Here is a 57,671-nt window from a genome sequence, read left to right on the forward strand (position 1 = left end):
CGCAAACATGGTTGTGGTCCTTTCGCGATCAGTTGGCGAACAGCTTGCCGCCATCGATCACCAGCGTATCGCCGGTGTGATAACGCGCGGCATCGCTGGCGAGGTAAACCGCCGCGCCTTCCAGATCGCCGGGCTGGCCGATCCGGCCAAGTGGCACACGGGCTGAAACGCGCGCTGCCATCACTGCACCGATTTCCGGGTCGGCAAAGGTCATTTCGGTTTCGATAAAGCCTGGCGCAATCACGTTGCAGCGAATGCCGTGAGGCCCCAGTTCAGCGGCGAGCGCCTTGGCCAGCGAGTTCAGGCCGCCCTTGGCAATGCCGTAATGCGCCAGTGTCGGTACGCCCTGTGCGATGGAACCGCTGCCGCAGATGATCAGCGATCCACCGGGATCGCCTGCGATCGCCCGATCCACCATGTGCTTTGCCACGGCCCGCAAAGTGAACACCGCACCATCAAGGTTGACGTCGATCAGTTCGCGATAGGCCTCACGCGTCATGTCGACGAAGGGCACCTGAGTGGCGATACCGGCATTGGCCACGACGATATCGATCCGCCCCAGTTGCGACACCGCCTGTTCCACACCTGCCACGATGGCCGCGTCATCGCGAACGTCGACGCTGCCGGTCATCACGCGCACACCAAGGCTGCGCAGCTTTTCAGCGGCCTCCTCATTCTTGTCGGGGCGGCGGCCCCAGATGACGATGTCGGCACCAGCTTTGGCCAGCCCGCGCGCAAAAGCGAAGCCCAGGCCGGAATTTGCGCCGGTAACCAGCGCCACCTTGCCCGAAAGATCGAACATGTCTTTGGGCATGACACCCTCCCTTTTTATGCAGCGGCACATTGGAAAGTGCCATCGACCCTGTCTGTCGCAACCAGCGCGACTGCATCAAGCGTGAACCTGCGTCACGGACAGCCATTGCTATCGCGCGACTGCCGCCCTGCCGGGTGCTGGCCCCATCAGGGACGGATCGCCTGCCGGAACGCCTTGGGCGTGGTTCCCACCGCCTTGCGGAATGCTGCTGAAAACGCCGCCGGTGTTTCAAAGCCGCAACGCCAGGCGATTTCCTTGATCGGCGGCCGCGCTTGCACCAGCAGCGCCTTGGCTCGCGCAATGCGCCGGTCGGCAGCATAGGCCGCAAGCGTCTGCCCTGTCGACATGCGGAACATGCGGAAGAAGTGCCGTGTGCTCATATCGCACAGGCTGGCGAGTTCGGCGACACTCGGCAACCTGCCGGGCTGCTCGATCGCTTCTTCGATTCGGCGCAGTTGCGCGGGATCGAGCCGCCCCCCTCCTGCGCGATCAATTGCCGGGCGGCGAAAGTAGCGATAAAGCTGCACACTCACTTCGGTCATCAAGGCTTCGGCCAGCAGCGAACTGCCGAAATCCGGGCATTCGATTTCACGCGCCAGCCGCAGCAGCGCATCACGGACATGGGGACTGCGCACATCAAGCGAGGCTTCAAGCGCGTCGCCATTATCAAGCAGGTCCATGTCGCCACCGGCCAGGCCTTCGAAACCGCAGCAGATCGATCGCTGCTCGCCCTCGCCCCATCTGGTTTCAAGGTCCTGCCCTGCCGGAATGAAGATTATGTCGCCCATCGGGATCGGTTCGCTTCGCGGCAGCGTGGTGTAATGCCCCAGTGGCGCACCGGGCCTGCGTGACAACGCAAGGTCAAGGAAACCGCGCCCTGAACGGAATGTGCCGCTTTGCGGACCGGTGAAGCGATAATGATGCAGCTCGACCGTAGCGCGGGGCAAGACCATGCGACCGGCAACATGACAATCCATCCCGCGCATGTCGGGAACGTCGAAGACTGCCGAAACACTTGCCATAGGCTCGATCCTCTTGAACTCAGCCGCTCTCACGTCGGACTTTGGCATTTCACTTGCAGAACCAAAGCCATTTGAACCCCCGCCTTTAGATAGGGGTGAAATTCGAATCGAGGTTCATCTTCCTTCCCAGGCGAGGCGATCACCATGAAGACGCCCGGACAAAGAACAATGCCGCTGATCAAGCGGACGACGCCAAAGGGGTGAGGATTATGGGTATCGAAGAAAACAAGGCCGTGGTGCAAAGCTGGTTCGACGCGGTGAACCGTGGCGACGAAGCGGCAATTCTTGCAACGACCGCCGAAGACTTCAACTTCATGACGATGGCGCGCCAGCCGGAGTGGTTGCTGTACAACTGGAATCGCGAGCAGTTTTCAAAAGTGCCAACCACGATGTCGACCGTGCTGAAATCACCCATCCAGCTAAAGGTGCTGGAGATGACGGCTGAGGGCAGTCGCGTCGCGGTGGAAGCCGAAACCGACATGGAGATGCTCAACGGCCGTCGGTACAACAACGCGTATCATTTCGTGTTCAAACTGCGTGACGGCAAATTTACCGAAGTGCGCGAATACAGTTGCAGCTTCCTTGCACAAAGCTGCTTCGGCGCAGTCACGCCTGATGACCCCTCCGCCTCGAAGATGGCAGACGCCTGACCTTTTTCCCAGGAGAAGTGCGATGCAAACCGACGCCTTGGACTTATTGCACCGGACCATGGAAGCGCAACTCGTGCGCGCCGAACATCCGGCTGATTTTCCCTATCTGCCGCCAGTCCCGTCAAGCCGCTATACCGACCCCGGTTTTGCCAAGCTTGAACATGACGGCCTGTGGATGAAGAACTGGCTGCTGGCAGGCCACATTTCGGAACTGCCAGAAGCCGGTTCCTATTTCCTGTTCCACCAGCTCGACCAGTCGGTCATCATCTCGCGCGCAAAGGACGGCGCAATCCGTGCCTTCCACAATGCTTGCCGCCATCGCGGATCGGCGCTGCTGCTGGAACAGAAGGGCAAGGCGATGCGGTTCGTCTGCCCCTATCACGCCTGGGGCTATTCGTTGGAAGGCGAACTGAAATCGGTCCCGGACCAGCATGACTTCACCTGCCTGAACAAGGCGGACAACGGCCTCAAGCCGGTGCGATGCGAAGTCAACCGCGGCATGATCTTCATCAACTTCGATGAAAATGCCGGTCCGCTCGATGATTTTCTCGCGCCGCAATCGGCACAGAAAGTAGGCTATCCGATCGAGGAAATGGTCGTCAAGGAACGCCTGCTCGTCGAAATGGATTGCAACTGGAAGCTGGCCCTGCACAACTTCCTTGAAATCTATCACGTTGCCACCGTCCACGCGAAGACGCTTGCCCCCTATCTCAATTCGCAAAGCTTCGTGATCGCACTGTTCGCCAATGGCCACATGCGGTTTGCCACGCGCAAGAAAAAGGGCGATTCGATCTTCGATCAGCAGCTGTACAAGCCCGATAATGTGGCGGACGTGTTCAGCGAATGCACGATCGCGCTGCCGACCTTTCCCAACACCTTCTTCGCGCTCGATCCCGGCGGCTTCTCGCTGCAAAGCTTCTGGCCAGCAGGGCCGGACAAGTCGATCATGGAAGTTCGCCTGATGGGCTGGGACGTGGATACAGAAGCCGACAAGCAGCACTGGCAGGCCATGAACGGCATTGTGCGCAACATTCTGTCGGAAGATCTTTGCCTGTTCCGCTCGATCCAGCGTTCGTTGACACAAGGAACGATCCCGCATCTGACCTTCGGGTATCAGGAGCGTGCGCTCTATTGGTTCGAGGAAGAGGTTGATCGCCGAATCGGCATCGATACGATCCCTGAATCGCAGCGTGTTGCCCAGGTTCTTGCAGGGCAAATGCAAAGCTGATCGCCATTCCTGTCCTGCATTCGGCTCGGGTGGAACCGTTCCATCTCGTGCCGAATGCAGGCAGGGCAGCGCCGCCGCCGCAAGCCTCGCCCTGTGGCAAGCGAGCCTTCCAAGACGCGTCAACACTTGTACACGCCCGAACGCCATGGCGTTCGGGCGTTTTTTCGTCGCCATGCATGATGAACACCGCATGGGATTGTGCATGAGATTTTGCAGGCGCTACGGCAGGCGTTTACGTGAGCCTGGAACCGAAACGCTTCTTTTCAGCTGAAGCCGACAACCTGCCCGATAGTACTTCTTCCCAGGCGGACCATCATCAATCAAACATGAAGATTGTAAAGACCATCAAGAATCAGGTCTGAAATGCTTGTTTACCAATGACAATGGTATGGCGCCCAATTTCCTGCCCGGCCCGGAGCGCTGCCAGAACAGGATGGAGATGGAAAATCTGGCGGTCATATCCCGTTGCGGAAGCTTCACATGAATCGCTGCTCGCAAACAAAGGTCGCTACCGCAGGAGGTGAAGGAAATCACCATCGTGCAGGCCCATCCCGTGTGCCTGATGCAGTTGCAGGCGGGCGGAGACAAACTGGTTCTGCATTCCCCGTCATGGCCTTTCTCACCACGGCTCCATCCCGCGAACAGGCTTTTGAAATCGAGACAGGATGCCAACGCGAAACCCCTGCTCGTCGTTATCCTGCACATAACTTTGCCCACGCCCATCAAACCGGTGCGCGCAATTCCTGCCGGCTTGAACAGACTTTGCACATTGCCGGCCACCACGCCCTATCGATAGAAAGGATAAACTGATGGCCACCGTCGCCAAAATTAACGCCAGCGTCCTTGGCAGCTTCGCGCCAAAGGATGTCGCGGACGGATTCGTCGAAATCGCTCGCAACCTGCGTCCGTTGTTGCAGCAAGAAGCGCCCGCGGGCGAGAAGCTGCGCGCGCCAACTCCTGCTGTAGACAAGGCATTGAAGCAGCATCGCCTTCTGCAACTTCTCGTGCCGAAGCGGCTTGGCGGCGTGGGCCTTTCAACCACCGATTTCTGCCGCGTCCAGATGGAAATCGCCAAGGGCGACCCTGCGATCAGCTGGGTGATGCAGATCATCAACGGCACCAGCTGGATCACAAGCCTGGCGTCCGACGATGTTCAGGATGCCGTATTCGGCAATGGCCCTCAGCCGGTGTGCGGCGCTTATAACCCTCCCGGCAAGGCCCGCAAAGTGGACGGAGGCTGGATCATCAATGGCCGATGGCCCTATATGTCCGGCTCACGTCAATCGACCTGGGCGCAGCAGGGTGTAGTGCTGGAGGACTATGATGGTCCGATCGTGCCTGGGATCAACATGTGCTACCTGCCGATGGCTGCGATGACCATTGTCGATAGCTGGTTCGTTTCCGGCATGCAGGGCACCGGCTCTGACACTGCGATCGCTGAAAACGTGTTCATTCCTGACGGCCAGATGATGCTGATGAACGAACGCGCTGGCCAGATCGATCCGACGAAGCGCCACTTCGGCGCTCCTTCCGATTTGCTGCCTGCGGTCCCCGTGGTACGCACCACGGGCATTGCCCAGCTGATCGGGGCGGTTGAAGCCATGGTTGAAATCGTCACCGCCGAAGCGGAAAAGAAGCCCGTACTGACGACCTTCATCACATCGCGCAATAACTCAGGCGCCTATATGCGCGATCTCGGTGAAGCGGCTGCCATGGTCAACACCGCCAAGCTGATCCTCTTCGATCTTACGGCCAAGCTTGATCGCGTCGCAATGGGCGAAGAATTCACGCTTGCTGAAAAGGCGGTGCACCGCGCCGCCGGTGCCCAGATGATCGAACTTGTGCACGCCGCCAGCGAATCCGTCATGTTCCAGGCAGGTTCCTCGGCATTTGCACTCGACAAGCCAATCAATCGCTACTGGCGTGATGTTTCGATGGCAACGCGTCACATCCAGAACATCCCGACCATCGGTTATGAAATCTATGGTCGCAATCTGGCTGGTGCGGAAAGTATCTCGCCTCCGGGCGCATATTGATTCAGAAGGCGTTTCCGGGCAGCACGGCAACGCGCCCTGGCGACCTGTTCAATTGCGTAAGGAAATCTCGACCGATGAAGGCTGCAATCATCGCCAGCGACGGCAGTTTTGCCTTGGCAGAACATGCCGCCCCTGCCCCGGCAGACGGTTTCGCCCTGATCGATGTTCGCGCCGCGGGCATCGGCCCGACAGACCTGATGCGTGCCAAAGGCTTCTTCGGTCCGGTTACAAGCCCTTATGTCCCAGGCGGGGAGGGCACGGGCACTTTGGAGGATGGTACGCGGGTGTATTTTGGGCACAGCGCTGCACCATTTGGTGCAATCGCTGAAAAGACGCTCGCCCCCATTGCCGAAGTCTGGCCCTTCCCCCCGCAATTGAGCGACGATCAGGTGATCGGACTGGCAATATCGGGCACCGGCGCGCTTCTTCCTCTGGAAGAAGCGCAAATCCGTTCGGGAGATAATGTACTTGTTTTGGGCGCTACGGGTCCGGTCGGCCAGATCGCCCTCCAACTTGCAAAACTTTTCGGTGCCGGTCACGTGGTGGCAGCCGCGCGGAATGCGGATCAGCTTGCAGGACTGGTCAAGCGCGGGTGGGCAGACAATTTCGTCCAGCTTGGCACGGGCGATGACGAAGCGGCGCTGAAGGAAGCCGCGCACGGCGGCTTCGATGTGGTTCTGGACGTGATCTACGGCCCACCGGCAGAAGCAGCGATGCGGGCCACGCGTCCGGGGGCGCGCATGATGAGTATCGGCGTCCAGGCCGGTCCAACGGTAACACTCTCATTGCGTGATCTTGTTTTTCGCAGTCATATCGGCGTGGGCACCGGACAGCGCCCGGCCGTGGAACGCCGCGCCGCATTCGATCGCCTGATGACCCTTGCGGTCGAAAAGGGGCTTGCGGTCGATACCGCGATCCATGAATTTGATCGCGCGGATGAAGCTTGGGCTGCACAAGCCGGCAGCCCTTATGCCAAGATCATCATCAAACACTGATTGCGGAATCGGACCTCTGGAGCCAGATGGCCCCCTACACGCCGAAAAATTCCGCTCGCACCGCACGGTTCAGTGGCCGCAGTTTGACGAGATTGCTTAGCAGGCTTCGCGGGTGGCGCAGCGCCTTGCGGTTCAGAAAATAGCTGGAAAGGATGCCGCCCGCCTGGCTGTGCGAACCGGCATGGCCCACACGATAGACTGCACCGCGAAACGGCAGGGCATCCAGTGGCGATCCCCTGTCGCGCAGGGCGTCGGTTATGAAGATATGACTGCCAAGCGACTGCTTGATCCAGTCCAGCGATGCATCTTCGAACGTGGCAGGCAGTTCGTAAAGATCGGACCGGATTATCAGTGAGGTCCCACACAGCTTGTTGAACCCGTCATGGCCCAGCAGCAATGAACCACCGTCACTCCAGACATAGCCCTTTTCGATAAACCACCCGTTCGCGCCATCGTTCTTTGCAATGAAGCTGGTGATCCGCGAACTGACGAAATCGTCGTCATCCACGATCATGAAATACCTGCTGTCCCGCGCGGCAAGCATGCCCTTGAGCACCCGGCGCCCCTTGTCGGCCCGGAAGGCTTCGTAAAACGCGTCGTGGCCCTGCCTGCCCAGTTCGTGCATGTCGTTCGGCGGGAAATCCACCCTTACCGCCCTGAACCCGGCTGGCAGCGATGGCAAATCTGCGCCCTCATTGGCAACGACGATTCCCTGCCAGTCCATCAAGGACTGATTGGCGATGGAAGCCATGGTCTGGGTCAACTTCGCGCACAATTGCGTCCAGTCGCGCGCATTGTCCTGATGCCGAACCGGAATGATGAAGGTGAGGAGGGTCATTGAATTTCCTGGCCTTCCACGCGCGGCTCCTTGTCGGCAAGGAACCGGGAATACTTCTCCGACAGGCAGATCATTCCTGCGTCAGACAAGCTATCGAGACTTTCGAATTTCCTGGCCGTCGGCGTCATCAGGCTCATATTCGGATTATCATCCAGGGCCGCAAGATATTGCCGGTAATAGGAAGAGCCATTCCAGAAACTGCCTTCGGAGACGACCATCTTGAAATATTCCTGAAAATCCCCAACATATTTATAGTGAAGAAGTATTGCAGATATATCAGCAATACTAGCGCCGAATACATGATGAGCGTGCGATATTCTGATGCCTTTTCCCGCGTTGAAAAGCGGGTGCTTGCTAAGCCATTGCCTTGCACCAAATGCCTTGGCACGAGAGCCACCGAGGTAGTAGGGAATTTTTTCGTTGGAGACGATATTTCCAGGCCCGTACCATGCCGCATAGTCCTGTGGTTCGAGGCTTTCGACATCAAACCAGCAATGCGAAGACTTCCAGTCGAGATGCCCGGCTTCCTGGAGTGGCCCGTCCGGGAACATGTCTATCATATGAGCGACAATGGCATCGTGGCCATTGTCCGACAGATAGGAGACCAATTGCGGCAGATTGATCCTGTCGTCACCGGGAAAGCGGAAAAGCTCGTCTATATCAACGTACAAGACCCAACACTTTCCTCCGAAGCGATTTGCCAGAAGGTCTCTCATGATGTTCTTGTAGGTTTTGAATGGCATCCCGGTCTTCCAGACCGATACGCATTCGTGCGCAGAAAAGCGCTCGACAGTGCCATCCGTTGAACCATTGTCTAAAACGAATATATGCCTTGCGCCCAAATTTTTGTAATGCTTGACAAATTCATCAACGTAAGCACGTCCATTCTTGACAAGGCAGGCTACCACAACGTCATTTGGCTGAGTGTGAATCGATATCAGACCGCTGACGTATTGCACATCAAACGACAAACGCAGCCGCCTCCACGCGTCCACAAGGAACTGCTGGAACTTTCGGGCGGACCTTTTGATGCGCATCATCTATTCTGCCACCTCAATATTGCGCCTTCTCAGCGCCAAGGCATTCCATGCCTTGCCAGCGAGAACCATGGTTTCCTTCTCTGCGCCAGAAGGGCATCCGCGAGCCCAATACAGTCCGAATGATGCAAGAAAATAGATCATGGCTGATGATCCGCCCGCAATAAGCAGAAAAGCAAGATCGTTTCCAAACAAAGGGATAGACGGTCTAGCCTTATCCAGACCGAGTGCGGCAATAATCATCACGATGGATGCCACAAGGGACCGGCTGTTGAGGGCAATCTGCTGCCATACCGTCTGCTCCAGTATCCGGGCGACAAACCTGAGATCCACGAAGACGGTGACAAGGCCCGAAAGCATGCGCCCCCATAGCAGCCCCGTCAATCCACCCGCGAGCAAGCCAATGAGTATCATAGGAATGCGGATGACGAGCTTCTGGAGGTTGCGCGCAAAGAATATATTGGTTCGTCCTGTCGCCATGGCCAGCGGGCCGACCAGACTGCCCAACGTCTCAAAGGCGGTGGAGAAGGCGACAAGCTGCACAACGGGTATCGCCGATTTCCACTGTGCACCCAGCAGCAGCGAAACCAGGGGCGCGGCAAACAAGGCCACGCCCAGGCTCACAGGCAGTGCACCAAAAGTGACAAGCGTCTGCGCACGCTGATATGCTGCGCTGAGACGATCCGGTGTCCGGCTGAAAAGACTGAAGGCCGGGAACAAAGGCTGTGTGAGCGGTGCCAGCGCTTCGCGGCTCGGCAATTGCGCCAGCTTTCCTCCTACGTTGTAAGCACCCAGTTCAGCCTTGCCCAATGCAGCGCCGACAATAAGCTGATCGACATTGTAGTTTATCGTGCTGAGGAACTGGCTTCCCATCAGCCAGCCGGAAAAGCCGAAGAATTCACGGAAGTAGCGGAACAGGATGCGAGGGCGGAACGGCATGACCGCATAGGAAAGCGCGACATTTGCCAATTGCGTGGCGAACGAGCCGACCACCAGTGCCCAGTAGCTCTTGTAGATCACCGCCACAGCAACGGCCACGGCAAAGCCGACAAGCTTTTCCCCAGTGGATACGGTGAAATACTGCCAGTATTCCAGCGAGCGTTGTGCCATCGCCAGCTTGGGATTGGCCAGCCCACCGATGAAAAGGCAGGCGCCCAGAGCAAACATGATGCCTTTCAGCCGGGCATCTGCGAAGAAGGCGGCAACGGGCCATGCCGCACCGCAAACGAGAAGGCACAGGACCGCGCCACGCAAGGCATTGAGCGTCCATGCGGCGCTGAGGTGGGTTTCATCCGGCGCTTCGTGCCGCACCAGAGCCTGGGAGAGGGAGAATTCCGTAACGCTGGTCAGGATGACCAATACCGTCGTACCGATGGCGACGAGACCGAAGTCCGCCGGACTGAGGTTCCAGGCCAGAATGAACGTGCTGAGCACGGCCAGCCCGTTGGTGAACAGCCGCGTCAATGTTACCCAGAAGCTCCCCTTGAGCACACGGGCGGAGATGCTGCTCATCGGCCTGTTTCGAATCCCTTCGCGCTGGCGGATATGCAGGCTGGCATGACTATGCGCGATAAATTAGCGCGCCGGGAAAGTATAGTGCAATGCAGCAAACTGATCCGAACAAGACCATTTTGCACGTCTGCAACCCCATGCAGTATCCAGGCCATGGGGCTACTTTCCGGACGGCACGGTGTTAAGCAGGTACAGTTCCATGGTTTCGCCGAGCGTTTCGCGGGCCATGTCGATACGGGGCACTGCCAGTTCCATGCCGCCAAGATTGGCAATGCCGCCATCATCCATGAAGCAGCGGCGGTATCCCGCCGCCCACAACAGTTCTGCAGTGCGGCGATCGATCATGCCGAATGGCGGGGCGACAGAGCGTACGGCGGTGCGGGTCATGGCTTCCAACTGAATCCGGGTTTCGACCGCCACCTGCAACAGTTCGGAAGAAAGCATGGTGTCAGCCGCGCGGCCATCGAGCCTGCTCCCCACACCAAGGCCCTGCGCGACCCAATCACGCACGATTGCTTCGGTGCCCGCAACAGCCAGGAGTTCGGCAGGGGTCGTAAAGATGAATGGCTGAAAGCCATTCCGGCGGACGATCGGCCAGCAGTGCTTGACGAAGGCATGGTCCAGGGCATCGAAGGTGATCATCAGCGGCCTGCCCATGAGCCTGCCACTGTACCGCGCGGCGTGATCCCACTCCTGCATGGAAAGCGAACGGTAGCCATGGCGACGAAGCTGCTGGAGACAATCTTCAAAATCTTCGCGGGGCAGCCGGAAAGGATCATCGTCGTCACCATCCCTGACGCCTGCAATTCCGTGGAAAAGCAGCACGGGGATGGTCCGGGTGGTGGTCTGCATCGCCTGGCTGCGCGTAACAACCGCCCCGTCCCACACCACGTCCGCGGCAACCCGGTCTTCGAGTGTGCATCCCAATGGGACGGTTTCGATCAACGCCGGGGCAGCATGGGCTTGATCCGGGCAAGCCTGTTCAAACAGGTCGATACGATAAAGATCGGTGATGATCGCGCGGACGTGGCGCAATCCGGGGGTGTTGCTGAAAATCGCAAACACCTGATCGCCACCAGCCGTACCGTCCCAATCGAAGGCGGTGCGATCGGGACGTTCGCCGATCAGGAAGGCATGCGCGTGTACGAACTGCCCGCCCGGACGCAGCGCTTTCGCAATTGCGGAAGCGACGGTCTTCAACGCTGCCAGCGAAGGAGCGAAGTACAGCATTTCCGAACACGTGATGAGGTCATACTGTCCAACGATGCCATCGCGGAAGACATCGCCTTGCACGAATGTGACATCGCCTTGTCCGGCAACACGCTGACGGGCGCGTTCGATGGCCAGTTCCGATATGTCGAACGCGGTGACCGAGGCGAAGCGCCTTGCCAGATCGACCGTGAAATGACCTTCCGCGCAGGCAATTTCGAGAGCATGGCCGTTTGAAACCGGCCGGATCAGCGATAGCGTCCGTGCATATTTGATCTGTTCGTATTCGCTATCGTAGCGCCATGGATTGGCTTGCTGGAAAAAGCGGTCCCAATCGCCCGACGAAGAGCGGTGGTCTGGATGAAATGCAGGCGCGGGAACGGTTACGTGGTCTGTCCGGGCCTGGTGCGCCATGGCGCCTGCCTCGATCTGGCGTACCCGGCGCCCTAGCGTTCCGGCAAGCACAGGGCTGCGCGCTCTGGGCACGGCTCTGTCAATCACACGGCGGGTGAGGGCAGCGAAGCGGGCGAGACGCAGCGAGACTTGCGTTGAAAGCAATGCTTTGCGGGCCAGCCTTGTTTCGATGCGATGGGCAAGACTGCGCCGGATTATGCGGCGGACATCCGCCCCCGATAGAGGCCCCAGCAAGGGTCCATCAAAGCTGAACCAGGTGATGGGGCGCAAATACGGGATCTGGAAGACGATGACATCGGCCTGCGTTTCCGGCCGGAAGCCACGCCATGGCATGGCGGGCATCAGTGTGACACCCAGTACCTTGCCCAGATCGATCCGCCCCCGGAAACGACCATGGCGGGCAATCAGCAATTGCAGCGCACGCGAGATCGGAAGCACGACATCATCCCTGCCCACGTGATGCGCCAATCGTGCAAGCAACCGGTCCACGCCATCGCGCAGTCCGGGCCAGCGCTGGGCCAGTGCGGAAAATCCCGTTCCGCTACCCACCACCAGGCCGTTGAACAGGCGCAGGGCAAGTTCGTCCTTCTGGTAGCGACAATCGACATCGGGACCGAGATCGTCGAACACCTCTGGAAGTTCGCGCCCCTGGCCAATGGCCACACCAGCGCTCCACATCCAGTTGCGCAAGGCAAGATCCGAGATCGCGAAGGATCGCATGTCGAACTCTTCGAGACCACGGGCAGGGCTGATTTTCAACGAATGGGCACGTTCCAGCATGGTTCGCGCATCGCGCAGCATAAGCCGGGTATCTCGCGTAAGGGAATCGGCGCTGGACCAGTATTGTGCAAGAATACGCTGCGTTACGGCAAAACGGCAGCCGTCCTGCGCCAGTCGCAGCCAGAGATCCCAATCCTCGTTCGTGTGCAATGTTTCATCTGTCCGTCGTCAGAACATTCGGCACAACTCGCGGCGTAAATTAGCGGAGTGCGGACCTCGTCTGGGGGTTGATGTTAGGCGGCGAGCTTGCGGTGTTGCAAGCGCCGATGTTCGATGGTCTGTCGCTTGATCCTTTCGCGCTGTTTGATGATGGCTGGAGCCCTGCCGAAGTAGGCATCGGCGGGCGTCACGTTGTTCAGGCTCTCGTGGTAACGCTGGTGGTTGTAGTACTCGACGAAGGCCTCGATTTGGGCTTCGAGGTCGCCGGGCAAAAAGTAGTTTTCCAGCAGGATGCGGTTTTTCAGGGTTTGGTGCCAGCGCTCGATCTTGCCCTGGGTTTGCGGGTGCATCGGGGCACCGCGCACGTGGCTCATCTTCCGGGCCTCAATGTATTCAGCCAATTCGCCGGCGATGTAGCTGGGGCCATTATCCGACAACAGCCTGGGCTTGTGCAGCACCGTGGCGCTGTCGCAGCCCGATGCGCCAAGGGCCAGGTCGAGCGTGTCGGTCACATCCTCGGCGCGCATGTTGGTGCACAGTTTCCAGGCGATAATGTAGCGCGAGAAGTCGTCGAGCACGGTCGACAGGTACATCCAGCCCCACCCGATGATCTTGAAGTAGGTAAAATCAGTCTGCCACATCTCGTTTACCCGCGTGGTCTTGGTGTGGAACTGATCGGCGGCCTTGATCACGACATAGGCCGGGCTGGTGATCAGATCGTGGGCCTTCAACAGACGGTAAACCGTGGCTTCCGACACGAAGTAGCGCCTCTCATCGGTAAAACGCACCGCCAGTTCCCGGGGGCTTAGCTCGGACTGCCCCAGCGCCAGCTCGATGATCTGATCATGGATGTCAGGCGGGATCCGGTTCCACACCCGGCTCGGTGTCGATGGCCGATCCTCCAGCGCCTCCGGGCCGCCTTCGAGGAACCGGTCGTACCAGCGGTAGAAGGTCCGACGGGCAATGCCGAGCTCGTCCAACGTGTGCTTGGCTGGTAGGTGCGATTGCTCGACGATCCGGATGATCTCGAGCTTCTCCGATGCTGGATACCTCATTCGTCGTCGCCCCCATCCGCGATCATACTTTTTTTGAGCAGACGGTTTTCGAGCGTCAGGTCGGCAACGCATTCCTTCAGGGCACGGGCTTCGCGGCGCAGGTCCTGCACCTCGCCGGTGGTTGCGGCACGGGCAGTGTCGCCAGCCAGGCGACGCTTGCCCGCTTCCATGAACTCCTTCGACCAGGTGTAATACAGGCTTTGGGCGATGCCTTCCTTGCGGCACAGCTCGGCAATGCTGTCCTCGCCGCGCAGGCCATCCAGCACGATCCTGATCTTGTCTTCGGCCGAGAAGTGCCGACGGGTCTGCCGCCGGATGTCCTTCACCACCCGCTCGGCAGGGGCCTTCATCGGCGATTTTTTTAAGGAGTGTTGGGGCTTCATCTTCGTTCCTTCGTCACTACGACGAAGCCCCAACACTCCTTAAATCACAACCTCAAATCTGTGCCATTGGTGCTGACGGGGAACAGCTTCATCCAGGATCAGTATCTGCGGATCGGTGATCATCGCGCGGGCAATGCCCACGCGCTGGCGCTGCCCGCCGGAGAGGTTGAGACCGCGTTCGCCCACGCGGGTCTGCACACCCTGCGCCAGACCGGCGAGAACCGGCGCAAGGCCCGCGACTTCGATGGCCCGGACAAGGTCCGCTTCGCTGGCTTGCGGCCTTCCGATCAGGATGTTTTCAGCCAGGGTGCCATCGATCAGTTCGACGTCCTGCCCGCTGACTGCCAGCGTACTGCGCCATTCATCAATGTCGATGTCATCAAGCGGACGTCCGTCGATAGTGATCGTTCCGTCTGTCGGCTGCAGAAAACCGAGCAGAAGATTGACGAACGTGGATTTGCCCGCCCCACTCCGGCCATCGATCAGCGTCCATCCCCCGGCCGGTATCACGCCGGTAAATCCCGCAAGCGCGGGCAAGGGCCGGTTGGCATAGTGAAACGTGAGATTTTCGAGAGCGATGCATTCGCGCATACCGGTGAAGGGTATGCCAGAACTCCGCCGCCGTTCTGGCGGTGCCATTGCGACAAGTTCACTGACCGCCCGGATCGGCGCAAGCATCACGGCAAGGCGCAGACGGTGCGTATCGAACGCAGCCACATAGGGCTGCATGCGATAGAGAAGCGCGACGGATGCAAGGATCACCGGAAAGCCAAGGCCCTGCTGCAAGGCAACGAGCGTAATCAGGACGAGCAACAGCAACGACGTGACCTGATTGCCGGATTCGCCGATGCTGGACAACAGATCGCTGCGGTTGGACGCGCGATGAAGCCGCCCGGAATGCTCCGCAAACACCCTCATCTGCGCCCTGGTGCCACTGAACGCCCTGACCGCGCGCATGGATTGCAATGCGCGCAAAGTCATCACGCTCACCTGGCGCGAGGCATCGGCAACCTCTTCTCCGGCACGTTCAGCAGCCCGTTCCACAGGCTTGAGCGCGAATGACAGAAGCACCGTTCCGACAATGGCGACGATACCGATAGCAGGCGCGACAAACATCAGGGCAAGACCCATCAGCAATGCGATGACGCCACTCAGGACCATGTTCGCCAGGGCATCGGTCGCCTCTGCGATGCGCCAGCTCTGGTGATTGACCACCATCAGCATGTCACCGAAGGACCGGCTTTGCATCGCTTCCATCGGCATGTGCAGCAGGCTGCGGAACAGCGAGGTGCGCACCTGGTGGGATATGCGGCCTTCCAGCAGCGTGGTGACGATATCGTTTGCCACGATCACGAAGATTCGCAGCGCCATCATCGCCCCCGCCAGCACTGCCAGAACCCAGATTTCCCCGCCGGTCCAGTCCATGATCAGCCCTGCCAGGCGATCGAAGCCATCGTGTTCAAGCAATCCCTGATCGGCTTCACCGCGCATCATGCTGGACAGCAACAGCAGGACCACGCCGATTCCCATGCCTTCGGCGGCGGCTGCAACCAACCCCAGCCCGATGACGGACGGCAAGGCCCAGGTCATGCCGCGCCAGAATGGCGCCACCAGACGCAAAACGGCGATCACGCCACCGATGCTTATGGACGCACTTTCCCGGTCGTCGAACTCGTCAAACTCATCAAGTGCCGCGAAAGATACTTCGGGAGATGCCGTATGGCTGCCGTTGGCAGTCGACGCGCCATGGCTCTCCGATGGCACGAAATTCATGCCAGGCTCGACCGCCGTTTGCGGCCCGTCTGAAGATCCATTTGCGTGACGTTTGCGATGAACGCATCCAACCCTTCAAGGCCGTTCACATCAACGCGAGGCAGCCGCATCGGATCGTCGAGCATTGTGGCAACGCCGTTGCGCGTACCGAACCCGATTGCAAATCCGGCATGTTCGAAGGCCCGGCAAGCAGCCATGTCCTCGATGCCATAAGGATAGATCACCGCTTCCGGGGCAATCCCGGTCGCTTTCAGAATAGCGTCGCGCGATTGCACCGCCTCGCGATAGAGTTCGCGCCCGGAAAGCGCGTTTACCGGCGAATGGCTGGTCGAATGGCTGGCAATGATTGCCCCTTCGCGCGCCACCTGGGCAATTTCGGCCCAGTCCATCAATGGGGCAGGTTCGCCAAAACGGCGGTCCCATTCCGCCACGCCGCCAACGTGATCGGTCACCGGCGCGACCGTGGCGGGAATGCCGAAGCGGCCAAGGATTGGCCAGGCCGTGGTCGCAAAATCGCGATAGCCGTCATCGAAGGTCAGCATGAACGGACGACCGGGAATGGCCCTGCGTTCACGCAAGGCCGCAAGCCATTCGTCCGGTGTGATGCCATGGTAACCATTCTGCCGCAGCCACCGCAATTGCGCTTCGAACATTGCCGGGGGCACCCGGTACTGGGCCAGGCTTTGCGGTCCGTCATCTGCCTCGGCGATCCGATGGTACATCAGGATGGGCACGGCCAAAGCCCGTTCATGTTCGACTTCGGACCATGTTGCCTGCGTTCCGCCCCATACGACATGGAACGCGTATTCCCGTTCGGGCGCACTGCCCATGGGTTCGAGCCGCACTTCCTTTGCCAATGGCGTTTTCGTGCGGCGATAGCGCTGGACACGGTAGAGTTCGCATTCGATCTCCACTTCCAGTTGCAGTTCTCCTGTTCCCAGCAAGGCATCGGTGATCGATTTGGCGCCGAACACGCCGCCCCAGTCGAAGCCCGACCGGTCGCGCTCCTCGGTCACTTCCACGATGTGAGCCGTTACCAGCACACCATCCGGGTTGAGGTGCGTGGCGATGTTGCGCGCGATCTGGTGCAGTTTTTCGCGCGTTCCGGCTTCGTAGAGAACCTCGCTGCAGACGATAAGGTCGAACATGCCGGGCAGCGGATTGTTGAAAAAATCGAGCTGATCGAACTTTACATGATCCAGACCCGATGCGCGACAACGCGCGCCTGCCCGTCCGATTGCGGTCCGTGATATGTCGGTCGCCAGCAGATCGTCGACAATGGCGGCAAGCTGGGCGGTGAAATGCCCTTCGGCGCAGGCGAGTTCGATTGCCTTGCAGGGTTTGTCACGCGGCACAAGTTCCAGAGTCTGTTCGTATTTGCGCTGTTCGTAGGGGCTGTCATAGGCCCACGGATTCTCGGTTTCGAACACCTGATCCCAGTAGTCGACGGAGTTTACCTCGACATCGTTGTTCCATTCCTGCGCCGTTGCCATTCGGGGCGCGGCCGCGGGAACAGCATCGTTTGCCGCTTTCGCCTCGACAGCGAAGGCCGCCAGCGCCCGTTCCCAGTTTGCAGATTCGCCCGATTTGACGATGGTTTGCGATTCCACCATCCGGCCAAGACCGAGGACGAGGGCGGCGCGGGCGCGCTGTTTCAGCGAGGCGACGGACAACGAGGGATTCGCCGCCATCCGTTTGATGCCCCATCCCCGCGCCCGCGCGATTTCCCGGCCCGTGTGGTAGGCAAGGCCCAACAGCCGCCACGGCGGCATCGCCCGGATCACCTGACGGCGATGCTGCCAGTATGGCGCCGTCTTGCGGACCGCATCAGCGATCACCCCCGGCGGGAGGGGAGCCACAGCCGGAATGGCCACAAGTCCGAGCGGCCGGTTGCCATCGCTGACATCGACCATCACGATATCGCACGTTCCAGGATCGATCGTTGGAACAGGCGCTGAAATATCGAGCCGACTGGCGTGGATCGCCGTGGATTGGAACTTTGCAATCCAGGCCCCAGGGCCGAATATCAGGCGAAGCTGGCACGCGCGGGCCATATCAACCGGACGGTGACGGCCCAGTTTCTGTGCCAGTGCGTTCCAGAAGGAATCGACACGGGGACCAAGTTCAGGCCAGCGACCGGCAAGCTCCGGCACTTCGATGCAAAGCGCAAACGCCATCGCGCCCGTCATCGAACCGGCGGCGTCTTCGGGATAAAGGAAGGCATCGCCGATATCGGGCACCAGATCCAGAAACGCCGTTGCATCGAGATCGAGCGCCACGGCATTGCCCGCGCACATGACGATCCAGTCCAGCAGCACGGACAGGCGATCCTCCAGGGGCAGCCCGTTGGCATAACGGGGATTGGCTGAAGGTACGCGCGGATCAGCCTGGAACATGCGCTCGATCACGATCACGCCGTCGCTGGCAAGCGCTTCGACCTTGCGCCGCGACAACGAATTGGGGCGCGTGGTGTAAAACGCCAGAATCTCGCGGATGCCCCTGAACTCGGCGCCGGTGCGCGCGATTCGCTGCCACAGGTCCCAGTCCTCGTTGATGGCGATCGCTTCATCGAATTCCCCGGCCGCGCGCATGATGTCCGCACGGGTCAGCGCACAGTGAACCGACAGCACACAGGTCCGGGCGAGTACGCCGAACGGATCGCTCAAGTCTGGAACGCGTTGTTCCTCCTGCAACTTGCCATCGGCATCGGTCAGGGCAAAATCGCAGTAAAGGACGCCTGCTTGTGGATGCGCCACCAGAATATTCAGTAACGACTGCAGGAATGATGGCGCAAAGACATCATCCGCATCGAGGAATCCGATCCATTCCCCGCAGGCTTCGCGCAACCCCGCGTTGCGGGCCGCAGATGCACCGCGATTCGGCTGGCTGAACACGCGCACACGCGGATCTTTGGCCGCACAACCTTGCGCAAGCGATAGCGTCGCGTCGGTCGAGCCGTCATCGACGATGACCAGTTCCCAATCCACAAACGTCTGCGCAGACATGCTGGCGACTGCGGACAGCAACGACGCTTCAGCCTGGAAAGCTGGCATAACGATTGAAACAGTTGGCATAAAGCCTTTCGCACCTGCAATGACAACGGCCTATAAACCAAATCTCCGAGAGGCTCCATGCTAACCTTCGGTAGGTTATTCGATAGGAAACAGGGCCGGTTCACCCGAATATTCCCAACTCATCTATAAACTCTGTAAAATATCGCAATTTTCATCAAGTTTTAGCACTGATCCGGTTCAATATCATGGCCGTCCTGCCTCTGCCGGGATATTGATCACATTCGGCATGCTACAGATATGTTGCGCTGCGGCAGATTGAGGGATGCAAGCGGCATTAGCAAGGATGACAAGCACCACGTGCCGACCTAGGTTGGGACAAATCGATCCATGAAAACTTCGACTATCCGGGAGGTCGTTTGAAAATCGTCTACTTCGTGCACGATGTTTACGATGCGGCTGTTGAACGGCGGGTCCGAATGTTCAACGCCGCAGGTGCACATACCACTGTTCTGGGTTTTCGCCGACGCGATTTGCCTATGAAGCAGCTCGGCAGCGCCCCCGTCATCGATCTGGGCAGAACCGAAGATGCCCGCATGGTGCAACGGCTGGGCGCGGTGATCGGCGGCCTTATGCACCCCGGCAAGCTGCTTGAGGCGGCCCGCGAAGCAGACATCATCATCGGCAGAAATCTTGAAGCCTTTGCGCTGGCCTGCCGCGCCCATGCCGCAGCACCCAAGGCTCGCCTGGTCTATGAATGCCTCGACATTCACCGCTTGCTGATCGAATCGTCGTTTCCGGCGAGGGCCTTGCAGGCGGTACAATCCCGACTGCTGCGTGACACCGATCTGATTCTGACATCGTCACCCGCGTTCGAGCGGGAATATTTCCGACCGAACGTCCACCATCTTCCCCCCGTTTATCTGGTCGAAAACAAGCTGCTCATGCTCGGCAGTGGGCCTGAACCGGTTTCTGAACAGGCCCCTCTACCTTCCCAGCCGCCGTGGACAATCGGATGGTTCGGAATGCTGCGCTGTCGAAAGACTTTCGACCTGCTGGCCGAACTGGTGCGCGGTAGTTCAGGACGAATCAAGGTCAACATCGCGGGACGTCCATCGCCTGCACAATTCGCCGATTTCGAGGCTATGGTCGCCGACGTGCCGGGGTTTTCGTTTCATGGCCCTTACGCTCCGGGCGATCTCCCTCAACTATACGCATCCTGCCACTTTGCCTGGGCGATCGATTTCTTCGAAGAGGGTCTCAATTCCAGCTGGCTGCTGCCCAACCGCATCTACGAAGCGATGGCCCATGGCGTGGTCCCGATCGCGCTCGATTCGGTTGAGGTCGGGCGCTGGCTTGTCGCGCGCAATGCCGGTCTTGTCGTGCCCGATGCAAAAGCATCGCTGCGTGAAGTGCTTCTGACATTGGACTCGCAACAGGTTGAACAGTTGCAGGCGCAAGTTGCCGCCGTTCCGGTTACCGACCTCGTCGCCACGAAGGCCGATTGCGATGCCCTGATGGCAGCGCTGGATGGGCTGTCCGTACCGGAGGTGACGGCATGAGCAGTTCTGCGCTGATCGTCATCCCCTGCCTGAATGAAGCTGCGCACTTGCGCGGGCTTTTGCAGCAGCTTCGCGCGGACAATCCATCCGCGCGCATCGTGGTCGCAGACGGTGGCAGCACCGATGGCAGCCGCGCCATCGTCGAAGAACTCGGCGCCGCAGATCACGGCATCATCCTCATGGACAACCCGGATCGCATCCAGAGCGCGGGGATCAATCGTGCCGTAGCCATGCACGGCGATGGGCATGAATGGCTTGCCCGGATCGATGCCCATTGCGCATATCCTGCAAATTACGTGGCGCGGCTGATCAAGGCCGGTACGCAGCGCAACGCCATTTCGGTCGTGGTGCCCATGGACACGATCGGGCTGTCCTGTTTCCAGAAGGCTGCGGCTGCCGCCCAGAATTCGGTCATTGGCACGGGCGGTTCGCCGCACCGCTCGAAAGGCGCGGGCGCCTATGTCGATCATGGCCACCATGCACTGATGCAGATCGGGGCGTTTCGTTCGGTCGGCGGATACAACCTGGGCATGTCGCACAACGAGGACGCAGAACTGGACCATCGCCTGCGCATGCATGGCAGGATCTGGCTCGAACCGGATTGTACCATAACCTACTTTCCGCGCGCCACGCCGCTGGCGCTGTGGCGTCAATACCGCAATTACGGCAAGGGTCGGGCACAAACCCTGCAATTGCATCGCATGCGACCCAAATTGCGGCAGATGATCCCGCTGGCCGTTCCGGCTGCACTCTTTCTGGCGCTTCTGGCGCCCGTACTGCCGTTGCTGGCTTTGCCACTTATGGTCTGGGCTGTATTGACGATGACTGCGGGCGCGTTGATCGGTTGGCGGTCGCGCTCTCTTTGCGCCGCAATGTGCGGATTTGCCGCCATGATCATGCATATGGCCTGGGGGCTGGGCTTCATCCGGCAGATTGCGATGGGCAAACGCCCATTGGCTGCAATCAGGCCGCTGTCATGAAGAGGAGACGCAAGCTGCAACTGCTGCTGACCGCTGCCATAGCCGCTGTCGCTGGCGCATTGGCCCTTTCCGGTGTCCTTCCGGCGCAGCCTGACAAGGCGGTGTCCGGGCCGCCGGCAGGCCATGTTTTCGAACCTGTCTTTGCCGATGAATTCGAAGGCAGCCGTGTCGATGACGGCAAATGGCTGTTCGCATTCTACGATCCCAAGACTGAAAAGCCGGGAATCGCAAAGCGCAACCTTTGGAACAACGGCGAACGTCAGGTCTACATGGACCCGGCATTCCTGGGCTGTTCCCCGTCAGCACCAATGGCACAGATTTGAGGTTGTGATTTAAGGAGTGTTGGGGCTTCGTCGTAGTGACGAAGGAACGAAGATGAAGCCCCAACACTCCTTAAAAAAATCGCCGATGAAGGCCCCTGCCGAGCGGGTGGTGAAGGACATCCGGCGGCAGACCCGTCGGCACTTCTCGGCCGAAGACAAGATCAGGATCGTGCTGGATGGCCTGCGCGGCGAGGACAGCATTGCCGAGCTGTGCCGCAAGGAAGGCATCGCCCAAAGCCTGTATTACACCTGGTCGAAGGAGTTCATGGAAGCGGGCAAGCGTCGCCTGGCTGGCGACACTGCCCGTGCCGCAACCACCGGCGAGGTGCAGGACCTGCGCCGCGAAGCCCGTGCCCTGAAGGAATGCGTTGCCGACCTGACGCTCGAAAACCGTCTGCTCAAAAAAAGTATGATCGCGGATGGGGGCGACGACGAATGAGGTATCCAGCATCGGAGAAGCTCGAGATCATCCGGATCGTCGAGCAATCGCACCTACCAGCCAAGCACACGTTGGACGAGCTCGGCATTGCCCGTCGGACCTTCTACCGCTGGTACGACCGGTTCCTCGAAGGCGGCCCGGAGGCGCTGGAGGATCGGCCATCGACACCGAGCCGGGTGTGGAACCGGATCCCGCCTGACATCCATGATCAGATCATCGAGCTGGCGCTGGGGCAGTCCGAGCTAAGCCCCCGGGAACTGGCGGTGCGTTTTACCGATGAGAGGCGCTACTTCGTGTCGGAAGCCACGGTTTACCGTCTGTTGAAGGCCCACGATCTGATCACCAGCCCGGCCTATGTCGTGATCAAGGCCGCCGATCAGTTCCACACCAAGACCACGCGGGTAAACGAGATGTGGCAGACTGATTTTACCTACTGTGCGCCTCGTCCCGGATGGTCCGGGGTGCATATGACTGGAATGCAAAGGAGAAAGGAGGAACTGAACGAATGCCTTGCCCTCTGCTGTGAGGGGGCATGAGCCCAAGCGGCGGTGACCTGCCGTCAACTGGCAGGGTGACGTAGCCCGCAGGTAAAGGGGATTGAGGCGAAGCCGTTACGCCGAGATGGTCCCCGAGGCTGTAGCGCTGGAAGGTTGAGGAACACGAACCGGTTAATCCGCATCCGAGGGCTGAAATGTCGCCTTCGCCTACACGGCTTAACAGGCGGAATGCTGATGATGGCGCCGGAGACGTATGTCGGCGACATCCGAATGTGGCCGGAAATGTAGCCCGTCCGCATGGAGCCATGGAGAGAATGCAGCCAGGCCATGGCATCGGCATCGACTTGCGGGACGCAAGGACAAGGACTGCGACCGGCAGCCTCCCCAGCGCGCGAAAGTCCAGCATATGAACGAGGGAAGGCATGATGGAATGCCAAGGGAGTTGGCCCCGATGTCCACCGTGCTGGCGGAGTCCCCGTAGTAGTCCGCGACAGGGAAAGCCTGTCACATGGCGAAGGGGGACAGTTCAATCAGCTTGAAGTGCAAACTACCTGACCAAACGAGGTGAAGACCTTTGATAATCAGCGAAATGCAGCACAAGCTCGCGACGTGGGCCGAGAGCGACCAGAACCGCAAGTTCGATCGCCTTCTCCGGCTCATTGCCGATCGGGCGTGGCTTGCCGAGGCGGCTCGGATCGTGCTGGCGTCGAGTGGCGCCAATACGCCGGGCATCGACGGAATGGACAAGCGACGGATGCAGGCCGTACTGGCAGAACAGCTGGCCAGTCTGCGAACGGACTTGCTGACGGGGAGTTATCACCCGCAGCCGGTCAGGCGAATCTATATCCCGAAAGCCAATGGCAAGAAACGACCACTTGGTATCCCGACCCTGAAAGACCGCATCGTCCAGCGCGCGATGCTGATGGCCATGGAGCCGATCTGGGAAAGCGACTTCCATCGCCTCTCCTACGGCTTCAGGCCGGAACGCAGCGTGCATCACGCTGTCCGGACCGTGAAGATACAGTTGCAGGATAGTGGTGCCGGAGCGCGGGGCCGCTGGATCATCGAAGGTGATCTGGCGAGCTACTTCGATACGGTCCACCACCGGCTTCTGCTTCGCTGCGTTCGGCGGCGAATCCGGGATGATCGGTTTGTTGATCTGCTCTGGCGATTCCTGAAGGCGGGCCACGTCGACCGTGGCCTGTTCGTCGCCTCAAGCGAAGGTGTACCGCAAGGCGGCGTGCTGTCGCCGCTCCTGTCCAACATCATGCTCCATGAGTTTGATGCGTGGCTGGAGGCGAAATACCTGAGCGACAAGGCGCGAAAGGATCGCTGGGCATGGAACTTCGGCATCCAGCAGGGGCGCCCCATCACGGTTCGCGAGAACCGGCAATGGAAACCTGCTGTCGCCTACTGCCGTTACGCCGATGACTTCGTTGTCATCGTCAAGGGCACCAAGGCACATGCCGAGGCCATCCGCGAGGAATGCCGGGCCTTTCTGGAAGACGACCTGAAGCTGACGTTGAATATGGACAAGAGCCATATCACCCACGTCGACGACGGGTTCGTGTTCCTCGGGCACCGGATTATCCGCAGGCGGGGATCGAGCGGACGCATGTCCGTGGTCTCAACGATACCCAAGGAGAAGGCCAAGACCTTCGCTCGCCGATTGGTCGAGGCTCTCTCCGGCAATCATGAGGTTGCCGCGGTGGACATGATCGACGGTCTGAACCGCCAGCTGGCGGGATGGGCTGCGTTCTACAGGTTCACCGACTTCACGGCGCGCACATTCCGGCGCATCGACACCGTCGTGTTCTGGAAAATGGCGCACTGGTTGGCGCAGAAGTACCGGTCCCGTATCAAGCCTTTGATGCGTAAATGGTACCGCATGCCGGAAACCGGCCAATCGAAGACGTGGCTGGTCTACGGTCGAAGCAATCAGGGCAATGCCGTCGGCAAGGCGCTGCGACGACTGGTCACAAGCCAGAAGATGCAGTTCCGGTGGCGGAATCCGGAGCGAAATCCCTACATCTATCGGGACGAGCTCCGAAACACCGTCACCTCCCGCTATCGTGATGTCGCCATGGCCTTGGACCAAGGTTGAATAGAGAGCCGTATGCGCTGAAAGGTGCACGTACGGTTCGGGGAGGGGAAGCGCTTATGCGCTTCCTACTCCACTCAAGATCATCGGGTGGGGCTGGATGTACCTGTCGACCGTGCTCGACGACTTCTCGCGCTACATTATCGCCTGGAAACTGTGCACCAACATGCGCGCCGAGGATGTGACCGACACGCTCGACCTGGCCCTTGGCGCATCGGGCTGCGACAGCGCCACGGTGCTGCACAAGCCCAGGCTGTTGTCGGATAATGGCCCCAGCTACATCGCCGGCGAATTGGCTGAATACATTGAGGCCCGGAAGATGAGCCACGTGCGCGGTGCCCCGATGCACCCGCAAACCCAGGGCAAGATCGAGCGCTGGCACCAAACCCTGAAAAACCGCATCCTGCTGGAAAACTACTTTTTGCCCGGCGACCTCGAAGCCCAAATCGAGGCCTTCGTCGAGTACTACAACCACCAGCGTTACCACGAGAGCCTGAACAACGTGACGCCCGCCGATGCCTACTTCGGCAGGGCTCCAGCCATCATCAAACAGCGCGAAAGGATCAAGCGACAGACCATCGAACATCGGCGCTTGCAACACCGCAAGCTCGCCGCCTAACATCAACCCCCAGACGAGGTCCGCACTCCGCTAATTTACGCCGCGAGTTGTGCCGAATGTTCTGACGACGGACAGCTCACATCATTGCGTCCGCTGATCTGCCAAAGACCTGTTATGCCGGGCTTCACCAAAGTGTAGGACGCGAAATACCGCCCGTAACGACGGCGTTCTGAGTCAATGATCGGCCGAGGGCCGACAAGGCTCATATCACCGACAAGCACATTCCAGAACTGAGGCAATTCGTCCAGGCTGGTCTTTCGCAGGAAATGTCCGACCTGTGTGATCCTGGGATCGTTGCGCAACTTCTGGTCACGTTCCCAGGCGAGGCGTGATTCCGGGCAAGTGGCGAGCAGCTGCCGCAGCGTTTCATCGGCATTGCTGACCATCGACCTGAACTTGAGGCAGTGGAAATACCGCCCTCCATGACCGATGCGGCGATGCGCGAAAAATATCGGGCCGGGGCCGCCGGAAACCCGGATGGCCAGGGCGATAACCAGCATCAACGGAAGGAAACACATCAACGCAAGGAGCGAAATAACAATATCGCAAGAACGCAGCACATAATCACGCGGGGCGACCCGCCGGTCGGCGCCCTGACCTGCCATCGAGACTGCAATACTAGCCATTGCTCGTGTCTCCTTCGCCTTGGTCTGCACTCACCTTTGCAAGTGCACAACGAATCTACTGCGATGCAGCATAATCAGATAGCGCGATAAGGCAGGAACAACAACTGCTCTGTTACGATGAGCGCATGGAATGGTCCAAATCGATTTGAATTTAATGGTGTTTTTTGGGAACTCGAAAGATCATGATCCTTATTGGAACAATTGGCGATTACCCAATTAACTTGTTAGTTAACTAAACTTTAGTTAGCCTCACCCCCAAGCCATCAGCCATGGCACTGTAAATGCTCGTAAAAATTCCATTGCAAACAAAAGTCGCCGCGTTGCGCAACGGCAAAATTACATAAACCTCAACCAATGTGCAGTTGCAGCATCAAAAATAAATCAAAATTGTCCATATTGGAGGCATTCCAACTTCCACCCATGAAATCCGCTTCGGATTGGAGCCAGAACCAGCCGGAATGTCGGCTTTCGGACCCGTCCAAGCCAACGACTCGGACAATCGCACCAGTGCCATTGCGAATTCCCGATGCTGCCATGCAACGACCTTGCAGGTGCCGTACGTTGCGAGGGCCAGAATATTGAATCGCTCTATCGTAACGCGAAGAATTCGGGCCGGTCGATCAAATACACGAAAGTAACCGGCCTGTTCAGCCGGCGGCGCGGACGCGGTGGGCGCTGGAGCTGGTGAGCGAATGCAGCAGGGCGGCGACATCGCCGCTGCAGACAGGACGGCTGATAAGATAGCCTTGAATCATGTCGCACCCTTCGCGACGCAAAGCTTCAAGATCGGCGACATCTTCAACGCCTTCGGCCAATGTTTCGATGCCCAGCGCGTCGGCAAGTGTCGTGATCGCGCGAACAATCGCATGTGCGCTGCCACCTTCGGCCAAGGCACGAACGAAACTCTGGTCGATCTTCAACTTGTCGAACGGGAACGACCGCAAATAGCTGAGCGAGGAATAACCTGTACCGAAGTCATCCAGCGCCACGCGAACGCCGAGCGACTGGATCGAATGCAGCAATTTCAGGGTGCGTTCGACATTCCCGATAAACACGCTTTCCGTGATTTCGAGTTCAAGTCGCGATGCGGGAAGGCCGGATGACGCCAGTGCCTGTACCACACACGACGTCAACCCGTCGGCCATCAGCTGGCGAGGCGATATATTGACGGCAACCGACAGGTCGCCAGGCCATGAAGCGGCAAGAGAGCAGGCCTCGCGAATGGCCCATTCGCCCAACTGGATGATCATTCCCGATTCTTCGGCAATGGGGATGAAGTCTGTCGGGCTGATCATGCCGTGTTCGGGATGGGGCCAGCGCATCAGTGCTTCGAAACCCTTCACCCGTTCTTCGGAAAGGCTGTAGAGCGGCTGGAAATAGAGTTCGAATTCGCCTTCGCGAATGGCGCGTCGCAAGTCTATTTCCATGCGGCGACGGCGGCTTGCTTCTTCATCGAGTTCCGGTTCGAAGAAATGGAAGGTGCCTTTGCCATCGCTCTTTGCACGATAGAGTGCGAGGTCGGCGCATTTGAGCAAGGCATCGGCATCATCGGCATCCTGGGGGCCGATGGCGATGCCGAAGCTGGCGGAAAGCACGAACGGACGGCCATCGACCGTCACTTCGCGATTTAGAACCGCGTCGATCGAACGGGCAATGGTGGCGCAATCGGCCGAATTGTCCAATCCGGTAATCAGCAAGCCAAATTCATCGCCGCCGAAGCGTGCGACCATGGCTTCGGGAAAGCGATCCTGCAACGCCTGGGCAACATTGCGCAGCAGTGCATCCCCTGTCGGATGGCCCATGGTGTCATTTATCGCCTTGAAGTCATCCACATCGACAAAGGCCACCAGCGTCCGGTTTTCAGAACACTGGCGCACGATCGCGCGATCCAGCTTTTCCAGGAAAAATCGCCGATTGGGCAGACCGGTGAGGCTATCGTGGAGGGAGGCGTGGGTTATCCGGCGTTCGCGTTCTTCGACGGCATCGACCATGGAATTGAAGCTGCGCGCCAGCGAGCGTACTTCCGTGCTGCCTTCCACCTCGACTTTGGCAACCGCGCCACCACCATACTTGCGGGCAGCCGCAGCCAGAAGTCGCAATGGCCGGGCAATGCCGTGGGCCATGCGAATGCTGACCCAGGCCCCGGCAATGGCACCCGCGAGCGCGATCAGCGCCAGCACCAGTTGCAACTGGCGGAATCCCTGCAATGCCGTGGTCAGGGAATGGCTGAGCATGAGACGCGGCTCCAGACCGGCCTCAAGACTTTTCAGCGCCGAAACGTGCACCAGTTCGCTGCCCGACGCGCCTTCGACCATATCGATCTTTGCCAGCGGCAGCGCAGCCATGGCAGGCGTCATGCCGGCACGATCAAGCACCGTGCCACGCACCTCGACTGCCGAGAGCCGCGCCAGTTCGGCAAGATCAGCCGGGCCGAGCGTGTTGAACAGGACAAGCCATCCGGCAAGGTCGGGCAATTCGATCGGAACGGCAGACGCCAGCGCCAGTTCGCCATCAAGCATCGCCACGCCGCGATCTTCGCCTGAATCAAGAGCCGAGAGGATCGCATCGCCGTTGACCTGGCGCATGCCGGCCGAATGAATGACATCGCCGTCCAGAAGCACGACCGTAGCCTCACGCGCGCCGGTCCGTTCGCGAAGGCTTGCAAGCGCACTGGCCACCGTTGCCCGGTCGCCCGTGGCAAAGGCTTCCCGAAAGCCGAAATCCCGCGCGACGACCGCCCCCGCATCGGCCATCTGCTGCTGGCGACTGGCGATGATCCGTTCGAACACGCGCGCATTGGATGCAAGATCCCGTTCAGCTGCGCGGTGGGCGAACACGCTTATGCCGGAACTGGCAACCGTGATGGTTACGGCCATCACCATCACCATCACCAGCAAGCCGATATAGACCAGAGCCACCCGCGCACCGAGCGAGCGGGTCTTGCTTGCGATATGGCGCAATCGCCTGCGCAGATGGCCGATCATCGGATCGATGCCGCCCTGGCCGGCACCACGATGCGCAGGCGTTTGCCCGCCGTGGCAACGATACGCCCGCGCCATTCGTTGCCCGCCCCCTTCAATCGGGGGTGCCAGACTGTCACATCATAGGCACCGGGCGCAGGACCATCGATATCGGCCAGCCCGTTACCATCGGAGCGCGCCGCATAAGGCGATGAAACGATACGGATATAGCCACGCATCTGATCGTGGATATTGCAGCCCAGTACCACCGTGCCGGTGTTGTCAAAGCGGTGTGTGCGGGTCTGATCGCGGCCGTAGAGTTCAATCTTGAACTGGGCCGGCTTGGAAAAGCTGTAGATCGAATGGCGAACGGTATCGAGATTGGGAAAAGCGACGGTTGCCCCGCGCGCAACGATCAGTGTGCCTGGCACGAATGCGAGGTTGCGCTGCCCCATCGCGTTGCGCCACTTGAAGCTGACAGGCCGCGCGTCACCCGCAGGACGCGCGAGTTCAATAACGGCATCGCCCAGCGGCATTCCTGACTGATCCACGACCTGAACCGGCAGAACAGATGGTGGAGCCGCCGACAGCAGCAGCGGCGCAGCAAGCAGGAATGCGATGCGCAAGGCAAGGATTCTGAAACGAGCAGCGAGATTCGCGGTGAGGATCATGCCTTGTGGCTAGGGCTAACCCTTTAAAATTCCGTCAAAAACACCACTACACCCTTAACCTTTCCCTAACAGATCATGGTTAACATGAAGGGAGTTGGTTCCGTTTCCGAAGTATAACGAGGGCGTTTCGTGAGGCGATATTTGCAATTCCGACAGGACTCAACGCATACCTGTTTTCAATTCAAACCCATGATTTCAATAACATGCATTGCCGCAGCCCTGATTGCCTCCACCCCCGCCCAAGCCGACCAACCCACACCGCCCTTGGCGGCAAATGCGCTGCTGGATGGCGGCAAGCTGATCCTGACCAACGGTGTCAGTACGGTGGAAGGAACAAGTGGCGGCGGGCTTTCGACATGGGCCACCATCGCCGGTATGGGCACGAATCGCGCGATCGGGATTTCCGCCCACGTTACCGCGATCGAACTGCCTGACTATGGCTGGCAAAGCCACGGTGCATCGATCGGCATCAAGGACCGCCTCGAACTATCCTATGCGCGCCAGAGCTTTGATACGCGCAAGGTTGGCGCCGCGCTGGGGCTGGGCGAAGGATTCCGCTTCAATCAGGACGTGTTCGGCGCAAAGGTGCGGCTGGCGGGCGATGTCGTCTATGGTAGCCCCATCCTGCCGCAGATCAGCCTTGGTGTGCAACACAAGCGCAGCCTTGATTCCACGATCGTCAAGGCGGTCGGCGCGCGCGCAGCCGCTGGCACGGATTTCACCGCGAGTGCAACGAAGCTGTTCCTGTCGAAGAGCGTACTGGTGAACGCCACGGCCCGCCTGACCAATGCGAACCAGTTCGGGCTGCTGGGATTTGGTGGGGCCAACGGTGCGGACCGATCGGTCCAGTTCGAAGGATCGTTCGCCTACATGCTGTCTCCGCGCGTGGTGGTGGGCGGCGAATACCGCACCAGACCCGACAACCTGGCCATCGCGCGCGAGGATGACGCACACGACCTTTTCGTAGCCTGGGCGTTCACGCGCAACGCCACACTGACCGCCGCCTATGCCGATGTCGGCTCCATCGCCACGTTCGATGAACAGCGCGGTGCCTATGTTTCACTCCAGTTGGCTTTCTGAGGTGTTGCGATGACCATTTTTCTGGCTCTTGCGCTGGCGATGGGCCAGCCCGTTGCGGCTGAACCGCAAGCCGCACCGCCGGCGGCAGAGGAATCCGTCGACTGGGACAAGGAATTCGGCGTTGAAAAGCGTGTGCCCGATCCGGTTACCGGCGAACTCCCGGTCGATCCCTACGCGCAATCCAATGCCAATGCCGGAGCCGCTCCGTTCAAGGGCGAGGCGATGGCGCGCGCATTTGGCGGGCAGGACGGCATCAGGGCGATGGTCAGCCGGTTTGTCGAATTGAACACCACCGATCCCCGCATCAAGGCGATCTTCGAAAATCACGACATGGTGCGTCTGCGCCGCACCCTGTTCGAACAGGTCTGCTACATCGTCAACGCCGGGTGCGATTATACCGGACGCGACATGAAGGCTTCGCACAAGGGCCTGGGCACGACCCGCGCCGACATGAACGCGCTGGTCGAGAACCTCCAGCGGGCCATGCGCGAACAGGGCATAGCTTTTGCCGCGCAGAATCGCCTTCTGGCGAAGCTGGCACCGATGGATCAAGACGTTCGCGAGCGGTGAGGAACCGCGTCAGGCCTCGTATGGCAGCGAACGCACACGCTTTCCGGTCAAGCTGCTGATCGCGTTGGCAACCGCGGCGATGGCAGGTGGCATAGCCGGTTCGCCCAGCCCGGTTGGCGGATTGTCGGTCTTTACCATCGATATTTCGATGGGCGGCACCACATCGATCCGGGGCAGAGTGTAGGCATCGAAATTCGCCACCTGCACCTGGCCGCCGCTGATCGGAACCTTCAGCCCGGAAATGACGTGCCCCATGCCTTCGATCATGGAACCGCGAATCTGCTGCTCCGCGTTCAGCGGGTTGATGATCGTGCTGCCGATATCGCCGGCGAGCCACATCTTGGTGACCTTGATCGCCCCATCGACCTGCGCGCAATCGGCGATGACGGCGAAGTAGCCGAGGTGGCTGAAGTAAAAGCCGAATCCGCGCCCTTTGACTTGCGCGTCCTTCCAGCCTGCAATTCTCATCGCTTCACGCGTAACTGCGGCGGCCCGGCCAGTGTGAAAGGCAGGAGGCTGCCACATGTCCGGCACACCGGGAAGCTTCGGCGGCACAACAAGCCGGGATTCGCCCAGCAGATCGAGCATGAACACCGGCAGGGACTTGCCCGCCGCGCCCGCAACCTCATCGAGGAAGGCCTGCGTCGCAAAGGCGAGCGCATTCGATCCCGGCGCGCGAAGCCAGCCCAGCGGAATGTTGCTTTCCAGCACGGTCGTTCCGAGATCGGCATTGGGAACGAGATTGACCGGAACCAGATCGGACGGGAGTTCAGCACCACGGCCAGGTTCTCCCTTTGCGCCGAAGGTGACAAGGTGCGTGCGGAACGCCACCAGTTTGCCCCCGGCATCAAGCCCGGCGTCGAGCTTGTGAAAACCCGCCGGGCGAAAGAAATCGAGCTTGAAGTCTTCCTCCCGTTCAAGGATCAGCTTGACCGGCACCCCCGGAACCTCGCGCGCGATCGCTCCTGCAAAGATCATGAAGTCGCTCTGCAAGCGCCGCCCGAAGCCTCCGCCGATACGGGTAACATTGACGGTCACTGCATCAGGCGCCAGCCCCATTGCCTTTGCGACAAGGTCTTTGCCCTCGTTCGGCATCTGGCTCGGCGCCCACAATTCCAGCTTGCCGTCCTTGAATTGCGCGGTGCAGTTCTGCGGCTCAAGCGTGGCGTGCGAAAGAAACGGATAGCTGTATTCGGCACTGACCACCTTGGCCGCCTTGGCCAGCGCTGCGCCAACATCGCCTTCCGTGCGGATCGATGCCGTCGGTTTGCCAGCAAAAGCCGCCTTGGCAGCGGCGGCAAATGCAGCGTCGGAATGCTTTTCGCGCCCGCCGTTGTCCCACTCGACCATAACCAGCTTGCGCGCCTCGCTGGCGGTCCACCAGCTGTCCGCCACGATGGCCAGCGCATCGACCAGGGCATCATCATGGCCAAGCTGGCGCAGCGCCACGACCTTGCGCACACCGGGCAAGCTCAGCGCCTTGGCTGCATCATGGCTCTTGAGCGTGGCCCCGCGCACTGGCGCCGTCAACAGCGCGGCATGAATCATGCCGGGCAAAACCGTATCGACACCGAACAGCGGCTTGCCCGCCACGATGGCCGGGGTATCCGGCCCGCGCACGGGCTGACCGATGATCGAGAACCTGGCCGGGTCCTTCAGCGTCAGCGCCGATGCGTCAGGCACAGCTTCCTTCGCCGCCGCCTGCGCCAGCGCGGCGTAAGGGGCGCGACGGCCCGATGCGGTGTGGATTACTTCGCCCTTGGCGGTCGACAGCTCTGCAACCGGAACACGCCACTGTTTTGCCGCCGCCGCAACAATCATCGCCCTGGCGGTAGCCCCGGCCTGCCGCATCGGCATCCAGTTCATCGGCGTGGACATGCTGCCACCGGCGAATTGTTCGCCGAAACGCGCCTGATCGGCCACCGCCTGATCGATACGCACGGCAGACCATGCCACATCGAGTTCTTCGGCAATCAGCATCGGCATCATGGCTTTGACGCCCTGACCTATTTCCGGGTTCTTGGAGGTGATCGTCACGCTGCCATCGGCGTTGATGCGGACGTATGCATTCAGCCCGGTTGAAGCGCTTGCGGCCATCTTGCCTTGCGCCGCTGCGAATTCGATGTCGAACGCCAGCGCGCCGCCCGTGGCGAGCATGGCCTTGAGCACGAAGCGACGGTTGCCCGCCAGGATTGCCCGATCAGACATTCGCGCCTCCTGAAACTTTCTGGCCCGATGCCTTCTTTATGGCATCACGAATCCGGTGATAGGTGCTGCAACGGCACAGGTTTCCGGCCATGGCTGCATCGATCTCGTCGTCTTTCGGCGCCGGATTGCTCTCAAGCAGCGCTACCGCACTCATGATCTGTCCGGCCTGGCAATAACCGCACTGGGGCACGTCAAGATCGATCCAGGCTTCGCTCACCGTCTTGCCGACAGGGCTGGCAGCAACGCCTTCGATCGTTGTGATCGCAGCCGTTCCAACCGAATCCAGCGGAGTGATGCAGGCGCGGATCGCCTGACCATCCATCAATACCGTACAGGCACCGCACAGGCCCTGCCCGCAACCGAACTTTGGGCCGACATAGCCGATGTCCTCGCGCAGGACCCACAGCAGCGGCTTTTGTCCAGGCGCGTCGACCTCGCGGGCCTGCCCGTTGACCTTGAGCACGGTCTTCATCTCAAATCCCCTTGAAGCAGGTCGCATCGCGCCCGCAGAAACGCGTTTTGAAGGCAAGCCATGCTTCGCGCAACCCCTGCCAAAACACAGGTCCGCCTTTGTTCGTATCCTTGCTTGTATCCCTGCCCGTGCCCGTGCCCATGCATTGTCCGCAATTGCATTGAATCCGCTTTGCTACCATCGTCTGCCAGCGACAAGGCAGGAGCAAGGGATGACGGAACAGCGCTATTCAAACACCGCGATTGCCCTGCACTGGACCATCGCGGCGTTGCTGGCGTTCCAGCTGGGGCTTGGCTGGCGCATGGTCGATCTGGAGAATGCCGGTGCAATGTACGCGCCGTTCCAGTTGCACAAGAGCATCGGCATCCTGATCCTGATGTTGAGCCTTGCCCGCGTTATCGTGCGCTTCACGGCGCCCCGCCCGACGGCGGCAGCGGGCGGATGGGGCGGAATGCTGGCATCGGTCGTTCACGGCGGGCTTTATGTCTTCATGCTGGGCGGCCCGCTGACCGGATGGGCACTGGTCTCGACCGCGAAGATTTCGCTGCCGACACGGCTGTTCGGCACGGTGCCATGGCCGCATCTGCCGCTGGGCGCGGGCTGGCATGAACCTGCGGAAAACGTGCACAGCCTGCTCGGCGTGGTCGGCGCGGCGTTGATCGTGCTGCATGTGGCGGGCGCGCTACGCCACCATCTGGGCCGCCAGGCAGAGCCGAACGTACTGGGGCGCATGCTTCCAGCAGCCCGCCCCGCACGTGCCGGCCTTGGCTGGGGCATTGCCGCTGCTGCTGCCCTGGGGGTGGCGTTCGCGCTTCCATGGCTGATCTATACCGCGCGAGCGCCAGTGCCGGTCATGCCGCTGCCGCCGTCCAGCATTGCGGCGCCTGACGAAGCTGCGGCCACGCAAGCCGCGCCCGAACCGTCCGCGTCTGCCGGCAACACCAGCGCCTCCGCCCCGGCCGAAGAAGAGAGCGCTCCTCCGGGCTGGCAAGTGCTGCCGGGCGGCACACTGGCTTTTCAGGCCACCGTCAACGGCGAAACGGTGGACGGCACCTTCGGCGGCTGGAGCGCCGACATCGTGTTTGATCCCGCGCAGCCGGAGACCGGATCGATCGCTGTGCGCATCCCGCTGCTCTCGGTATCGAGCGGTGACGACACGCGCGATACCATGCTGAAGGGCGAGGACTTCTTGGGCACCGGAACCGCGACGGCGCAATTTCGCTCCACTTCGATCAGGCCCAGCGGGCCGGGCCGGTTCGTGGCTGCCGGAACGCTGGCGATCAATGGCGTAAAGCGCCCGCTAAGCCTTGCATTCGGGCTGAAAGTTGCCGGGAACAAGGCTCGCGCCGAAGGCAGCACAACCCTGGATCGTACCGCGTTCGGCGTTGGCAAGGGGCAATGGGCAGACACGGGCCAGATCGCCGGTCCCGTGAAGATTTCTTTCGCCTTCGATGCGCGGCGCGGCGAAAAATAGAAGACGCGCGGGTCAGCCGTCCGCGTCCGCTGCCGAAAGAACCGCGCCGACATGGGCCAGGCCACGGCGCGAGGCGAGCGCTTCCTGCCGATGGCGTTCCCGTGCCGATGCGCGCTGCTGCGCCGTCCGTTCACCATGGCAGGCAGGGCAACTCACCCCCTCTTCGTACAGCGGGGAGCGGCGGCCTTCGGGACTGACCGGGCGGCGGCAGCAAAAGCACAAGCTGTGCGATCCTTCGACAAGGCCGTGGCCCACCGTCACCCGCTGATCGAACACGAAGCATTCGCCGCGCCACAGGCTGGTTTCTTCCGGTACGGTTTCCAGATATTTCAGAATGCCGCCCTTGAGGTGATAGACCTCGTCGATGCCTTCCTGCTTGAGGAATGCGGTCGATTTTTCGCAACGGATGCCCCCGGTGCAGAACATCGCCACTTTCGGCGGCTTGCCTTCGCCCAGCAGGCGTTCGCGCTCTTGCCGGAACCATGCGGGAAAATCGCGGAAGCTGGCGGTCTTCGGGTCGATCGCGCGTTCGAACGTGCCGACTGCCACTTCATAATCGTTGCGCGTATCAATCACGATCGTGCCGGGATCAGCGATAAGCGCGTTCCAGTCCTGCGGGTCGACATAAGTGCCCACGCTGGCACGCGGATCGATGTCCGGCTCGCCCATCGTCACGATTTCCCGCTTGAGGCGCACTTTCATCCGGTGGAACGGCATCGTGGCGGCGCTGGAGAGCTTCACGTCCACCTCGGCGCAATCAGGCAAAGCGCGGATATGGCTGAGGACCGCCGCAACACCTTCGGGCGTACCCGCAATCGTGCCGTTGATGCCTTCGCGCGCCAGCAGCAAGGTGCCGCGCACCCCATAGTCGCGGCACATGCGGTCAAGCGGGTCACGCAAGGCCGCGCAATCGTCAAAGCGGGTAAAGCGGTACAGCGCGGCCACGGTAACCGGGTCGTGCGACAGGCGATGGGGGATATTCATGCTCGCCCCATAGCGCGCGTTCGCCAAAGTGTCAGCCTGCCAACAGCCGATACCGTGTCGGACGATCCTTGTTCAGGCCGCGGATGATTGGGGGACGCCCGCCTCCACCGACACGCTTTGGCTGTTCATGACCATCGGTCCGAACGCCGTCAGGAAAGCCACGTCCGCGGCATCGCGCCCGATCCCGATCTTGGCCATGTCGCTTTCCTTGGCCATTCCGGTCGAATCAACCAGATGCCATGTGCCGCCAATAAATATCTCGGCAACGGCGTGGAAGTCCGGCGGTGTGACGCCAAGAGCATATACACTGGCGATCCGGGCGGGAATTCCGGCCGCGCGGGCCAGCGTGATCATCAGGTGCGCGTAATCGCGGCATATGCCCTGCCCGCTGTGGAATGTGTCGACAGCAGTGGTTTCTGCGTTGCTGGCCCCAGGCACATAGGCAAGATGGTTCGAAATCCAGTCCCGGATCGCCACGATCTTGGCCCCGCCTTCCAGCATGCCGAATGTATCTTCGACAAACGCGAGGAATTGATTGGAGGGACAGTAGCGCGATGGGAAAAGGTACTGGACGGTTTCGCCGGGCAACTGATGCGGGGGGACTGCGGGCAAATCCTCACAACTATCGAGAATGCGGTTGATCGTCACATCCGCGCGATAATCGACAAGGCATTGGCCCTGCATGCGCAGCCAGATACGTTCGCCAATGTTGTCCTGCGCCGGAACGCGCGCAAAATGCTCGCCCGGTGTAATCGTGATATGGGCATTCTCGATCGTCTGCTCTGGAATTGCTGCCGCTTCCAGCTGAAGCAGTACGTCGCAGGTGCGCTCGAACCAGTAGTCAAGCTGCACATGGATGTGAAGACTCACGAGGGATATTCCTTCCGGGTGAAGCAGCCTGCGGGCACCAGGGCTTTCGCGACGAGAACCTGCGACACGGCGTTTCGTTTCCGGCATGCCGAAATTTCCGCGTTTCCCCCAGATCAACCGGCGTTAGAGCGGGCTGACATCGACCGAAACTTTCAGCTGCTGTCCTGACTGTCCGTGGAAAACGCCGTCGATCGGAGCGACATCGGCATAGTCCCTGCCCATCGCCGTGAAGATGTGATCATGGTGGGCCACAACGTTGTTCGTGGGATCGAAGCCTACCCAGCCAAGTTCCTGCCCGCACCACAGATTCACCCAGGCATGGCTTGCGTCTGCTCCGATCAGCCGCCGGGAGCCGGGTGGCGGGTTCGTTCGCAGATAGCCACTGACGTAAGCCGCAGGAATTCCGTGGGCACGAAAGGCAATGATCATGATCTGCGCAAAGTCCTGACAAACCCCACGCTTTTTCCGAAATGCCTCGATGGGTGGAGTATCGACCCGCGTTGCCTTGCCGTCGAACCTGAATTCGGCATAAATCGCCTGCATCAAGGCAATCCCGGCCGCCACCACAGGCTGGCTTCCGTTAATGAACGCCCTGGCCCATGATGCTATTTCAGGCTCTGGATGCACCATTCGGGTCGAGAACAGATACCGCGCGGGGCCGTATTCCGACAAATCACGGAGCAGTAGCGCGGCGCTGCGTACCTGATCGACCGTTGGTCCCAGGTTTGCGCCAACTTTGGCGATTCCCGAATTGTCGATCACGAAATCGCTCTCGATGCTGAGCTGGGAAATCGGTTCCTTCAACACGATCCGGCTGTTGTTGACCACGAAGGGACCGGACTCTTCGACGATTGTCGCCGGGGCGGGACGGATCACAAGGCGATAGTCTGTCAGGATCTGGCCGGGCCATACCGCCGGCTTCAAGCGCAAGTTGAAACGCGCTTGCCGAATAATCGAGGAATAGCGAATCTCGGTAACGTGTCGAACTTCGTAGATCATGCCAGAAAGCTGCTTTGTTCCACCGCCGCTGCTTTTTCGTACTGAAGGAAATAGCGTTGCGAAACTGCATCGGACAGGCCGAGCAACCGCTTTTCCATGTCGTGCAGCCGGTCATCGGCCAGTCCGTTTGCTTCCATGGCGCGCAAATCCGCAACGATCGCGCGAATTTCAAGCAACGGGCGTTCGGGCAGCCCATCGTCAAGCAACGTCGGCAACGCCGAAAGGTGCTGCTCCAGTTCGATCAGCTGAAACGCCAGTGAACGGGGGTTGTTGGGATCGAGCAGAACAAGATCCAGAACCGGTTCGCGCGCCAGACCGACAAGGTAGCGGGCGCGGTAGACAATCTGGCTGTCGCACAGGTCCAGCAGGATGCCCAGATCATCCTGTTCGCATTCGGCCGACGACAATTGGCGGGCTATCCGGCACAGATTGGTGGCGCGCTCCATCCGCCGACCGATCTGCAGGAAGCGCCAGGATGGCCCACGCACCATGTTCTCGGCAGCGAGACCGGCCAGCGCACTGAACCGCGCGATCATCTCGTTGAACGACTTGAGCATCGTCTCAACCTGCCCGGCTTCGAACACGGGCAAAGGTTGCCGCGCGATCCGGCCAACATCCGTCGCCAACCGATCGCGCAGATCGCCGCTGATACGGCGGCAGCGTTTCATGATGGCGCGCACACTTCCCGCAGGCTTTTCATCTCCGAAGGCGCTGCGGCAGATGTCCGAAAGGGGCATCGCGGCATCCTTGGATGCAATTGCGCCCCACAGGATCAGCAGATTCACCAGCCGGTCCAGCGTGACCTTGCCCCGCGCCGCGCCGCCATCTGCCTCGATCGAACTGCCGAGCAGGCTCTTCAATATGCGGACCGTCATTTCCGCACGTTCGACATAGCGGCTGAACCAGTAGAGGTTGTCCGCAGCCTGGCTGGAAAGAATGCCGCCGCCACGCTTGATCGCCGAACTTTCAGCATTGCCCAACAGGCTTTCCTGCTTGACCGGCAGATCGTCGACGACGCAGACATCCGCCGACCGATCATTTTCATCCATCAATGACGTGCGCAGATTCCCGGATGACGAAAGCCGGGCAAAGCCACCCGGCATGACCTCCCACGCGCCATCCGGCCCGCGCACGACAAAGGCGCGCAGGGTGAACGGCCGCGGCTCCAGCCTGCTCCCGATCAACGCGGGCGTGGTGGACAGGCGAACGATCTCCTGGCCGCAATAGTCCATCGGCCGCCGCTCCAGATCGGCCAGCAGCGCCTCACGCTCCTGCGCATCGAAGCTGGCGCCAAGACGGCTGCGCCCGTCGGGCAGGCATTCCACCGGCGTCCCGAAGGATGAACTGATGACGAGACCATCGAGGTTCCTCCGTACGCTGTCTGCTTCAGGAGCCTGCCCACACCACCATGTCGCCATGTTGGGAAGCAGCAGCGGTTCGCCGATCAGCTTCGTAGCAAGGCGCGGCATGAACGCAGAAAAGGCCCGCGCTTCAAGCACACCGACGCCTGGCCAGTTGGCGACGCTCAGTCCGCCCTTCGACCACGCTTCTGAAAGTCCGGGCACACCGATATGCGAATCCGCATTGAACGTGAGCGGATCGAGCAGGGGTGTATCGATCCAGTTCCACAAGGCGTCGATCCGTTTGGGACCGGCGATCGTGCGCACATAGAGTTTCGCGTCGCTGACCGTGAGGTCGCGCCCTTCGACCAGGGGCAGGCCAAGGTAACGCGCCAGATGCGCCTGTTCCGGGTAGCTCTGGTTGAAGCCGCCGGGGCTGAGCAAGGCGATGCGCGGATCATCGCGCTGGCAATCGGCGGCGATGCCCTGGCGCAGCACCCGGTAGAACCGGGCCAGTCGCCGGGCGTTGATCTGCGACAGGATCGATCCGGTGCTGCGCGACAGGGCCAGGCGGTTTTCAAGAGCATATCCGATGCCTGTCGCAAACCGCAGGCGATCGGACAGGACCCTCCATTCGCCGCTGGGACCGCGCGCAAGATCGACAGCATAGACGTGGATGAAATGGCCACCCGGCGGCTTCGAACCGATCATCTCGTGGGCAAAATGGGGGCTGCCCGCAACCATGGACGCGGGCAGATCCCCGTCGGCCACCAATTGCTGCGAACCGTAGATATCGGCAACGATCCGTTCCAGAAGACCGGCGCGCTGGATCAGGCCGCGTTCGACCAGCAGCCATTCACGGCTGCCGATCAGCAACGGCATGGGATTGAGTGGCCACGGCCGTTCTTCGGCCTCGCCGGTCATGCGATACGTCAGCCCAAGTTCCTGGATCTCGCGCGCCACCTGCTCATGCAACTGCGCCACGTTGTCCGGGCTAAGCTCTCTCAGGCCTTCGGCCAGCGCGTGCCACTTCGCCACAACCGCCGGTTCGGCACTGGCGAACAGGTCTGCTCCCGGCTGCTCGACGGCATAATCCCGCAATGGCGTGTCGACTTCATTCGCACGGCGAGTGGATTCCCCCACGACGCTCATCAGAATGCAGGCGGACGGCGCAAGTCTAGGGTCATCGGAAACTCTCCAGGCATTTCCTCTGCCGGCATTGCAAGAGGCCCCGGCGAATGACCATGATTGACGAATCGCGCCCGTCGCCGCGATTCGGCCTCATAGGCATTGACCGGGACGTCATCATAAGACCGCCCGCCGGGATGTGCCACATGATAGACACATCCGCCCAGCGACCGCCCGTTCCAGGTATCGAGAATGTCGAAAGTCAGCGGGGCATGGGCCTTCATCATCGGGTGCAGGCAGTTGGCCGGATTCCAGGCCTTGTAACGCACCCCACCAAAGCCTTCTCCGGCCACCCCGGTGGGGCTGAGAGGAACGCGGCGGCCGTTGCACGTGATGATGTGACGACCTGTGACCATCCCGGCAGCGCGGACCTGAAGGCGTTCGGTCGAACTGTCGACATAGCGCACGGTGCCACCAATCGCTCCGGTTTCGCCCAGCACATTCCATGGTTCAAGAGCGTGGCTGATTTCCAGCGTGACGCCGCCGCCTGCGACTTCGCCGTGGATGGGGAAGCGGAACTGGCGCTGCGCTTCGAACCATGCCGGATCGAAATCGTAACCGGCACCGCGCAAATCCGCCAGCACGCCAAGAAAATCGCTCCACACGGCATGGGGCAGCATGAAACGGTCGTGCAGGGCCGTGCCCCAACGGACCAGACTGCCACCTTGCGGTTCACGCCAGAACCAAGCCGTGAGCGCGCGCAGCAGCAATTGCTGGGCAAGCGACATCTTCGCTTCGGGCGGCATCTCGAACCCGCGAAATTCGACAAGGCCCAGCCGTCCGGTCGGACCGTCGGGCGAGAACAGCTTGTCGATGCAGATTTCGGTGCGATGGGTATTGCCCGTAACATCGACCAGCAGGTTGCGGAACAGCCGGTCGACAACCCACGGACGCGGTTGCTCCTCGCTGCGCGGGGGCACCTGCGCGAGAGCAACTTCCAGTTCGTAGAGACTGTCGTGACGTGCCTCGTCGATCCGTGGCGCCTGACTGGTGGGACCTATGAACAAGCCGGAGAACAGGTAGCTGAGCGAAGGATGGCGCTGCCAGTACAGCACGAAGCTCTTCAACAGGTCGGGGCGGCGGATAAAGGGCGAATCCGGCATGCTGGGTCCGCCAAGCACCAGATGATTGCCGCCGCCCGTTCCGATGGAGCGGCCATCGACCATGAACTTGTCAGCGGTCAGGCCTTCTTCGCGTGCCAGACGATAAAGCGTCTCGGTGATTTCGACAGCCTCGCCCCAGCTCGTCGCCGGCTGCACGTTGACCTCGATCACCCCCGGATCCGGCGTGATCTTTAGCACGGTGAGACGTGGGTCGGGTGGCGGGGGATAGCCTTCGATCCGTACCGGGATGGCCAGCCGTTCGGCGGTCAGTTCGATTTCGGCAACCATGTCGAGAAAGTCTTCAAGGGCCTCGACCGGCGGGATGAAGACCGAAAGATGATCGCCGCGCGGTTCGATCGTCAGCGCGGTGCGTACCGCGCCTTCGATGATCTCCTGCTCCTGCCGTTCCTGCTGCGCGCCGTCGGCCGGGGTGACGATCTGGGCACGCTGCCTGTGCTCGCTGTCGGTCGGCGTCGTGGCTTCATGCGAGCCGGAGCCTTGTTCGATCCGCTGCTGGCGATAATCAGCCAGAGGTCCGCGCGGTTCAGCCGTATCGCGGGGGTGGATGTACGGATAGTCCGAAGGTGGCACGTAGGGCAGCGATCCGAGAGGCAGCCGATACCCCAGCGCACTGTCACCCGGCACGGCGAACAGCGCACCGCGACGGACTTGCCACTTCTCGCTCTTCCAGCGCGATGCCTTGGCCGGTGCTGCGTTCCAGCGCTGGATCGGCAGGACATATCCCACCGGACGGGACAGCCCGCGCTGGAACGTGCGCATGATCCGCGTTCGTTCTTCAGGATCTTCAAGCTTGGGATCATGGGGGCTGGTATTGCCGGGAAGCTCGGCCTCCTTCACAATCCATGCGACCGGATCTTCATAGACCGTGTGGATGAATTCGTGGTCAAGCCCGAAGCCATCGGCTGCCGCATGGATGAAATTCTCGGCAACTTTCGCATCGATCGGCCCTTGCGGGGCAAGCGCCGAATCGCTGTTTGCGGCATTTCCGGCGATGAGCGAGGCATCGCGCCACAAAGGCACACCGTCCTTGCGCCAGTAAATCGAATAGCCCCAGCGCGGCAGGCTTTCGCCCGGATACCATTTTCCCTGACCATGATGAAGCAAGGCACCGGGCGCCAGTTCATCGCGCAGACGGCGAATCAGGCGGTCGGCATAGGCCGCCTTGGTCGGCCCGACGGCATCGGCGTTCCATTCGCCCGCTTCAAAATCGCCATCGGCAATGAACGTCGGCTCTCCGCCCGTGGTCAGGCGGACATCGTTGGCCACCAGATCGGCATCGACCTGCTCCCCCAGCGCGAGCAGCGACGACCAGCGTTCATCGGTGAAGGGTTTGGTGATCCGCACCGCTTCCTTGATGCGGGTGATGTCCATCTCGAAGTGGAAATTGACCATGGCCGGTGCCGCCAGCCCGCTGATCGGCGCGGCCGAACGGTAATGCGGGGTGGCGGCGAGCGGGATATGGCCCTCACCCGCGAACAGGCCGGATGTCGGATCAAGCCCGACCCATCCCGCGCCGGGCAGATAGACTTCGGTCCATGCGTGCAGATCGGTAAAGTCGGCGTCCGGTCCCTTGGGCCCGTCGATAGCCTCGATATCCGCCTTCATCTGGATGAGATAGCCCGAAACGAACCTTGCCGCATAACCAAGACGGCGCAGAAGCTGGACTTGCAGCCATGTGCTGTCCCGGCACGATCCCGTACCCAGGCTCAAGGTCTCTTCGGGCGCCTGGACGCCCGGTTCCATGCGGATGACGTAGCCAACCCGTTGCTGCAATGCGGTATTGAGCGCGACCAGAAAATCTATCGAGCGCCCGGCGTATCCGGCCCAGTCGGCCACCAGAGCTTCAAACAACGGTCCCTGTGGCTCCAGTTCGAAGTAAGCGGCAAGATCTTCCTTGAGGTCGGCCTCGTACGTGAACGGCACTTCTTCGGCGTAAGGATCGACGAAGAAATCGAAGGGATTGATAATGGCCAGTTCAGCCAGCAGATCCACTTCGATCTGGAAATGATCGACCGGATCGGGAAACACGATCCGGGCCTGCCAGTTGCCATGCGGATCCTGCTGCCAATTTATGAAGTGCCCGGCCGGACTGATCTTCAGCGAATAATTGGGAACTTCGGTTCGTCCGTGCGGAGCGGGACGCAGCCGTACCAGTTGCGGGCCGAGCGAGACAGGCCGGTCATAGCTGTAGCGGGTCAGGTGATGCAGAGCTGCTTTGATCATGGCGATAGACAAACTCATTGCTGCTGCATTGCAACAAAATTCTCGCATTCATGCCCGCGCCGCAGCATTTTCAGCTTGTAACATAACGATGAAAATTCGCCGCGCCCCCACCTTTTGCCACCTGCTCCTCCTTTGGCCCGGCTTGAGCCGGAACGGTGTTTCCCCGATCGTCGATACGCTGGCCCTTGTCGGCATGGGCCACCTGACGCAATACGGAATTATCGGGGGCTTTCGGGTGGCAGTTCAAGGCTGGTTGGCCGCGGGGCCGCAATGTCCGGCCCGCAATTTGCACGGCGCTCCTCAAACACGGAACGGACCTGACAGGCATAGACATGAGCGGCCTATCCGATACATTTGCCATCGGTGTGACCGGCCACCGGCTGCATAGGCTTGCCGGATGCGACCTGATGTTGCTGGAGCACAGGATCGCAAGCCTGTTCCAAGCCATAGATGCCTCTGCGAAAGCAAACGGCAAGTCCGAATTGGCACTTCTGACGAACTTTGCAGATGGCGCGGACCGGATCGCCGGTTGGGCCGCGCTTGACCTTGGCTGGAGGCTTGATGCGATCCTGCCCTTCCCACGCGATGACTTTGCCCGCGATTTCGAGAACGCGGCGGAACTGACCGCCTTCTTCGCCCAACTGGAACGAGCACGAAGCCAGTCATACTTGCAGCCCGCCCGTGCCCAAGGCGATGACGGAACCGAAGGTTACGAACGCGCCGGGCGGGCAATTCTCGATCGCTGCGATATGCTGTTCGCGGTGTGGGACAAGGCCCCCGCGCGGGGGCGGGGCGGGGCGGCCCAGATCATCGCCGAAGCGATTGACCGCGAAATTCCGGTCGTGGTGATCGACCCGCGCGAAGCGATCCCGATCGAAGCGATATGTCCGTCCGGCACCGGGACAGCGCAGATATTGCGCACGGCCGTTGCAAGCTTGACAAGCAGCTGAACTGCCTGAATGTTCAACCGATTGGGGGGAGCCAGTGGAACCGAACGCGGGCGTTCAGATCAGGGTTGGCATCATCGTGTGCCTCGTCGCGCTCGGAATGGTTCTTGTGCTTACCTTCCTGCCGGACCCGTTCTTCCGCAATCGCGATTATGTGACGCTGCTTGATGATGTGGCCGGGGTTCAACCCGGAACGACCATCAACTTCCGCGGCGCACGTGTCGGCGAAGTGCGCTCCGTCAAGCTGGATCCTGTCACCCGCCAGTTTCTTGTCGTCCTGAGCGTCACGAAACTCTGGCGTCCAACCGCCTGTTCGCAAGTGGCTGTCAGTGCCGCCAACCCGCTTACCGCCCCGACCATGACCGTCGAAGCAATCGAAGGCAACGCAGCCCGGTCGGCAAAGGCCTGTCTGGCAGAGCGCTTGGCAACGGGATGCCATCCTCTGGCCCCGCCAGCCTCCTTCGGCAAGGCCGCTCTGACCGGCTGCCGCCGTTCGCCGGATCTGGTGCAGACGGCAACGCGGGCGATCGAACAGGCCTCGCTTGCCGCGCGCACGGCCAGTACGCTGGTGATGAGCCTGCAGGCCGAAGTTACGGGCGGCGCCGGTAAGGGCAAGGTGGGCGAAATGATGGACGATGCAACGCAAACGGCAGCGGCGCTGAATTCGCTCGCCACGCAACTTGATCGCAGCTTCCGCCCCGGCCAGGGCGATGTCGCCGTTACGCTGACCAATCTCCGGCAGTTTTCGGGCCGGGCCGCGAGCATCGACATCGATGGCGTGAACTCGACCGTTTCCGAGGCGCGGAAGCTGGTTGCTGAAAACCAGGCCAGCGTGGCGGCTCTGCTGAAGGAAAGCGCAAGCACTGCGGGTCAGGCACGTGCGACGCTGGAGGCGGCCTCTGCCTCGCTCGTCGCTGCCAGTATCAATCTGGAACGTGCGTCCGCCAATATCGACCGGGTATCTGAACAGGTCGCCACCGATCCCGGTTCGATCCTGCGTGGTCGCGACTTGCGCGATCCGCCGGAGCCGCAGCCATGACCTGTCCCGGCTTCCGCTTCGCTGCGGTCGGATTATCGGTCGCAGCCCTGCTGCTTTCGTCCTGTGCTCTGACCAAAGGGCCGGACGAACAGGTGGTCCTGCGCCTGATTGCCCCGCGTGTGCAAGCTGTCACCGCCACCAGACAAGGCGATGTGAAGCTCGTACCCCCGCGCGCGCAGGGCGTGATTTCTCAGCAGCGCTACGCATATTCGGTCGGCGCCGGCGGCGCATTGCAACAGGCACGTACCCTGATGTGGGACCGGCCCCCTCCTGAATATCTCGAACAGGCAATGGCTGCCACGCTCCAGGCGGAGGGGCTGCACGTGATGCGGTCTTCGACGCCGGGCAACTCCGTTATTCGACTTTCGCCCACGCTGTTGCAGTTCGAGGAACGAAGCGGCCCCGCCACGCACGCGTCGGTGGTATTCGAAGTCGAGTTCGCGCGCGCGGACAAACCGGTGGTTGTCAGGCGATACTGCGGCCGCGCGCCAATCCCCTCTGGAAGCCCGGACGTGCGCGCGGCAGCCTTTGGCGAAGCGCTGGGCGTCGCGGTGAAGGCGTTTGCTCAGGATGTACCGGGCACGGCGATGGCTGACCGGCCAGCAGACTGCGCCAGCAGCCTGCCCTCCTCAAGGCGATAGACGCGCTCGCAGACCCGAAAGGCGACGTCTTCGTTTTGCGTTATCAGCAGCATGGCCCGCGGCCGGATGACAGTGTTCCGCTGCAATTGCTTCTCCAGAAATGCGGACCGTGCGGGCATTTCCTCAAGCGGGCCGTCCAACAGGACAAATTCGGGATCGTGAACGAATGCGCGCGCGATTTCGACCATCCGCGCCTGCCCTTGCGACAGCGCATCCACGGGCGTCGCAAAGAGGTGATCGATGCCGAATTCGAAGCCGATGCGATCCAGTTTGCGCCGCAGCCTGGGCCTTGCGGCGGCAGGGGCGGTAAGTGCCAGCCAGAGGTTTTCGTCGACTGTCAGCCCTCGGATGAGCGAGCCACCCTGAAAGCTGACCCCGCATTGGCGGCGCAGGCGGCGGCGCGCGTGTTGATCGCAAGTCGCAAGAACTTCGCCAAACAATGTGGCGCTTCCACTCAATGGTTCGCACAGGCCAAGCGCAAGACGCATGAGCATGGACTTGCCCACACCGCTCGCGCCGATGATCGCGACGCGTTCGGCCCTTCCAATCTGCAGGCTCACATTGTCGAGAAGGCGCTGCCCCGATACGATCAGGCTGACCGCGTTCAGATCGAGAACTGCGCTCACGCGAAGGCCTCCCACAGGGTGGCCGCGGCAAGGATTGCAAGCAGTCCGGTCCTGAACGCCTGACCGGCCCGCGCGCCGATGTCAGACGGCACGCGGACAGGCTGCGCTCCAATGGCCGCCCCCACGGCAAAGGCGATCAGGGAATAGACCATGACCTTGCCCAGCCCGGCAAGGAGCGCCACCCCGCTCCGGTCCGTAAGCGTCAGGATGTAAAGATCGTGCCAGCCGATGTTGGCTGTCGCCACGACTGTCAGTCCAGCCGCGAGAAGCGAGACGGCCGCACCCACGATGAGATGGGGTGGCCCGGCGAGGACAATACCCGCCAGCGCGGGGCCGAGCACGAAAGCCGCCGAGTCATTGCCCATGCTCTCCAGCGCCTCAATCTCGTTCGCAAGACGCATCGCACCTATTCGCGAGGCAAGGTCCACGGCGGTACTGCCGGAGGCGAATATCCCGATCACAAGAGGCACGATCTGCCGGAAAAGAGCCTCCGTCATCGCCGCCAGAACAAGAAGCTCGGCGCGGTAGACATTGAGAACCTGTCCCGCGAGGATACCCGTCAACGCTCCGATCAATGCAGAAATGGCCGCGATCATCGGCAATTGCCGCCACACCGATCGCGAGATCGCCACCGCGGTTGCGCCATAGACGAGCGGATCGTCATGCCAGCAGCGGACGGTGATGCCGCGCGCCGCCCGCCAGACAAGCCAGCAGGCCGTGCCCAAAAATCGCACCGGTTCGATCACGGTAGCCATGGTGCCTGCACGATGGTTCCTTCACGGTTGAGGCGGATGACGGGGGTGCCATCCGGTGCGGCGGCATCGCCACACAGGACGCGCAGGTCCGCATTCTTGTTCAATACCTCAAGCTCTCCTCCGAAAGGTACTGCGGTGACCGCGTCATATGTGTAAGCCGGTATGGCAAAGCCGCTGGCAACCACATCTATCAACGCGCCCTCGTCCTTCAGCGCCGCGATAGCCTCGGTTGAACGCGCTTCTACCAGAAAACGCGGCAGACGGTCAGGATAGTGGCTTTTCAGCGCAGCGATCAGGGGCGCAAGGCGTGGGCAGGGCGCACCGCCGGGGATCAGGCCAACTTCCAGCAAGCGAACAACGGCTTTGCCCTGCCGTGCCACGATCCTCGTGATTAGCCTCACCTGCTCCCGGTCGAGATCCTTGATTGCCTCGCTGAGGTCATCAAACGGCACGATATCGGGGTGCAGCCGTTCCGCGTCGTCGCGCACCGGCCCGAACCGCCATCCATCGGCCACCTTGGCAACCATCCAGCGGTCGTGCTCCGCCCTTGCCAGTTCCTCTTCCTCGTCTTGCCGCAGGCGGAAGGGAGGAAACCTGCGATCACTCTGCGACACTATGCGGCAGCCGATGTCTCGCAACTTCAGTTGATGGCAGTCAGCCACCATGCGATTGTCGGCCCGGTATCGCTCAGGCAGGTCTTCCCATTCACGCAGAGAATCGCGCGCGCCGATCTTTTCCCCATCGCCAAGCCGTCCTTCGAGATAGGATTCGTGAATTGCGCGGGCGGTCAGGTCATGCTGTTCCTGCATCAGGGCATCGGGATCAGCCAGCACCGCTTCATATCCAAACGGGGTGACCTTGTGTGACAGTGCGGCGGATGATCCAGCGTCAATACGTGCGTGAATCGGCGGCAAGGCTATGTCTGCCTCCGCATGAATGCTTACGATGCGCTCCGCCCATTCCCGTTGCACGGCAGCCGGACCTGCATCGATGATATAAGCGACGGGCCGGCCATAAGTACGGTGGAGTTCGGTGACGAGCGGAGCGATTTGCGCCTCCGTCCCGTCCCAGCGCACGAATGCGATCGGAGAGAGCGCATCGATCTTCCCGTGCCGATCGGCAATGGTGGCCTGCGCGGCACGAGGTTCCCTATCGATGACGACCAGTTTCGCCTTCCTGCCCCCTCGCCAGTGCCCCCCGGTCAGCAACCGCGCGATGTAGAGGCGTGTGACATCCGTCAACCCGATGACGAAGACGGTGGCGTCCTGCACATCGCTCCAGCGAAAAGCATCAAGGGTGTGATCGATAAACAGTCGCCTTGCCACCATGTCCGGCAGAATGGCTTGCCGCACGCGGGCCTGTGCATTGATCGTTCCGTCTTCGGCATCCGCAGGCAGGCTATCATCACCTGAGATGCTGACGATGATTTCCAGCGGATTTCCGGCAGGTCGCGCAAGATGCAATCCCGCAACGATCTGGCGGGCCAAAGCGAGGTTATCTGCGCCTTCCGGCCCCGTGAAGGCCAGAGCGCGCGCCGATTCCAGCCCACACTTCGCAAGATCGGGACAAATCGCAGCGCCATCGCGCAAAGCCGGGCCGATCCACGGCGCATCGGTGCGATTGCCCAGGATCACCACGGGTTTGTGTCGTGCCAGTTCGCCCATGACGATCATTCGGGCCAGCGCGCCATCCCCCGCCACAATCAGATGTTCCCCCCGCGCCCGCATCCGGGCAAGCGCGTACCGGTTTCCCAACACATGGTGCAGCAACCCGGCCATGAGCCAGATCAGGGCAAGTGGCGCAGTGAGCCGCGCGATATCAAGCGCCAGCGGGACTTCTTGCCAGGCAAGGTCGTCAGCCAGCATCCCGATGGATAGCCCCAGACTTCCTGCGGCCAGGCTTCCCCACGTCATACCGGGGTGTGCCTCGCCAAGGCCTGCCGCGCCGAGCATAAGCGCTCCGGCGAGCGCCGCAATCCGCCAAGGCAGGCTTGCGCGCATCGACCCTTATCGGGTCGTGCGAAGTCGCAGCACCGCTGCTGATACGCTGCCCGGCTCGCCTTTGGCCAGCACAGTGCGGAGCGCGGTAAGGAATTGCCGCTCGGTTGCATAGTCTGCGGTCGAAGGGTCAAACAGCGGCCTGGCAGACGAAAGCCCGATGATCATTTCTTCGCCAAAGGGCGCGCCGACCTGAAAGCGTGTTTCCTGCTTGCCGCCAAGGCCGATCGTCACCGGCTGGTCACCGGCATTGCCGCGATACAGCTCAACCGCGCTGCCATCGGCTTGAAGATAGACGATACTCAGCCATGGGCGGCTGGCCGTGCCCCGTGCAGTGATTCCAAAGATATCGCCCGCTTTCATCATCACAGGGTTGCCGCCGCGCTGCTTTCCTCTCTCGGTAAGAACCGTAATCTTGACGTCACCCGGCGCCAGCGCGTCGGATAGCGTGATTTCCGCCTCGCATTGCGGCCAACGATGAGTATCCACCTTCCACTGCACGTTGGCGTCAACGGCTGTCGCGGCCATGCGAAGGGCCGAAAGTTCGGTTTCATCGCCGCCGAAACCGCTGACCGAAAGGCGGCCGTTTGTCCGCGACGAAGAAATCTTGCTGCAACTGACAGCCGCTGCCTGCTTGGTGAAGGTGAGATAGGGATCGACAGGCACAGGCACCGGAACCGGGGTGGGTGACGGCACAGGCTTGGCCTGCGCCGGCTGCATTTTCATGGCATAGGCTTCGCCGACCAGCAGCCCGAAGGTCGAATAATCGATCCAGGCATAGCCGGCATCACCCCAATGCGTTCCCCACGAATTGACGACGCGGAACGCCTGCCGCCCTTCGTCGTATCCGACCACGGCCATGGCATGCCAGTTCGTGTTTTCCGGCATGTTGTGGCGGTATACGGTATCACCGCGCAGTGCCTTGAAATCGGCCATGACCGGCATAGCGAAGACAACTGGCTCCCCGCGCGAGAGCGCACCCTTGATATCGTCAAGCACGACCTTCGAACCATCGGCCCTTTTCGATCGGCTTATGGCCCGCCAATCGGACAGTCGATTGGCCTTTGCCTTGCCGATAAGGGCTTCGGGCGCTGGAATCGAGCATCGGGAAATCTCATCGGGAAATTCCGAAAGAGTGACCGTGCCTTCGGTCTGCAACAGCTTGAGAGCATCCACGATACGGATCGCGCGATCGCAGGCCGAACCCGGCCTGCGCAGGCGATTGTAAACGTAGGCCGGACTCATGGGATCGGCGGTGGGTGCCTCTCCAGACGCCGCTTCCGCGACAAGGAACGAGTGCGCCGAATAAGCGGTGGCCCATGCAACGCAATTTGGCTGAGCGCCCTGGTATCCGGGTTTGGGGAACAACGGGGTCAGATCCACCTGCTTGGGCAGGAACGCGCGGAATTGCCCCACTTTCGGCAAGGTGTCGTATTCGTCGGCGTCAATCGGCTCTGCGCCAGTCATGAACACGGGCGCGGCGTCACTGGGCTGCGCCAATGCACTCACCTGTGCCAATGCAGCGATCGCCAGTCCGATCATCCCGGCACTGCGGGCCAACCGGACTTGCATCAACGACATTTTCCCCACAACTGCCCCCATTCAATCCGCACCGATCAGTGGATCACCTCGTCGGCGTTGAGATCGCGCACGATGCGCAAACCTGAATCATCGCGCTTGCGCCCGCCGTTCACTGTCAGGCGGTTCGCCACGCGCAGTTCACCCGGCGTACTTTGAAATGATCCTCCGCGCAGGATGCGGGCCTTGCATTGGCCATCGGCGCAGCCGTCAGTCCATTCCCACGCGTTCCCGGCCATCTGGTAAAGCCCGAAAGCGTTGGGCGGGTAGGCCGCAACAGCTTCGGGATAGCCACGATAGGGCGACGTGGGTGACCCGCGATAACTTGCGGTCTGATCGTAATTGGCATCGCTGGGCGAAATCTCGTCGCCCCATGGAAACACCGAGCTGGCATTTGCGCGCGCAGCGTATTCCCATTCAACTTCGGTCGGCAGGCGATAGGGTAGGCCCGATTGCACGGAAAGCCAGGCGACATAGGCCTGCGCATCTTCAAAACTGATGCCTGTGGCGGGCAAAAGCGGGTTGGGATTTTCCCTGGACCAGTCCGCCACCGGCCGACAGGCGCGATCACGCACGCAAGCTGCCCACTCACTGACAGTGACTTCGAAGATGCTCATCGCGAAGGGTCGCTCGATCGTCACCTGCCGCTGGACCGGCTCGTCCGATCCCCGACCGGCCTCGTTCGCGGTGGATCCGATCACGGCGGTGCCTGCCGGAATGGCCTTGAGATAGGGGCAGTTCGCACAATCGTAGAACCGGTCCTGCGCGTTGGCATCGCAGGACACGAAGCACGGCGGACTACCCTGCAATCCATAATCGAACGTGGGTTTCTGCAGCGTCTTCCCGCCTTTCAGACCCGCCACGGCAACCCGGTCCGATGTGCGTTTCAGCGCGTCGGCGATGTTCTGCAAGGGCCGCCGCACTTCTTCGGCAAGGATGCGCGAAAAAGCGCCATTGTCGAACGCGACCTGATCGGCGCTTGTCGAAAAGGCGACAAGGTAGCCTTGATCGGGACGTAGCGCCGTATCGGATTCACGGACGATCCGGCGCAAGCCCTTGCTTCCGACGACGCCGCTTGTCGATCGCGCGGCATCCGCAACCATGGCGGGATCCCGCGCCACCTCTGGCGGCACGTCGAGGACGTTCCGGCACATATCCAGCACGATCAGGATATTTCTCGCCCCGGACCCCAGCAGTTCGCGCGTCAGGCGCGCGCGGGTAAGCGAGACGTGTTCGCTGCTCAGTTGCGACGGAGCGTCAATGGGGAGGAGGACAAGATCGCCGTAGCTGGAAAGCGCCGCGCCATGTCCCGAAAAATAAAGCACACCGAAAGCTTCCGGTCCCGCCGATTTCAGCGCTTCGCGAAATTCCGCAACTTTCTGCCGCATCTGGACAAGATCGAGATCGCGGTACGCCTGCACCGCGCCGCTGCCGGTCGCGTTGACGAAACCTGTCGCGGTCAAAGCGCTGGCCATTCTGTCACCATCATTCGCGGTGACGACCAGCTTGTCGAAATTGCGATATTGCCCATTCGCGATGACGAGCGCGAGACGGGGCGCACCGCTGGCAGCCTGCGCCACCGCGCCAGGCACGATCGCCAGGATTGCAGACAGCAACAGCAAGAGGACCCGGCGCAGCATGATCAGGATGCTGTGCGGCGGCGAAACAGCACCTGCGTTACCGCCTGATCGGCCCCGTTGACCTGCAAGACGGCATCGTAGCGCCTGACCGCCTCGAACCGGTCGACCGGCTTGCTTTGAAACAGCCGGTTGAAGAACGAGAAGAAGCCGCGGCTTTTCCGGCAATATTCGTTGGCCATGATCTTGCCGCCCGAAGCCTTCACCTCTTCAAGCCAACGTCCAATCATGGGCGGAGGATCACCCTCGGCAGGCCAGGGTCCCGAAATATCAACCGATACGTCCTGCTTTGCGCCGTTCAGCTTGCGCGCAAGATCCCGGTCAAATCTGGCCGCGTCACCGCCATACCGCATGGTGCGAATGTCTGCCTTGGCGAACGGTCGCGCGCATTTCTGGAGCATGACGGTTGGTGGTGGTGGCGGCTGTGGGGCGGATGTGGGAACGGGTGCCGGTGCGGGCTTTGGCTCGGCCTTGAGGATGATAACGCCGCGCGTGGCACGGTCGCTGCCTTCTTGCCCTTCGGTGCCGGTTTGCTGGGCGTTTGCCGGGGCAGAAAAGATGGCAACGGCCATCGCCGAGCAAACCAGTAGGCTGCCGTGGTCGGACCTGCCGGTGAGATGACGTGGCAACTCTTCCTCCCGCATGGCCAATGTGACGAACACAAATGAATTTGCTTCTTGCTTGACAGAGGGCTTATGGCGTCGGGAAAGGTGTTGCAATCAAAAATTAAGGATGTCCACGTGGTTGGCAGCAGGCAAATCGCGGCAGGCTTTCTTCTTGGCCTGTCTGCCATGATGTCCACAAGCGCTCATGCCGAAGTGCGCGCTCTTCTTGTGGGGGTTTCACGCTTCAACTCGCCAATCATCCCCGACCTTGAAGGCCCGGCCAATGATCTTTTGGCAATGGAGACTTTGGTCCGCAAGGAAGGCGCAACAGACGTCACCGTCCTGCGCGATGACAGCGTCACCCGGACGACCGTGGAGACTGCGCTGCACGCAATGGGATTGCGGTCCCGCCCAGGAGACTGGATTTTGCTGTATTATTCAGGCCACGGTGCGCAGGCCGAAGCGAAATTGAAGGGCACGCGCGACGGCGATCAGGACCAGTTCCTGCCTTTGGCGGGATTCGATCCTGATAACCAGGATCCTGAACGCTTCATCGTCGACAAGGATTTCTATGATTGGCTCGCACGTTATGTAGCGCCGGAAGTGCAGATTCTCATGATTGCCGATACTTGCCATTCGGGAACATTGCACCGTTCGATCGATCCGCGATCTTACCGGTTCACGCCCCGGCTTGCCCTGCGCGCCGTTTCCTCCAGCCTTCAGCTGGTGTCGCGGCCGGGACCGAAATTCCCTGCCGTGCTCGACTACAAGACCGGCGACAGTACGCACCCCGCCGAATCGCTGGAGCGTGAGGACCTGCCCAACCTCATCTATATCGCAGCGGCGCAGGATGAGGAGCTCGCACAGGAAACGCCCATGCCGACCGAGGAAGGCCCGTCGCGCGGATTGCTGACTTATGCGTTTGAGGAAGGCCTTTCGAAGCACGGGCCTGATGGGAAGACGCTGCTGGCCGATCTGGACGCGGACGGGTCCGTCAGTGCGGCAGAGATGTCGATCTATGTCGACGGGCAGGTGCGGGCGCTGACCGGCCAACGCCAGCGTCCGCGCACGTCCTACATCAGCGGCAGGGAAGCGACACGCCTGTTTGCAACACCGAACATCGCCGTCGCGCCACCGACGCCTGCCCCGATACCAGCGATCTTTGCGCAGGACCGGCGCGCGAAAGCGATGCTTTCCTCGCCATCGGCCACCTGGAAAGTTACGCAGTCGGCGCAGGATGCCGATTTCGTGCTGGACTACGCCACCGGCGCGCTGGTCCGCCGTTCGGGCGATGTCGTTGCACAAGAGGTTACCTCTACCGCAAGACTGCTTGGCGTACTTGATAAATGGAGCGCACTGGAAAGCCTGCGACCGATGATCAACGAAGCCCGCGCCCAGCTTGCAGTCTCGCCCCAGCGCGAAGGTTCGCGCTATGCCGCGGGCGCGACAGTCAAGGTCAGGTTGGAATCGACGGCCGGATTGAAGGCGGGGGCCTATGCCACCGTGTTCAATATCGCATCCGATGGCACGATCCAGCGGCTGTTCCCCGTCGATCCATCCGATGGCAGCGGGCAAATCCTGCCCGATGGGGCACTCTCGCTGATCGAGGCGCAAGTGATCGAACCATTCGGCGTCGATCATGTTGTCGCGGTCGTTTCAGAATCCGATCAGACCGGGTTCAGGGCACTGTTGCAAACGCTGGACGGGCAGCGCGGCTTCGGCAAGCTGGTTGAGCCAATCAAGGCAATCCTGGCGGAGTCACCGGGAAGCGCCAGCATTTCCATCGCAGAAATTTATACCGGCAACTGAAGGTCAATTGCTGAGGATCACCGTCCGGCTTTTCGCAGCCGACTTGTTGATCACATCGACGCGATATTCCCCGTTGCTGCTGGGCCGGGTCTGGCAGACCGGGGCATAATCGCCCTGATCGTCAACACATGCGACCCTGCCGCGATTGTCGGTAACGCGCAGGACAAGGCTCGTGCCAAGATCGCCGATTGCGCCGATGCGCAGCAGGTCGCCGCCCTTGGCCATCACCCGAAACTGATACGTGGCCAGTGGATTCACCAGTTGTACGCTGCGGACCAGACCACTGCCAAGATTCGACGAAAGCACGCCGCGATGGCTGGTCGTCTCGGCAATGCGTATCTGCTGCAACAGCATGGTATCACCCGATGCAAATCCGCGCGCTTCGGCAAACAGGGCTGCGGGTGTAAACCCCGCATCGACCTCTGCCGGGCCACTCACCGGCACTTCGGCCAGCATGCGCCCCGCTGTCAGCATGGCGGCGGGATCCTTGGTTCGCCTGGCATATTCGGCCACGGTGCGCGCGGCCATCGCCTGCGCGAACGGATCGAACGGTGCAGCACTCACCTGGCCCGATTCGCCCGCCAGCGCCGAAACCGGGATCGACAACGCCACAATCATGCCGACAATCGCCTTGAACATCGTCAATCTCCCGAAAAATTGCGTCACGCCCCTGGTAATGTGCGAAGACTACCGCCCGACTCATTGCAGAACTTGCCGTTCCATCTCAACAAGTATGCTCGAAATCTGGAACCGACAGATGCGCTACGCGGCATTTATCAGCTACAGCCACCAGGACCGCAAGGTTGCCAAATGGCTGCACCGTGCAATCGAGACCTACCGAATTCCGCGCGATCTGACGCAGGAGGTGGTCAATGATGCCGGTGACGTGGTGGACGCGTCGCGCATTTCGCCCACCGCCCTGCGCCCGATCTTTCGGGATGACGATGAACTGGGCGGTGCCGCCGAACTTGGGCCGAAGCTTGAGGCTGCACTGGCCGCTGCCGAGGCGCTGATCGTGGTGTGTTCACCAGCGGCGGCTGCATCAGAATGGGTAGGCAAGGAAATCCGCACGTTTCGGACGATGCACCCTGATGCGCCTGTCCTGGCTGTGATCGCGCACGGTCAGCCCGGCAATCCAGCGGCCGAGTGTTTTCCTGAGGCCTTGCGTTGGGGTGTGCACGAGGATGGATCGCTTGACCGGGACCGCCCGATGGAGCCTTTGGCACCAGATCTCCAGAAATCGGCCAGAGCCACGGTCAAGCTCAAGCTGATCGCCGGCTTGCTGGGGGTGGGTTACAGCAAACTCACCCGGCGCGAAGCGCGCAGGCGCCAGCGCTTCCTGATTTTCGCAAGCAGTGCTGCGGCGGTTCTGCTGGTGATCCTGTCCGGGCTGACGATTGCGGCCATCACCTCCGCGCGCGAAGCCATTCGCGAACGCAATGCCGCCGATGTTGCGCGCAAGGCCGCGCTGCAGGAGCGCAATGCAGCCGTCGCGGCGCGCGATCTTGCCGAAAGGCGCGCATGGCTGGCGCAGCAGGCCGCCAGCCAGATCCGCAGTTTCGCAGCCGACGCTGATTGCTCCGTCCCCTGACACCGAAATGGGAATGAATTTAAGCCACCATATTTGTTGCGATATTTTTGCATCAGGCTTCAAGAACAGTGGAAGTCCGACCCTGGTTGGTTTAACACCGCATTAAGGGTCGTCATAAAAGCATCACTGATTTTGCACCGCCGCAGTTTGGGGCGGGCGTTTTGTTGCGCAATGAAAAGAGGCGAACCCAGGGGATCGCTTCAGAAAACGGGGGAACAAT

47 protein-coding genes and 2 pseudogenes (2 of these 49 only partly in view) are annotated in these 57,671 nt (G+C 60.8%); 21 read left to right on the forward strand and 28 right to left on the reverse strand.

Annotated features, from left to right (window positions below):
• The 3 genes from LUA85_RS15720 to LUA85_RS15730 form a co-directional block, all read right to left on the reverse strand.
• Positions 1-9: the beginning of a VOC family protein gene (locus LUA85_RS15720; protein ID WP_231471190.1), read on the reverse strand. 501 nt of this gene lie to the left of the window's left edge; the window shows 9 of its 510 coding nt (coding positions 1-9); the start codon lies at positions 7-9; its stop codon lies beyond the left edge, outside the window.
• 19 nt (positions 10-28) lie between these two features.
• Entirely contained in the window at positions 29-814 is a 786-nt protein-coding gene (locus LUA85_RS15725) for an SDR family NAD(P)-dependent oxidoreductase (RefSeq protein ID WP_231471191.1), read from the reverse strand.
• A gap of 146 nt (positions 815-960) precedes the next feature.
• Positions 961-1,836, reverse strand: a complete 876-nt coding sequence (locus tag LUA85_RS15730) for a helix-turn-helix domain-containing protein (protein WP_231471192.1) — start codon at positions 1,834-1,836, stop codon at positions 961-963.
• Between the two features lie 209 nt (positions 1,837-2,045).
• Between LUA85_RS15730 and LUA85_RS15735 the strand changes: the two genes are divergently transcribed.
• The 6 genes from LUA85_RS15735 (at position 2,046) to LUA85_RS15755 (ending at position 6,745) form a co-directional block, all read left to right on the forward strand.
• On the forward strand, positions 2,046-2,486 hold the full coding sequence (locus tag LUA85_RS15735) for a nuclear transport factor 2 family protein (RefSeq protein ID WP_231471193.1): 441 nt from the start codon (positions 2,046-2,048) through the stop codon (positions 2,484-2,486).
• 58 nt (positions 2,487-2,544) lie between these two features.
• Positions 2,545-3,714 (forward strand): aromatic ring-hydroxylating dioxygenase subunit alpha, encoded by a 1,170-nt coding sequence (locus tag LUA85_RS15740; RefSeq protein ID WP_231471194.1) that lies wholly within the window; start codon positions 2,545-2,547, stop codon positions 3,712-3,714.
• 236 nt (positions 3,715-3,950) lie between these two features.
• Positions 3,951-4,076, forward strand: coding sequence for a hypothetical protein (locus LUA85_RS21625; protein WP_256448254.1), 126 nt, complete (start codon positions 3,951-3,953; stop codon positions 4,074-4,076).
• A gap of 158 nt (positions 4,077-4,234) precedes the next feature.
• Positions 4,235-4,510, forward strand: a complete 276-nt coding sequence (locus tag LUA85_RS15745) for a hypothetical protein (RefSeq protein ID WP_231471195.1) — start codon at positions 4,235-4,237, stop codon at positions 4,508-4,510.
• A 13-nt stretch (positions 4,511-4,523) separates the two neighbouring features.
• Positions 4,524-5,750: an acyl-CoA dehydrogenase family protein gene (locus LUA85_RS15750; RefSeq protein WP_231471196.1), complete on the forward strand. Its 1,227-nt coding sequence runs from the start codon at positions 4,524-4,526 to the stop codon at positions 5,748-5,750.
• Positions 5,751-5,824: 74 nt separating this feature from the next.
• Positions 5,825-6,745: a zinc-binding dehydrogenase gene (locus LUA85_RS15755; protein WP_231471197.1), complete on the forward strand. Its 921-nt coding sequence runs from the start codon at positions 5,825-5,827 to the stop codon at positions 6,743-6,745.
• Positions 6,746-6,779: 34 nt separating this feature from the next.
• Here LUA85_RS15755 and LUA85_RS15760 read toward each other — a convergent pair whose 3' ends face one another.
• From LUA85_RS15760 to LUA85_RS15790, 7 genes are all read right to left on the reverse strand, one after another.
• Positions 6,780-7,583 (reverse strand): hypothetical protein, encoded by an 804-nt coding sequence (locus LUA85_RS15760; protein WP_231471198.1) that lies wholly within the window; start codon positions 7,581-7,583, stop codon positions 6,780-6,782.
• A complete protein-coding gene (locus LUA85_RS15765; protein WP_231471199.1) occupies positions 7,580-8,623 on the reverse strand; it encodes a glycosyltransferase family 2 protein in 1,044 nt (347 codons plus the stop codon). Before LUA85_RS15765 ends, LUA85_RS15760 begins: the two co-directional genes overlap by 4 nt.
• The gene (locus LUA85_RS15770) at positions 8,624-10,132 is read right to left on the reverse strand and encodes a lipopolysaccharide biosynthesis protein (protein WP_231471200.1); all 1,509 of its coding nucleotides are present in this window, start codon (positions 10,130-10,132) and stop codon (positions 8,624-8,626) included.
• Between the two features lie 159 nt (positions 10,133-10,291).
• Complete coding sequence (locus LUA85_RS15775) at positions 10,292-12,685, reverse strand: SAM-dependent methyltransferase (protein ID WP_231471201.1); 2,394 nt, start codon at positions 12,683-12,685, stop codon at positions 10,292-10,294.
• Between the two features lie 83 nt (positions 12,686-12,768).
• Positions 12,769-14,132, reverse strand: a protein-coding gene (locus tag LUA85_RS15780; protein WP_371823651.1) for an IS3 family transposase whose coding sequence is annotated in 2 segments (ribosomal slippage) — positions 12,769-13,784 and positions 13,784-14,132 — 1,365 coding nt in all. Because the reading frame shifts where the segments join, the coding sequence is not laid out codon by codon here.
• 39 nt (positions 14,133-14,171) lie between these two features.
• Positions 14,172-15,905 carry an ABC transporter ATP-binding protein gene (locus tag LUA85_RS15785; protein WP_231471202.1) on the reverse strand — a complete coding sequence of 578 codons (1,734 nt, stop codon included), beginning with the start codon at positions 15,903-15,905 and terminating at the stop codon, positions 14,172-14,174.
• Positions 15,902-18,979: a trifunctional glycosyltransferase/class I SAM-dependent methyltransferase/polysaccharide deacetylase gene (locus LUA85_RS15790; RefSeq protein ID WP_256448255.1), complete on the reverse strand. Its 3,078-nt coding sequence runs from the start codon at positions 18,977-18,979 to the stop codon at positions 15,902-15,904. Before LUA85_RS15790 ends, LUA85_RS15785 begins: the two co-directional genes overlap by 4 nt.
• A gap of 374 nt (positions 18,980-19,353) precedes the next feature.
• Between LUA85_RS15790 and LUA85_RS15795 the strand changes: the two genes are divergently transcribed.
• From LUA85_RS15795 to LUA85_RS15820, 6 genes and pseudogenes are all read left to right on the forward strand, one after another.
• On the forward strand, positions 19,354-20,478 hold the full coding sequence (locus LUA85_RS15795) for a glycosyltransferase (RefSeq protein ID WP_231471204.1): 1,125 nt from the start codon (positions 19,354-19,356) through the stop codon (positions 20,476-20,478).
• Positions 20,475-21,458, forward strand: coding sequence for a glycosyltransferase family 2 protein (locus LUA85_RS15800; RefSeq protein ID WP_231471205.1), 984 nt, complete (start codon positions 20,475-20,477; stop codon positions 21,456-21,458). Before LUA85_RS15795 ends, LUA85_RS15800 begins: the two co-directional genes overlap by 4 nt.
• Complete coding sequence (locus LUA85_RS15805; RefSeq protein ID WP_231471206.1) at positions 21,455-21,781, forward strand: hypothetical protein; 327 nt, start codon at positions 21,455-21,457, stop codon at positions 21,779-21,781. Before LUA85_RS15800 ends, LUA85_RS15805 begins: the two co-directional genes overlap by 4 nt.
• A 52-nt stretch (positions 21,782-21,833) precedes the next feature.
• Positions 21,834-22,654, forward strand: a pseudogene (locus LUA85_RS15810) (helix-turn-helix domain-containing protein); the annotation flags it as partial.
• Between the two features lie 637 nt (positions 22,655-23,291).
• On the forward strand, positions 23,292-24,821 hold the full coding sequence (gene ltrA, locus LUA85_RS15815; RefSeq protein ID WP_008828485.1) for a group II intron reverse transcriptase/maturase: 1,530 nt from the start codon (positions 23,292-23,294) through the stop codon (positions 24,819-24,821).
• Positions 24,822-24,888: 67 nt separating this feature from the next.
• A pseudogene (locus LUA85_RS15820) lies at positions 24,889-25,437 on the forward strand (transposase); the annotation flags it as partial.
• A 35-nt stretch (positions 25,438-25,472) separates the two neighbouring features.
• Here LUA85_RS15820 and LUA85_RS15825 read toward each other — a convergent pair.
• The 4 genes from LUA85_RS15825 to LUA85_RS15840 all read right to left on the reverse strand — a co-directional run bounded on the left by LUA85_RS15825 (position 25,473) and on the right by LUA85_RS15840 (position 29,694).
• Positions 25,473-26,093: a sugar transferase gene (locus tag LUA85_RS15825; protein WP_231471207.1), complete on the reverse strand. Its 621-nt coding sequence runs from the start codon at positions 26,091-26,093 to the stop codon at positions 25,473-25,475.
• A 317-nt stretch (positions 26,094-26,410) separates the two neighbouring features.
• Positions 26,411-26,599: a hypothetical protein gene (locus LUA85_RS15830; protein WP_231471208.1), complete on the reverse strand. Its 189-nt coding sequence runs from the start codon at positions 26,597-26,599 to the stop codon at positions 26,411-26,413.
• 111 nt (positions 26,600-26,710) lie between these two features.
• Positions 26,711-29,122 (reverse strand): bifunctional diguanylate cyclase/phosphodiesterase, encoded by a 2,412-nt coding sequence (locus LUA85_RS15835; protein WP_231471209.1) that lies wholly within the window; start codon positions 29,120-29,122, stop codon positions 26,711-26,713.
• Positions 29,044-29,694, reverse strand: a complete 651-nt coding sequence (locus LUA85_RS15840; RefSeq protein WP_231471210.1) for a methylamine utilization protein — start codon at positions 29,692-29,694, stop codon at positions 29,044-29,046. The genes LUA85_RS15835 and LUA85_RS15840 overlap by 79 nt, the downstream gene beginning before the upstream one ends.
• A gap of 189 nt (positions 29,695-29,883) precedes the next feature.
• Between LUA85_RS15840 and LUA85_RS15845 the strand changes: the two genes are divergently transcribed.
• Both LUA85_RS15845 and LUA85_RS15850 read left to right on the forward strand, forming a co-directional pair.
• The gene (locus LUA85_RS15845; protein ID WP_231471211.1) at positions 29,884-30,774 is read left to right on the forward strand and encodes a DUF3034 family protein; all 891 of its coding nucleotides are present in this window, start codon (positions 29,884-29,886) and stop codon (positions 30,772-30,774) included.
• 9 nt (positions 30,775-30,783) lie between these two features.
• Positions 30,784-31,344, forward strand: a complete 561-nt coding sequence (locus tag LUA85_RS15850) for a group 1 truncated hemoglobin (RefSeq protein WP_371823696.1) — start codon at positions 30,784-30,786, stop codon at positions 31,342-31,344.
• A 9-nt stretch (positions 31,345-31,353) separates the two neighbouring features.
• On the opposite strand, the gene LUA85_RS15855 is transcribed toward LUA85_RS15850, so the two are convergent.
• Both LUA85_RS15855 and LUA85_RS15860 read right to left on the reverse strand, forming a co-directional pair.
• Positions 31,354-33,552: a molybdopterin cofactor-binding domain-containing protein gene (locus LUA85_RS15855; protein WP_231471212.1), complete on the reverse strand. Its 2,199-nt coding sequence runs from the start codon at positions 33,550-33,552 to the stop codon at positions 31,354-31,356.
• Positions 33,545-34,024 carry a (2Fe-2S)-binding protein gene (locus tag LUA85_RS15860; RefSeq protein WP_231471213.1) on the reverse strand — a complete coding sequence of 160 codons (480 nt, stop codon included), beginning with the start codon at positions 34,022-34,024 and terminating at the stop codon, positions 33,545-33,547. The genes LUA85_RS15855 and LUA85_RS15860 overlap by 8 nt, the downstream gene beginning before the upstream one ends.
• A 211-nt stretch (positions 34,025-34,235) precedes the next feature.
• Here LUA85_RS15860 and LUA85_RS15865 point away from each other — a divergent pair, with 211 nt between their 5' ends.
• Positions 34,236-35,498, forward strand: coding sequence for a cytochrome b/b6 domain-containing protein (locus LUA85_RS15865; RefSeq protein ID WP_231471214.1), 1,263 nt, complete (start codon positions 34,236-34,238; stop codon positions 35,496-35,498).
• Positions 35,499-35,510: 12 nt separating this feature from the next.
• Here the strand turns inward: LUA85_RS15865 and LUA85_RS15870 are convergent, their stop codons facing one another.
• The 5 genes from LUA85_RS15870 to LUA85_RS15890 all read right to left on the reverse strand — a co-directional run bounded on the left by LUA85_RS15870 (position 35,511) and on the right by LUA85_RS15890 (position 44,226).
• Positions 35,511-36,482 (reverse strand): rhodanese-related sulfurtransferase, encoded by a 972-nt coding sequence (locus LUA85_RS15870; RefSeq protein WP_231471215.1) that lies wholly within the window; start codon positions 36,480-36,482, stop codon positions 35,511-35,513.
• A gap of 72 nt (positions 36,483-36,554) precedes the next feature.
• Positions 36,555-37,352, reverse strand: a complete 798-nt coding sequence (locus tag LUA85_RS15875) for a transglutaminase family protein (RefSeq protein WP_231471216.1) — start codon at positions 37,350-37,352, stop codon at positions 36,555-36,557.
• 123 nt (positions 37,353-37,475) lie between these two features.
• Positions 37,476-38,351 (reverse strand): transglutaminase family protein, encoded by an 876-nt coding sequence (locus tag LUA85_RS15880; protein ID WP_231471217.1) that lies wholly within the window; start codon positions 38,349-38,351, stop codon positions 37,476-37,478.
• A complete protein-coding gene (locus tag LUA85_RS15885; protein WP_231471218.1) occupies positions 38,348-40,843 on the reverse strand; it encodes a circularly permuted type 2 ATP-grasp protein in 2,496 nt (831 codons plus the stop codon). The genes LUA85_RS15880 and LUA85_RS15885 overlap by 4 nt, the downstream gene beginning before the upstream one ends.
• On the reverse strand, positions 40,843-44,226 hold the full coding sequence (locus LUA85_RS15890) for a DUF2126 domain-containing protein (RefSeq protein WP_231471219.1): 3,384 nt from the start codon (positions 44,224-44,226) through the stop codon (positions 40,843-40,845). Before LUA85_RS15890 ends, LUA85_RS15885 begins: the two co-directional genes overlap by 1 nt.
• 332 nt (positions 44,227-44,558) lie before the next feature.
• On the opposite strand from LUA85_RS15890, the gene LUA85_RS15895 reads away from it, so the two are divergent.
• Genes LUA85_RS15895 through LUA85_RS15905 form a run of 3 tightly spaced genes read left to right on the forward strand, consistent with a single transcriptional unit; the run spans position 44,559 to position 46,853 of the window.
• Entirely contained in the window at positions 44,559-45,176 is a 618-nt protein-coding gene (locus LUA85_RS15895) for a hypothetical protein (protein WP_231471220.1), read from the forward strand.
• A gap of 34 nt (positions 45,177-45,210) precedes the next feature.
• Positions 45,211-46,212 (forward strand): MlaD family protein, encoded by a 1,002-nt coding sequence (locus tag LUA85_RS15900; RefSeq protein WP_231471221.1) that lies wholly within the window; start codon positions 45,211-45,213, stop codon positions 46,210-46,212.
• Positions 46,209-46,853 carry an ABC-type transport auxiliary lipoprotein family protein gene (locus tag LUA85_RS15905; RefSeq protein WP_231471222.1) on the forward strand — a complete coding sequence of 215 codons (645 nt, stop codon included), beginning with the start codon at positions 46,209-46,211 and terminating at the stop codon, positions 46,851-46,853. Before LUA85_RS15900 ends, LUA85_RS15905 begins: the two co-directional genes overlap by 4 nt.
• Here LUA85_RS15905 and LUA85_RS15910 read toward each other — a convergent pair.
• From LUA85_RS15910 to LUA85_RS15935, 6 genes are read right to left on the reverse strand one after another with little or no spacing between them, the layout of a single operon-like run.
• Positions 46,778-47,479: an ATP-binding cassette domain-containing protein gene (locus tag LUA85_RS15910; protein WP_231471223.1), complete on the reverse strand. Its 702-nt coding sequence runs from the start codon at positions 47,477-47,479 to the stop codon at positions 46,778-46,780. The genes LUA85_RS15905 and LUA85_RS15910 overlap by 76 nt on opposite strands.
• Complete coding sequence (locus LUA85_RS15915; RefSeq protein ID WP_231471224.1) at positions 47,476-48,234, reverse strand: ABC transporter permease; 759 nt, start codon at positions 48,232-48,234, stop codon at positions 47,476-47,478. The genes LUA85_RS15910 and LUA85_RS15915 overlap by 4 nt, the downstream gene beginning before the upstream one ends.
• Entirely contained in the window at positions 48,222-50,234 is a 2,013-nt protein-coding gene (locus LUA85_RS15920) for a RyR domain-containing protein (RefSeq protein ID WP_231471225.1), read from the reverse strand. Before LUA85_RS15920 ends, LUA85_RS15915 begins: the two co-directional genes overlap by 13 nt.
• A 6-nt stretch (positions 50,235-50,240) precedes the next feature.
• A complete protein-coding gene (locus tag LUA85_RS15925; protein ID WP_231471226.1) occupies positions 50,241-51,803 on the reverse strand; it encodes a C1 family peptidase in 1,563 nt (520 codons plus the stop codon).
• A 44-nt stretch (positions 51,804-51,847) separates the two neighbouring features.
• Entirely contained in the window at positions 51,848-53,449 is a 1,602-nt protein-coding gene (locus LUA85_RS15930) for an SUMF1/EgtB/PvdO family nonheme iron enzyme (protein WP_231471227.1), read from the reverse strand.
• Between the two features lie 2 nt (positions 53,450-53,451).
• Positions 53,452-54,018: a hypothetical protein gene (locus LUA85_RS15935; protein WP_231471228.1), complete on the reverse strand. Its 567-nt coding sequence runs from the start codon at positions 54,016-54,018 to the stop codon at positions 53,452-53,454.
• Positions 54,019-54,159: 141 nt separating this feature from the next.
• Here LUA85_RS15935 and LUA85_RS15940 point away from each other — a divergent pair, with 141 nt between their 5' ends.
• On the forward strand, positions 54,160-55,860 hold the full coding sequence (locus LUA85_RS15940) for a caspase family protein (protein ID WP_231471229.1): 1,701 nt from the start codon (positions 54,160-54,162) through the stop codon (positions 55,858-55,860).
• A 3-nt stretch (positions 55,861-55,863) separates the two neighbouring features.
• Here LUA85_RS15940 and LUA85_RS15945 read toward each other — a convergent pair whose 3' ends face one another.
• Positions 55,864-56,499 carry a hypothetical protein gene (locus LUA85_RS15945; RefSeq protein WP_231471230.1) on the reverse strand — a complete coding sequence of 212 codons (636 nt, stop codon included), beginning with the start codon at positions 56,497-56,499 and terminating at the stop codon, positions 55,864-55,866.
• Positions 56,500-56,593: 94 nt separating this feature from the next.
• Between LUA85_RS15945 and LUA85_RS15950 the strand changes: the two genes are divergently transcribed.
• Positions 56,594-57,451 carry a TIR domain-containing protein gene (locus LUA85_RS15950; protein WP_231471231.1) on the forward strand — a complete coding sequence of 286 codons (858 nt, stop codon included), beginning with the start codon at positions 56,594-56,596 and terminating at the stop codon, positions 57,449-57,451.
• 218 nt (positions 57,452-57,669) lie between these two features.
• Positions 57,670-57,671: a 2-nt sliver of a hypothetical protein gene (locus LUA85_RS15955; RefSeq protein ID WP_231471232.1), read on the forward strand. The gene runs 1,396 nt beyond the window's last position; a 2-nt sliver of its 1,398-nt coding sequence is all that appears in the window; its start codon straddles the right edge of the window (only 2 of its three bases are visible, at positions 57,670-57,671); the stop codon falls past the right edge of the window.

The organism is Novosphingobium sp. CECT 9465 (genome assembly GCF_920987055.1).
In the GTDB taxonomy this organism is placed as follows: Bacteria; Pseudomonadota; Alphaproteobacteria; order Sphingomonadales; family Sphingomonadaceae; genus Novosphingobium.

Coding starts and splice junctions, on each gene's coding strand:
- LUA85_RS15725 (WP_231471191.1), bottom strand. CDS start 814: ATGCCCAAAGACATGTTCGATCTTTCGGGCAAGGTGGCGCTGGTTACC.
- LUA85_RS15730 (WP_231471192.1), bottom strand. CDS start 1,836: ATGGCAAGTGTTTCGGCAGTCTTCGACGTTCCCGACATGCGCGGGATG.
- LUA85_RS15735 (WP_231471193.1), top strand. CDS start 2,046: ATGGGTATCGAAGAAAACAAGGCCGTGGTGCAAAGCTGGTTCGACGCG.
- LUA85_RS15740 (WP_231471194.1), top strand. CDS start 2,545: ATGGAAGCGCAACTCGTGCGCGCCGAACATCCGGCTGATTTTCCCTAT.
- LUA85_RS15750 (WP_231471196.1), top strand. CDS start 4,524: ATGGCCACCGTCGCCAAAATTAACGCCAGCGTCCTTGGCAGCTTCGCG.
- LUA85_RS15755 (WP_231471197.1), top strand. CDS start 5,825: ATGAAGGCTGCAATCATCGCCAGCGACGGCAGTTTTGCCTTGGCAGAA.
- LUA85_RS15760 (WP_231471198.1), bottom strand. CDS start 7,583: ATGACCCTCCTCACCTTCATCATTCCGGTTCGGCATCAGGACAATGCG.
- LUA85_RS15765 (WP_231471199.1), bottom strand. CDS start 8,623: ATGATGCGCATCAAAAGGTCCGCCCGAAAGTTCCAGCAGTTCCTTGTG.
- LUA85_RS15770 (WP_231471200.1), bottom strand. CDS start 10,132: ATGAGCAGCATCTCCGCCCGTGTGCTCAAGGGGAGCTTCTGGGTAACA.
- LUA85_RS15785 (WP_231471202.1), bottom strand. CDS start 15,905: ATGAATTTCGTGCCATCGGAGAGCCATGGCGCGTCGACTGCCAACGGC.
- LUA85_RS15790 (WP_256448255.1), bottom strand. CDS start 18,979: ATGCCAACTGTTTCAATCGTTATGCCAGCTTTCCAGGCTGAAGCGTCG.
- LUA85_RS15800 (WP_231471205.1), top strand. CDS start 20,475: ATGAGCAGTTCTGCGCTGATCGTCATCCCCTGCCTGAATGAAGCTGCG.
- LUA85_RS15805 (WP_231471206.1), top strand. CDS start 21,455: ATGAAGAGGAGACGCAAGCTGCAACTGCTGCTGACCGCTGCCATAGCC.
- LUA85_RS15830 (WP_231471208.1), bottom strand. CDS start 26,599: ATGGCAGCATCGGGAATTCGCAATGGCACTGGTGCGATTGTCCGAGTC.
- LUA85_RS15835 (WP_231471209.1), bottom strand. CDS start 29,122: ATGGCGCGGGCGTATCGTTGCCACGGCGGGCAAACGCCTGCGCATCGT.
- LUA85_RS15840 (WP_231471210.1), bottom strand. CDS start 29,694: ATGATCCTCACCGCGAATCTCGCTGCTCGTTTCAGAATCCTTGCCTTG.
- LUA85_RS15845 (WP_231471211.1), top strand. CDS start 29,884: ATGATTTCAATAACATGCATTGCCGCAGCCCTGATTGCCTCCACCCCC.
- LUA85_RS15850 (WP_371823696.1), top strand. CDS start 30,784: ATGACCATTTTTCTGGCTCTTGCGCTGGCGATGGGCCAGCCCGTTGCG.
- LUA85_RS15855 (WP_231471212.1), bottom strand. CDS start 33,552: ATGTCTGATCGGGCAATCCTGGCGGGCAACCGTCGCTTCGTGCTCAAG.
- LUA85_RS15860 (WP_231471213.1), bottom strand. CDS start 34,024: ATGAAGACCGTGCTCAAGGTCAACGGGCAGGCCCGCGAGGTCGACGCG.
- LUA85_RS15865 (WP_231471214.1), top strand. CDS start 34,236: ATGACGGAACAGCGCTATTCAAACACCGCGATTGCCCTGCACTGGACC.
- LUA85_RS15870 (WP_231471215.1), bottom strand. CDS start 36,482: ATGAATATCCCCCATCGCCTGTCGCACGACCCGGTTACCGTGGCCGCG.
- LUA85_RS15880 (WP_231471217.1), bottom strand. CDS start 38,351: ATGATCTACGAAGTTCGACACGTTACCGAGATTCGCTATTCCTCGATT.
- LUA85_RS15885 (WP_231471218.1), bottom strand. CDS start 40,843: ATGAGCGTCGTGGGGGAATCCACTCGCCGTGCGAATGAAGTCGACACG.
- LUA85_RS15890 (WP_231471219.1), bottom strand. CDS start 44,226: ATGATCAAAGCAGCTCTGCATCACCTGACCCGCTACAGCTATGACCGG.
- LUA85_RS15895 (WP_231471220.1), top strand. CDS start 44,559: ATGAGCGGCCTATCCGATACATTTGCCATCGGTGTGACCGGCCACCGG.
- LUA85_RS15905 (WP_231471222.1), top strand. CDS start 46,209: ATGACCTGTCCCGGCTTCCGCTTCGCTGCGGTCGGATTATCGGTCGCA.
- LUA85_RS15915 (WP_231471224.1), bottom strand. CDS start 48,234: ATGGCTACCGTGATCGAACCGGTGCGATTTTTGGGCACGGCCTGCTGG.
- LUA85_RS15920 (WP_231471225.1), bottom strand. CDS start 50,234: ATGCGCGCAAGCCTGCCTTGGCGGATTGCGGCGCTCGCCGGAGCGCTT.
- LUA85_RS15925 (WP_231471226.1), bottom strand. CDS start 51,803: ATGCAAGTCCGGTTGGCCCGCAGTGCCGGGATGATCGGACTGGCGATC.
- LUA85_RS15930 (WP_231471227.1), bottom strand. CDS start 53,449: ATGCTGCGCCGGGTCCTCTTGCTGTTGCTGTCTGCAATCCTGGCGATC.
- LUA85_RS15935 (WP_231471228.1), bottom strand. CDS start 54,018: ATGGCCGTTGCCATCTTTTCTGCCCCGGCAAACGCCCAGCAAACCGGC.
- LUA85_RS15945 (WP_231471230.1), bottom strand. CDS start 56,499: ATGTTCAAGGCGATTGTCGGCATGATTGTGGCGTTGTCGATCCCGGTT.
- LUA85_RS15950 (WP_231471231.1), top strand. CDS start 56,594: ATGCTCGAAATCTGGAACCGACAGATGCGCTACGCGGCATTTATCAGC.